The sequence below is a fragment of the Schlesneria sphaerica genome (assembly GCF_044336245.1).
Lineage (GTDB): Bacteria > Planctomycetota > Planctomycetia > Planctomycetales > Planctomycetaceae > Schlesneria > Schlesneria sphaerica.
This window is the reverse complement of record NZ_CP172346.1, coordinates 4809654-4867324: the sequence shown is the minus strand read 5'-3', so window position 1 is coordinate 4867324 and position 57671 is coordinate 4809654. Positions and strand designations below refer to the sequence as shown.

Annotated in this window: 41 protein-coding genes (1 of these 41 only partly in view); 18 read left to right on the top strand and 23 right to left on the bottom strand. The window is 56.6% G+C overall.

Annotated elements, in window-relative coordinates:
* Nucleotides 1-1046 precede the first annotated feature (1046 nt).
* Together ACGY09_RS17730 and ACGY09_RS17725 are read right to left on the bottom strand one after the other, a co-directional pair.
* Nucleotides 1047-1496, bottom strand: coding sequence for a hypothetical protein (locus ACGY09_RS17730; protein ID WP_373653649.1), 450 nt, complete (start codon nt 1494-1496; stop codon nt 1047-1049).
* Between the two features lie 96 nt (nt 1497-1592).
* Nucleotides 1593-2048, bottom strand: coding sequence for a hypothetical protein (locus ACGY09_RS17725; protein ID WP_397568772.1), 456 nt, complete (start codon nt 2046-2048; stop codon nt 1593-1595).
* 348 nt (nt 2049-2396) lie between these two features.
* Here ACGY09_RS17725 and ACGY09_RS17720 point away from each other — a divergent pair, with 348 nt between their 5' ends.
* Together ACGY09_RS17720 and ACGY09_RS17715 are read left to right on the top strand one after the other, a co-directional pair.
* Nucleotides 2397-4364 carry a PAS domain S-box protein gene (locus tag ACGY09_RS17720; protein WP_397568771.1) on the top strand — a complete coding sequence of 656 codons (1968 nt, stop codon included), beginning with the start codon at nt 2397-2399 and terminating at the stop codon, nt 4362-4364.
* 99 nt (nt 4365-4463) lie between these two features.
* On the top strand, nt 4464-5933 hold the full coding sequence (locus ACGY09_RS17715) for a sigma-54-dependent transcriptional regulator (protein ID WP_397568770.1): 1470 nt from the start codon (nt 4464-4466) through the stop codon (nt 5931-5933).
* Between the two features lie 775 nt (nt 5934-6708).
* Here the strand turns inward: ACGY09_RS17715 and ACGY09_RS17710 are convergent.
* On the bottom strand, nt 6709-7632 hold the full coding sequence (locus ACGY09_RS17710) for a hypothetical protein (protein WP_397568769.1): 924 nt from the start codon (nt 7630-7632) through the stop codon (nt 6709-6711).
* Nucleotides 7633-7680: 48 nt separating this feature from the next.
* Here ACGY09_RS17710 and ACGY09_RS17705 point away from each other — a divergent pair, with 48 nt between their 5' ends.
* Entirely contained in the window at nt 7681-7977 is a 297-nt protein-coding gene (locus ACGY09_RS17705) for a hypothetical protein (RefSeq protein ID WP_397568768.1), read from the top strand.
* 62 nt (nt 7978-8039) lie between these two features.
* Here the strand turns inward: ACGY09_RS17705 and ACGY09_RS17700 are convergent, their stop codons facing one another.
* From ACGY09_RS17700 to ACGY09_RS17690, 3 genes are all read right to left on the bottom strand, one after another.
* Nucleotides 8040-11201 carry an SIR2 family protein gene (locus ACGY09_RS17700; RefSeq protein WP_397568767.1) on the bottom strand — a complete coding sequence of 1054 codons (3162 nt, stop codon included), beginning with the start codon at nt 11199-11201 and terminating at the stop codon, nt 8040-8042.
* Nucleotides 11201-13819: a DEAD/DEAH box helicase gene (locus tag ACGY09_RS17695; RefSeq protein WP_397568766.1), complete on the bottom strand. Its 2619-nt coding sequence runs from the start codon at nt 13817-13819 to the stop codon at nt 11201-11203. The genes ACGY09_RS17700 and ACGY09_RS17695 overlap by 1 nt, the downstream gene beginning before the upstream one ends.
* Before the next feature lie 1113 nt (nt 13820-14932).
* Nucleotides 14933-15760 carry an IS5 family transposase gene (locus tag ACGY09_RS17690; protein WP_397568765.1) on the bottom strand — a complete coding sequence of 276 codons (828 nt, stop codon included), beginning with the start codon at nt 15758-15760 and terminating at the stop codon, nt 14933-14935.
* A 1327-nt stretch (nt 15761-17087) separates the two neighbouring features.
* Between ACGY09_RS17690 and ACGY09_RS17685 the strand changes: the two genes are divergently transcribed.
* From ACGY09_RS17685 to ACGY09_RS17675, 3 genes are all read left to right on the top strand, one after another.
* Nucleotides 17088-18476 carry a sialidase family protein gene (locus tag ACGY09_RS17685; protein WP_397568764.1) on the top strand — a complete coding sequence of 463 codons (1389 nt, stop codon included), beginning with the start codon at nt 17088-17090 and terminating at the stop codon, nt 18474-18476.
* A gap of 366 nt (nt 18477-18842) precedes the next feature.
* Nucleotides 18843-21233 carry a sugar-binding domain-containing protein gene (locus tag ACGY09_RS17680; RefSeq protein ID WP_397568763.1) on the top strand — a complete coding sequence of 797 codons (2391 nt, stop codon included), beginning with the start codon at nt 18843-18845 and terminating at the stop codon, nt 21231-21233.
* 142 nt (nt 21234-21375) lie between these two features.
* A complete protein-coding gene (locus ACGY09_RS17675) occupies nt 21376-21789 on the top strand; it encodes a hypothetical protein (protein WP_397568762.1) in 414 nt (137 codons plus the stop codon).
* 3 nt (nt 21790-21792) lie between these two features.
* On the opposite strand, the gene speA is transcribed toward ACGY09_RS17675, so the two are convergent.
* The 3 genes from speA to ACGY09_RS17660 all read right to left on the bottom strand — a co-directional run bounded on the left by speA (nt 21793) and on the right by ACGY09_RS17660 (nt 26462).
* Nucleotides 21793-23694, bottom strand: coding sequence for a biosynthetic arginine decarboxylase (gene speA, locus ACGY09_RS17670; protein WP_373653659.1), 1902 nt, complete (start codon nt 23692-23694; stop codon nt 21793-21795).
* A gap of 176 nt (nt 23695-23870) precedes the next feature.
* A complete protein-coding gene (locus ACGY09_RS17665) occupies nt 23871-24821 on the bottom strand; it encodes a 2-hydroxyacid dehydrogenase (protein WP_397568761.1) in 951 nt (316 codons plus the stop codon).
* A 165-nt stretch (nt 24822-24986) separates the two neighbouring features.
* Nucleotides 24987-26462, bottom strand: a complete 1476-nt coding sequence (locus ACGY09_RS17660) for an FAD-binding oxidoreductase (protein ID WP_397568760.1) — start codon at nt 26460-26462, stop codon at nt 24987-24989.
* 547 nt (nt 26463-27009) lie between these two features.
* Between ACGY09_RS17660 and trpB the strand changes: the two genes are divergently transcribed.
* On the top strand, nt 27010-28251 hold the full coding sequence (trpB, locus tag ACGY09_RS17655) for a tryptophan synthase subunit beta (RefSeq protein ID WP_397568759.1): 1242 nt from the start codon (nt 27010-27012) through the stop codon (nt 28249-28251).
* 147 nt (nt 28252-28398) lie between these two features.
* Here trpB and folD read toward each other — a convergent pair whose 3' ends face one another.
* From folD to ACGY09_RS17625, 6 genes are all read right to left on the bottom strand, one after another.
* Nucleotides 28399-29268 (bottom strand): bifunctional methylenetetrahydrofolate dehydrogenase/methenyltetrahydrofolate cyclohydrolase FolD, encoded by an 870-nt coding sequence (gene folD / locus ACGY09_RS17650; RefSeq protein ID WP_397568758.1) that lies wholly within the window; start codon nt 29266-29268, stop codon nt 28399-28401.
* A gap of 83 nt (nt 29269-29351) precedes the next feature.
* The gene (locus ACGY09_RS17645; RefSeq protein ID WP_397568757.1) at nt 29352-30251 is read right to left on the bottom strand and encodes a peptidylprolyl isomerase; all 900 of its coding nucleotides are present in this window, start codon (nt 30249-30251) and stop codon (nt 29352-29354) included.
* 78 nt (nt 30252-30329) lie between these two features.
* Entirely contained in the window at nt 30330-31604 is a 1275-nt protein-coding gene (locus tag ACGY09_RS17640; RefSeq protein WP_397568756.1) for a prepilin peptidase, read from the bottom strand.
* Entirely contained in the window at nt 31601-32140 is a 540-nt protein-coding gene (locus ACGY09_RS17635) for a shikimate kinase (protein WP_397568755.1), read from the bottom strand. The genes ACGY09_RS17640 and ACGY09_RS17635 overlap by 4 nt, the downstream gene beginning before the upstream one ends.
* Before the next feature lie 296 nt (nt 32141-32436).
* Nucleotides 32437-33294, bottom strand: coding sequence for an alpha/beta hydrolase (locus ACGY09_RS17630; protein WP_397568754.1), 858 nt, complete (start codon nt 33292-33294; stop codon nt 32437-32439).
* Entirely contained in the window at nt 33291-34166 is an 876-nt protein-coding gene (locus tag ACGY09_RS17625; RefSeq protein WP_397568753.1) for an N-acetylmuramoyl-L-alanine amidase, read from the bottom strand. Before ACGY09_RS17625 ends, ACGY09_RS17630 begins: the two co-directional genes overlap by 4 nt.
* 612 nt (nt 34167-34778) lie before the next feature.
* Here ACGY09_RS17625 and ACGY09_RS17620 point away from each other — a divergent pair.
* Entirely contained in the window at nt 34779-36134 is a 1356-nt protein-coding gene (locus tag ACGY09_RS17620; RefSeq protein ID WP_397568752.1) for an enolase C-terminal domain-like protein, read from the top strand.
* Between the two features lie 208 nt (nt 36135-36342).
* On the opposite strand, the gene ACGY09_RS17615 is transcribed toward ACGY09_RS17620, so the two are convergent.
* Nucleotides 36343-37626, bottom strand: a complete 1284-nt coding sequence (locus ACGY09_RS17615) for an adenylosuccinate synthase (RefSeq protein ID WP_397568751.1) — start codon at nt 37624-37626, stop codon at nt 36343-36345.
* A 455-nt stretch (nt 37627-38081) separates the two neighbouring features.
* The gene (locus tag ACGY09_RS17610) at nt 38082-41600 is read right to left on the bottom strand and encodes a PVC-type heme-binding CxxCH protein (protein ID WP_397568750.1); all 3519 of its coding nucleotides are present in this window, start codon (nt 41598-41600) and stop codon (nt 38082-38084) included.
* Nucleotides 41601-42022: 422 nt separating this feature from the next.
* On the opposite strand from ACGY09_RS17610, the gene truD reads away from it, so the two are divergent.
* From truD to ACGY09_RS17595, 3 genes are all read left to right on the top strand, one after another.
* Complete coding sequence (gene truD / locus ACGY09_RS17605) at nt 42023-43189, top strand: tRNA pseudouridine(13) synthase TruD (RefSeq protein WP_397568749.1); 1167 nt, start codon at nt 42023-42025, stop codon at nt 43187-43189.
* A gap of 327 nt (nt 43190-43516) precedes the next feature.
* Nucleotides 43517-43735 carry a type II toxin-antitoxin system RelE/ParE family toxin gene (locus ACGY09_RS17600; RefSeq protein ID WP_397568748.1) on the top strand — a complete coding sequence of 73 codons (219 nt, stop codon included), beginning with the start codon at nt 43517-43519 and terminating at the stop codon, nt 43733-43735.
* Nucleotides 43728-44078, top strand: coding sequence for a helix-turn-helix domain-containing protein (locus ACGY09_RS17595; protein WP_397568747.1), 351 nt, complete (start codon nt 43728-43730; stop codon nt 44076-44078). The genes ACGY09_RS17600 and ACGY09_RS17595 overlap by 8 nt, the downstream gene beginning before the upstream one ends.
* 88 nt (nt 44079-44166) lie before the next feature.
* On the opposite strand, the gene ACGY09_RS17590 is transcribed toward ACGY09_RS17595, so the two are convergent.
* Entirely contained in the window at nt 44167-44565 is a 399-nt protein-coding gene (locus ACGY09_RS17590) for a hypothetical protein (RefSeq protein WP_397568746.1), read from the bottom strand.
* A 100-nt stretch (nt 44566-44665) separates the two neighbouring features.
* Complete coding sequence (locus tag ACGY09_RS17585; protein WP_397568745.1) at nt 44666-46003, bottom strand: DUF1559 domain-containing protein; 1338 nt, start codon at nt 46001-46003, stop codon at nt 44666-44668.
* A 427-nt stretch (nt 46004-46430) separates the two neighbouring features.
* On the opposite strand from ACGY09_RS17585, the gene ACGY09_RS17580 reads away from it, so the two are divergent.
* From ACGY09_RS17580 to holA, 5 genes are all read left to right on the top strand, one after another.
* The gene (locus ACGY09_RS17580; protein ID WP_397568744.1) at nt 46431-47168 is read left to right on the top strand and encodes a protein-tyrosine-phosphatase; all 738 of its coding nucleotides are present in this window, start codon (nt 46431-46433) and stop codon (nt 47166-47168) included.
* Nucleotides 47169-47498: 330 nt separating this feature from the next.
* Complete coding sequence (locus ACGY09_RS17575) at nt 47499-49841, top strand: BatA domain-containing protein (RefSeq protein WP_397571885.1); 2343 nt, start codon at nt 47499-47501, stop codon at nt 49839-49841.
* A 195-nt stretch (nt 49842-50036) separates the two neighbouring features.
* Nucleotides 50037-50807: a 23S rRNA (guanosine(2251)-2'-O)-methyltransferase RlmB gene (rlmB, locus tag ACGY09_RS17570; protein WP_397568743.1), complete on the top strand. Its 771-nt coding sequence runs from the start codon at nt 50037-50039 to the stop codon at nt 50805-50807.
* A 59-nt stretch (nt 50808-50866) separates the two neighbouring features.
* Entirely contained in the window at nt 50867-51601 is a 735-nt protein-coding gene (locus tag ACGY09_RS17565) for a 23S rRNA (guanosine(2251)-2'-O)-methyltransferase RlmB (protein WP_397568742.1), read from the top strand.
* Nucleotides 51602-51706: 105 nt separating this feature from the next.
* Complete coding sequence (holA, locus tag ACGY09_RS17560) at nt 51707-52702, top strand: DNA polymerase III subunit delta (RefSeq protein ID WP_397568741.1); 996 nt, start codon at nt 51707-51709, stop codon at nt 52700-52702.
* Nucleotides 52703-52723: 21 nt separating this feature from the next.
* Here the strand turns inward: holA and ACGY09_RS17555 are convergent, their stop codons facing one another.
* The 3 genes from ACGY09_RS17555 to ACGY09_RS17545 form a co-directional block, all read right to left on the bottom strand.
* Nucleotides 52724-53947, bottom strand: coding sequence for a beta-ketoacyl-[acyl-carrier-protein] synthase family protein (locus ACGY09_RS17555; RefSeq protein WP_397568740.1), 1224 nt, complete (start codon nt 53945-53947; stop codon nt 52724-52726).
* A gap of 158 nt (nt 53948-54105) precedes the next feature.
* Entirely contained in the window at nt 54106-54972 is an 867-nt protein-coding gene (locus ACGY09_RS17550) for a hypothetical protein (protein WP_397568739.1), read from the bottom strand.
* Nucleotides 54973-55088: 116 nt separating this feature from the next.
* Nucleotides 55089-55811 carry a DUF6134 family protein gene (locus tag ACGY09_RS17545; RefSeq protein ID WP_397568738.1) on the bottom strand — a complete coding sequence of 241 codons (723 nt, stop codon included), beginning with the start codon at nt 55809-55811 and terminating at the stop codon, nt 55089-55091.
* A gap of 381 nt (nt 55812-56192) precedes the next feature.
* On the opposite strand from ACGY09_RS17545, the gene ACGY09_RS17540 reads away from it, so the two are divergent.
* Together ACGY09_RS17540 and ACGY09_RS17535 are read left to right on the top strand one after the other, a co-directional pair.
* Nucleotides 56193-56492, top strand: coding sequence for an acyl carrier protein (locus ACGY09_RS17540; RefSeq protein WP_373653685.1), 300 nt, complete (start codon nt 56193-56195; stop codon nt 56490-56492).
* Nucleotides 56493-56518: 26 nt separating this feature from the next.
* A complete protein-coding gene (locus tag ACGY09_RS17535) occupies nt 56519-57415 on the top strand; it encodes a class I SAM-dependent methyltransferase (protein ID WP_397568737.1) in 897 nt (298 codons plus the stop codon).
* 190 nt (nt 57416-57605) lie between these two features.
* Here ACGY09_RS17535 and ACGY09_RS17530 read toward each other — a convergent pair whose 3' ends face one another.
* Nucleotides 57606-57671, bottom strand: partial view of a hypothetical protein gene (locus ACGY09_RS17530; protein ID WP_397568736.1) — the final stretch only. It continues 381 nt past the right edge of the window; the window shows 66 of its 447 coding nt (coding positions 382-447); its start codon lies off the right edge, out of view; the stop codon is at nt 57606-57608.

Sequence of the window (57671 nt, the reverse complement as noted above, 5' to 3'; positions counted from 1 at the left end):
CCGAAATCCCGAATGCGTGTCCCGGCCACCGTCGATCCCCCGTCCAGGCTTCAGTCGAGACGGGATCAGTGAAGCGCCGCTCTTGCCCAAGCCGCTGCTGTTTGAGGCGGCGGCTGTCTCACATTCGGCCAAAAGGTACCTCCCGCCCAAAGACTGGCCCCGCAAGTAGGCCCATCCTGAAATTGCAGCCCCCACTGCGGCCCTGCCGAGCAACTGATCACGCTCCAATGGAAGCGAAGCAACCGAAGTCTTCCGACCGCGAACGAACCCAGCCCAGGACGCAAACGCCCCAACCCCAAAAGCTCTCCACCGACCCCGAGTCGGTTGGAAGCAGCGACTGAACCGCTAAACAAGCAAAACCACCCAACCCAAAAAGCTCTCCACCGACCCTGCGTCGGTTGGAAGCAACGACTGAACCGCTAAGCAAACAAAAACGCCCAACCCAAAAAAGCTCTCCACCGACCCCGTGTCGGTTGGAAGCAACGACTGAACCGCTAAGCAAACAAAAACGCCCAACCCAAAAAAGCTCTCCACCGACCCTGCGTCGGTTGGGAGCAACGACTGAGCCGCTAAACAAGCAAAACCACCCAACCCAAAAAGCTCTCCACCGACCCTGTGTCGGTTGGGAGCAGCGAATGAACCGCTAAACAAACAAAACCACCCAACCCAAAAAGCTCTCCACCGACCCCCGTTTCAGTCGGAAGCAACGACTGAAAGCTGCCACGTGAGCAGTGTCGGCCACAACAACCGACACCGCGAGCCCAAACAGCCAGACATTTGGAAGAGGGCTCGCGCAGGATCGTCGAGCGAACAAGCGGCCCCGGATCAGATCAGCATCGACGCCACGGACAACTGTCGATGCGAATCAGGCTCAAACCCGGGCGCGGGCTTGCGCACGTTCTTGCAACCGACTCTGGACTCCTCAACGCAAAGCAGACTCGCTTTTCCCTGCGTCTCCATTTCAGGGGCGAGTCGTCACCGAAGCAGAGTCCCCGGCCGCTCATCCCCGGAATTGACAGAGAGCTGGGTTCACAACAGCGGGACGATTACTGACCAGCAATCCGGAGCCCTCTTACGAACTTATGGCATTCGATGCACTTCAGCGTCGTATCCATCCATTTCAGGGCGACTCCGTCGTAGTTCCGCTTTTCGGCTTCTTCGAGCAACTGGGTCGCACTGCGTTGAAACTCTGTGCTGAACTGCCGATACATGACATCGTTCTTGACCTGCCATTTCTCCGCCTTGCTCATTTCGACCAGTGACTTGGCACCACGGACAATACTCTCGGCGTCTTCGGAGACGAGTCCCTCCAGAATGGAACTTGATGCTTCCAGCTTCTTTCGCATGAACTTCGAGAGGTCGAGGTCTTCCTTCGCCTCCGGAACCGCTTTCTTAGGTTCGTCCGACTTATTTTGAGCCGTTGCCACGACGACAAAGAATGCCGTTGCGATTACGGGCAAGCACCAGATTAAGGCGACGTTCAGTTTTTTCAGCATCGTGGATTCTATTCCTGTCATTGGAGTTGAGAGAACACTCGTCTTCGTTGCCGTGTGAACCGGCCCCCGTCTCACGGGTTGGGAAATCCATTCAAATCATTTCGACGGTTGACTCGCCCCCCGGACATCCCGATGGCATTCGATGCAGCTCTTCGTGGCATCGAACCACTGCAGCGCGGCATTGTCAAAGTTGTTTTTCTCGGCCGCTTCCAGCAGCTTCCGTACGGCCCCGTTGAATTCCACAGAGTGTGCCCGGAATTTCGAGTCGATCAGGAATTTCCATCGTTCAGCCTTGCTCATCTCAAGCAATGACTTGGCCCCTCGTTGAATCATTTCGGAATCCTCGACGGTCAGTCCTTCCAGGATCTCCGACGACGCATCGAGCTTCTTGCGCATGAACGCACTGAGCGAGACGTCGGGTTCATCATCCTTAGCCTTATCCGCCCCTTGAGCAGTCCCCTCTGAGTGCCAGGCGAATCCCGCCATCACCAGAGCACCTGTGAAAGCAACACCCAGGACCGAACGCAGCAGTAACGTCAATGTGGCTCGCATACGAAAATCCATTTCTACTTAGTCGTCAATCATCAGGGGACAAGTCGCCGTAGAGTTCGCTTGAACGCTCTGAAAAACGGAACGGGCTCCGATGTCGTCATACCCTCAACGTGAAGCTCGCACAAGACGAGGTACCTCTCCCACCGTTTCACCAGGCATTCAAAGCAACACCCCCAGCACGAATGTGAACGACCGGCTTCAATGCACGCAGTGTGCCGTGAACCGCCATTCCTTCTGATTCACGATAAACCTGTGTATCGTGAATCAGAAGGAATTTGTAATTGACGATTTCCGGCATCTCAGAGTGGCGGAAAGTTTCCAGGTGACCAAAATTCAGACAGGCCATTGATGGTCCAACCGGACAGAAATCCAGCGCCGCAGCCCGATCGAGGAAGTCGTGTCAATCCGACAGAATCTTCGAAAAGCCTCCCCGCAGTTCACGTGCGAATGATTCTCGAGAGCGCCATGGATGGCATCATCTCCGTGAATGCGCGGCAGGAAATTATTCTTTTCAACCCCGCCGCTGAAGCCATTTTTGGCTGGAGCAGCGACGAGGTCCTCGGTCGACCAATCGACCTCTTAATTCCCCTGCGTTACCAGTCCCAGCATCGATCGTACGTCGAGCAGTTCGGCAAAGACCTCATCCAGAGCCGGCGGATGGGGGTGCAGCGGACGGTGATGGCCCTGCATCGTTCCGGGGTCGAGTTTCCGATCGAAGCCTCCATCTCGCACACGATCCTCGACGACGAGCAGGTGTATACGGTCATCCTTCGAGACGTGACCGACGCGGTTCGTCGGCGGCAGCAGATTGAACAGCAATCCCAAATGCTGGATCAGGTCTCGGACGCGGTCAATGTCGTCGACCCAACCGGTAAGATCACCTATTGGAACCACGGAGCGACCAATCTGTTCGGCTGGTCCGCTCAAGAAGCCATCGGTCAGAACGCCAGTGAACTCTTTTTCCGAGATAGCTCTGAACTCTGGCAGACGATCCTGCGAGAGACCAACAAACGAGGATCCTGGACGGGTGAACTGACCAAGATGACTCGCACCGGAAAATCCGTGATTGTGGATCACCGGCGCACCATCCTGAAGGAGGGGAACGAACTCAAGGGGTATCTGTGTATCGACATCGATATCACCGACCGCAAAAAACACGAGCGGATTTCGCTGCGCAGCCAGCGATTGGAAAGCATCGGAACCCTGGCCGGTGGAATCGCACATGACCTGAACAATGTCCTGACCCCGATCCTCATGGGGGCCAAACTCCTCTCCTCCGACCGCGCGCCGGCTAACCGTCAAGGACTACTCGACACGATGGTCGCCAGCGCTCGGCGGGGTGCCGCTCTGATTCAACAGTTACTGGCGTTTGCCGGCGGGATTCAGGGCGAACGGCAACCCATCCACATTGGCCAGCTCATCCATGAAACTCGCGGACTGCTGGAGCATACTCTCCCGAAATCCATTCAGATCATCACGAAAATTGCTTCGAACGTCCCCCCCGTCATGGGTGACGCGACGGAACTCTCGCAAATCCTGATGAACTTATGCATCAACGCGCGCGATGCCATGCCTCAGGGTGGCGAACTGACCATCGAAGCCGAACCGATTCATTTCTCCCGAAATACGCCACTCCCCCACCCGGATGCCCATGACGGAACCTACCTGCACCTGAAAGTTGCTGACACCGGTTGCGGGATGACATCAGAAGTCCTCGATCGAATTTTCGACCCGTTCTTCACAACCAAAGATCTGGGCAAAGGGACCGGCCTGGGACTCGCCACAGTCCAGGGGATCGTCAAAAGTCACGGCGGATTCATCCTGGTCTACAGTGAGCCCGGTGATGGATCTTCCTTCTCCATCTATCTGCCGACCGCGACAACCTTGCCGACCTCGACGAGTGAGACATCCAGCAAAGAGCCCATTAGAACGGGTGATGGTCGCTGGATACTACTGGTCGATGATGAGGCGATAATTCTTCAGATGACAGAGGCTGTTCTGGAAGCGAACGGCTATCACGTGATCACCGCCAGCGACGGTCCCTCGGCCGTGCAGAAGTTTTCGGAAGACCCCGGCAAGATCTCTGCCGTCTTGCTGGACATGATGATGCCCGGCATGGATGGTTTTCAGACGCTGGAAAAACTGCTTCAGATTGACCCGAATGTCAAAGTCATTGCCTGCAGTGGACTGGGAACGGCCCAGCGCGAACGAAAGGCCGTCGCGGCAGGTGCCAAGATTTTCCTGTCAAAGCCCCACTCAGACGACCAGTTGCTCGACGCTCTTCTACGCCTTTCGCAAGTGGAAGCCGCGCCGTGATGAGCATGTGAATTGTCGAATCGCCGCGATAAAATCAACGAAACCATGTTCCGCTCGCACAGGAGCAGGCGAATGTGAACTTACCGATTGCACAAAATTATGCCGAAACTCTTAGTGGTGGATGATGACAATCTGATTCTGGATTGCTTTCGTTACGCATTTCCAGAGGAACAGATCACAATCCTGACGGCCGCATCGGCAGCCGAGGCACTTTCTCAATTTCGCCAGCAGTCGTTCGATGCCGTCATCACGGATATCCGATTGCCAGACGGTTCTGGCCTGAAGCTGATGGAAGAATTTCAGCGATTGGACCACAAAGTGCCTGTGATCCTGATGACCGGACACGGGACGGCAAGCACCGCGATTGAAGCGATGCGAAGTGGAGCGTTCGAGTACCTGCTGAAACCGCTGGATGTCGACCATCTCCAGTCCGTGATCGACCGGGCGATGGAAGCTTCTCGTATGACTCGCACACCAGCCAAAATCGCCACCGACCCTGAAGTCGATGAGACGGAAGGAGATCTGCTGGTCGGTGAATGCCCCGCCATGCAGGAAGTCTATCGTCAGATCGGTCGAGTCGCAGGACAGGACGTCACGGTGCTGATCCTGGGGGAAAGCGGTACGGGGAAGGAAGTCGTCGCGCGTGCGATCTATCAGTACAGCAAGCGTGCCAGCAGGCCCTTCCTGGCGATTAACTGCGCTGCCATTCCCGAAACCCTGCTGGAAAGCGAACTGTTCGGCCACGAAAAGGGAGCGTTCACCGGCGCCGATCGCAAGCGAATCGGAAAATTCGAACAATGTGACGGCGGCACGTTGTTCATGGACGAGATCGGTGACATGACTCCCCTGACCCAGACCAAGATCCTGCGCGTCCTGCAGGATCAACAGTTTGAACGAGTCGGCGGTACCGAACAGGTCCACACCAACGTGCGACTGATCGCGGCAACCAATCGCAATCTGGCCGAGATGATGGCCAGGGAAACATTTCGCTCCGATCTATTCTATCGGTTGAATGTTTATACGATTCATCTGCCACCACTGCGCGAGCGGAGCGGTGACATCCCCCTGCTGGCCAGGTATTTCCTGAAGCGGTTCAGCCGCGAGCTCGGCAAGAACATCAGCGTAATCGCCCCGTCCGCGATGAATCTTCTGACGACCTACACCTGGCCCGGCAATCTGCGAGAACTGCAAAGCGCCCTGAAACATGCCGTCGTTGAAGCAACCGGCCCGTTGATTCTGCCGGAGTTCCTTCCTCCAACGGTACGCCCAACCCGTGCGGACTCACCCCCGACGATCGAACTGAGTTCCTCCGCGGGTAACTGGGACTCCGTTTCGGAAGAGGGTTTGGTCCAGTTTATTCAACAACAGATTCAATCACACACAGAAACCCTCTACGACGACGTCATCCGAAGAGTCGAGCGGGTCATGCTGCTGGAACTGTTAAAACACGTCGACGGAAACCTCAGCCGCGCCGCCGCCACCCTCGGAATCTCCCGCTCCACCCTAAGAACAAAACTCGCAGCCCTCGGCCTGAACCTCGACCGATCCGTCCGCCTGTCGGAAGGATGAGTACGGCTGCTAAAAATGTTGTCGTGCCGATCGCAGCGTAACTCGTCACATCTCCAACACTGAAACCGCGAGAGTTTAGTTGAGCTGTTCACGTGCACCAATTCTCGCTCCTTCAAGCCCATACAATCTCAGAATCTGCCCTATGGAACTTCGTTTCTACGATTCGAAACTTGAACCCACGCCTTTCTCCAAAGCCCTTCTGCGAAAACGGAACACGTCCGATAGCTCCTTCTGCCGATGAAAGTGCGTGGTAGATCTGAGAGGCTATTGCTGACTGTGCCCCGAAAGAGTTTCCAGAACCAGATTGCTTCGGTGGCGTAGAGTTCCCGCTATTTCCTGTCTAACATTGCGTAATTCGAGGCTGAAACGGAGGCTGCATCCGACAACCTGCGGGAACGAATTGAGAACACATTCGCTGTGGTGGGACAGGCTTCCGCTGCGGGTGGATGCGTTGGCAATTGGTAAGTTGACGAGCAAACAATGCCTGAACAAGCAAAAGACCGGAGCCGCCGACCGTTCGTGTTGACAATGGACTGCTTGCGGCGCCCACAATCACCGCAGGCGTTTTGCATGAAAATGGGAACCGGTGTATCGCAGAACGCCCACGGACGGGACGAGAGCATTCGCAAACTTCGGATGTCTGATTGTCTTAATGCTCGTGACAGTTATCCTCGATGTTCTGTTAGTTGGGATTCGTTGGGCTCGAAATCGCGGTGCATCTCCGGTTGCGGCACTTTCCTGGGGCTTCGCGAGCGTCGCGTCATTCGTCGGAGTGCTAATGTCGGCCCGGCACGACAATGTTGTAGCGGAGTTCTCGCAGTTCGAGTTTCTCCAGGATCTGAACATAGGTTTCTTCGTCCATCCATTTCGGAAGCGGTGGACGGACCCATTCGATCAAATGATCGTACTTGCTCAAGCGTTTGCCGCGTCGAAAATTGGAATGACGCAGCTGATGTTTCCGAGCGCAGGTCTGCACCCCTCGTTGAAACAAGAGCGCAATCATCATGAACGAACAGGAGTACCGGTCCATCACGGCGATCTCACCCGGCGCCATCGTTTCGAACATCGATCGTAACAACGCGGATTCCCCGGTTTCTTTCCCCGAATAGGGACCGATCGCGAGATTCATGACAGCTGCCATCGCCAACGAAATGTTGGCCACACTGCGTGCAATCGGAAACCCGACTCCAGGCTTCTGTGCCTTCTGCTGTGGGTACTGAGCTTGATTCGCGGGAGTGCCAGGCATCGTGAACGTGCAGCCATCAATCAGCTTGGCCTGCCGACCTTTCCAGAACCACCCCGGGTCGGCTTGAGATTGGGTCTGGGCGGCCCCCCCCCTGCTTAAGTCACGCAGGGCCGCCTCGGAAAGCTTGCCTCGCGCTCGACAATAGTCCCTCGTGTCAGACGTGGGGACAGGAGCACCGTGCCGCTGCTGAAACGCCACGATGCGAGCCACGGTGGCCTGGCAAGAGGACTCCTTGCCGTCACGCAAGACCTGGCGCAAGAATGACCACAGCACGACGGCCGTGGAATAGATCCGACCGACCCCAAACAGATTGTCGTGCTTTCGAAAGATCCGTTCGATCCGCTCTGCCGAAAGCACACTGGCAAAGAGCACGTCCGGTTGCGAGCGAAAGCTGGCGACGATTCTTCGAAAATCGCTGCTGCGACGGCTTGGAAATTTTGGTAAGCCATCCATGAAAAAACCCGCCTTGGATCTTGTGCGGCAAACACACCAAGGAGGGCCATGGTCTTAGTACCAAGGAAGGCATCTTCATTCAATACCATCCTCAGCAAAGTGATTCTTATCGAATTTAATCACTTTGTTCCAGACGAGCTTGCGCGCAGGCCAACGCGCGACTGTGCCATTCGGACCTGCCCCCCTTTTTCTTCTCGCGAAACAGATGAGCAGACAAGATTTGAACTGAACGGCTTGATACTTCGTCGTGTATCCTGGCCCGAAATGGAGTGGCTGCTGCATTTGAGCATTCACTTCGAACAGGGTGATATGGCCAACGTCGGTATGTCGCGTCAATGCGAATAGAATCGATTCCAGTTCTTTCGGTTGTCTGGCATTCGCACTTAGCCTGTTAGAGTCTTTCGTTTCTACATGAAGAGTCGGAAATCGTACGATTTCGGATTAAAAGACGATAGAAGTGAGCCAATCCTTGCGATCTCATTTGAAGACTGCACGGTAGCTGGAAGCTTTGTGTACAAATCAAAGGTGTTCCAGTTCATCTTTGACAAACCAAGTATCTGTTCAGCCATTTCTCGCAAGTCCGAACTTCCCCCGTGCCTCCTCAGCACCAGTGGTGCAGGAATTCGCCGCTTCCCTTGATAGTAGCGACGCCCCCCGCTGACTGCTGAAGTAACTCCATGCACCCAAAGCAATGCGGTGAAATCGTCCAGACGCACGACGCTTCCTCGTCGGACGGGGTAATTATCTTCCCTTAAATTGCCACCGGAATCTACGTGCGATGCGATATAGCGGAGCGACTCGTCGATCACGACTTCCAGCATCTCGATTTGAGACACACCGCTCAATCCCTCTCTAAGTCCGATCTGTTCCTCAGGTGTGAATCTGGTTCGTTTGTGGATTACAACCCGCGTGGGAAGTTTGGACCGCGATTCGAAGAAAAGCTCTCTGACTTGCTCGCCAATTCGCCGCGCGTCTTCGCGGGAGAGAAACGGATTGCGGCCATAGAAAATCGGGTTTTCGACTTGGCTCAGCCGATACTGAAGTCCTTCACCACGCGAGCTGTAGATGTGGCTGCAACCCATCACCACATGCTTGCCACGTTCGCGTGTGCTGTCGACGCTCGTCCCCAAGCCAACAAATGCTGTGTCGCGATCCAGGCCCTCGAGCACCCAAGGGGTTCGCATCGCCTTGACGTAAAATGCCAGTGAAAGCCACCACCAGACCCGGCATTGGAGCGAGTCCGACACCGTGCTCTGATCCAGGAACTGGGTGCCGATGCCACGCTGAACGCTGCTCGCCTTTACGAAGTCGTGCACATCGAATTTCTCCGTCTCAGTCGAATAGCTACGCAGTTTGGCCCAGCGTTCAGGGAAGAATATCAGAATCACGTTTGGTGCATGCGACGCTTGCAAGCCGTCGATGCAGCGATTGATGTTGCGGGCTACTTCAAGCGTCATCGCACGCTCGTCACTACCAGTCGGTTCTGGGCATATTGCCCATCCATTCGAGTTTGGCTCGGCGACAAGGAGATCGACTCCGAACGCCCGACGAAAACCAGGGTATTCAGGCAAGTAGTCTGCTTCGTACCTCCCTGGGGTGATGCTTCTGGAAGAGCTTTGCAGATAACTCTGCAACTGCCTTGACTCTGCCTTCGGGCAAACAATCCCCAGGCGAATATCCGAACTGAGTTGCTGCTTCGTTAGCGAAAAATCAAACGGTCGATTCGTCAACACTCCTCGGACTGGATGGGCATCACTTCCAGTGCCATTGCCTGCTCGATTCGAAAACAGTAAAGCTGGCTCGTTGATCTCAACGCCTCGCTGTTTGAGAAACACTCGAAGACGAGGTTGTACTTGGATTCTGGGTGCGTCTCGCCCACCGAACATCTCGGCGAAAGCGGGAGCCTTGCGAATCAGATATCGAAAGCCGGAACCTGTGCCAGGGGGATACTCATACTCCTTTTGTGCTGCATCGGTTGAGAAGAGCGACTGGCGCCAGAAGTTCACTGCCTCGTTGAATTCCTTGTTGTGCTGGTATCCCAGAACACGCAGCTTAATCGGATTCGCGATCTCTTTGGGGGCGACTTCGCCGGAAAGGGTAAACACTTTGACTGAGGGCTTGAGTACCAGGTAAGCCCGGTTCTCGATTTGCCTTAACGAAATAAACACCGATTCACAGACGGTGTAGACAGTACCTTGTGAATGCTCACGCTTTGACCTTTGCGGTGCCCATAATTCTCTGGTTCCATCGGTCTGAAACTGTGTGCCAGTGACCATCCTGCGAACCAACGCCGTTCGCAAAAGCGAAGTGATTGCTCCATCCTCATTGCGCAAGTAGTTGCCATAGAGCGGCGTTCGCTTTGGACGGTCTTTGACGTTATCGCCAAAGCATGACGTGATGTCATCGAGAGTGCCGAAGGCCAGAATCTGTCCCTTGAACGGAACGGCGACCACGTTCTTGCCTGCCGTTTGATCGCGAACCCACTGCCAGACTGCTTCTGTCGGCATCTCCTTCAGCTCGACAGTGATTGCCTCTGAGGGACACTCAATTTCGAATGCATTGCTTTTCAAGACGGCGGTCGGGTGATCGCCGTCGATCTGGAATGGCAGTCGACTCACCGATGTGCCACCAGCATTCTCAGCTACCAACTTCGATACCTGCTCTTGCCCATTGGAATCTAAGCAATGAAGGGCCAGGCGAGACATTAGGTCATCGAATCCCTGCGTCGGAACGATGTAGGCTGCGCGCCCGTGAGTGCGTGCATGCCGAACAAGGTCAACGACTCCTGGAGCAACATGGTTCGGGTCCTGAACGCACCAATAAAGGGTACCTGATCCGGTTCGACCGAAGCCCTCGTTAAAAGCTCGCATCACGGACGCATCTCGGCCACTGTATCCGCACACAATCGTTGGCGTGTTGGTCAGTTCCTGGACGAGAGCTTGTTCGAGTTCCCGCTCCTGGTCCTGTAACTCCTGCTGTGTGTTTTTCAATGCGTCGTAGCGGTAGTCCCCGTGGAGTGAAACGATCAGCACTTCACCTGAGCTTGCGGGCCTGATGATGCGGTGCCTCGAGTCAATTCCAACCTCTACAGGCGTGAGCTGGCACTCCCCAATCGCCCGACTTGCGAGTTGGTCGAAATTCGTAGTCCAGACGGAGCGGATCAGCCCTTGCTTAGCAAGTATGCCGTTAATGCGGTATCCGATATGCGGATTCGCGAGACGTACTTTCTCCTGAAAGAATGCACGGCGACTGTCGGGGATTGGGTAGCACGATTCGATGTAGACACCGTATTCGTCGGGGTCGCCCGCTTTGGGGTACAGCCCTTGCCTATCGAGCCATCGCTGAATGCGCGCCTGAACGCTTGCAAGAGTCAGTTCAGAGAACTGTGATTCGAGCCCGATATTGTTCGTGAGAAAGATGCTTCGCTTCCAATCCCAAATGCACATCTGGGCTGAAGGCATTCCGGACGAAATCGACGCGCCCGCCCCCAAGAACAGCGCATGAGGTGTAAGTCGAGCGGCTCCAATCGCCCGAACAAACGCATCAAGAGGAATGATCTCATCGGGCATCAAGAATCCTCTCCAGCAACATCCACCGCCCGCATGGCATCTGCCGCGCTTTGTGAAAGCATCGCGTTCAATTGATGCGGTGCAATGTTTGCAGCCTTGAGACGCGCAACGGCTGAAGTGCGCCAGGCGAGATTTCCTACACCTGGAAACGTTCTTCTGAGGTCACGTAATGTTCGGAGCGCCTCTTGCGCCCAAGTACAGAAATGATCACGGGACCAATATCGCACTTTGCGCAACGTAGGGACCGCGCCTTTGGAAGCCTTCGTGCACGGCGTGATCACGACAGGAATAATCTCGATGCTGTCCGGCAACGTTAGATTCTCGCGGAGCCAGTCTGGATGTGAGGCGGCTTGCCGCGCTTTCCTTGCCGGAAAGACAGTCCCACTGTTGGCTTCGGCATGGTCTTCGAAAACGAAAACGGTGTCATCAGCCATCCACCACGGATCAGGAGCAGCTTCGTCAGTTGAATTGCCAGCAGTGAATCCGAGCATCTTCCCCAAACGCTCGTGGCCACCTTCAAAAAGAATGCCATCATCCGTCTGAAGGATGGCGTCAAGGATTGCTCGTTCTTCGGCGTCGTACTTCCGATCGTGGATTGTTCCAAGTTCGTCGAAGGTTAGTTCAATGCGTTCGACTAACGCAGTTACCCCTACATCTTCATCCTCAGCCACTGTTTCTGTCGGCGATGCGCTAGCGTGGCTGAGGCCCACGAGCCAGCGCAACACAGGGGCAGCAGCTTGGGCCTTTCTGAAGTATTCCTTGACCAAGCTGTCGTCCGGCAGTTGGCCTGCCTTAAACGCAAGCCAAGCAGCGGAGCCAGCGAGATACAGCCACAGTGCGCGGTAACCTCGGAGATCTGCATGATTGAGTTTTCCAAGTACCGTCCGACAATGTTGCAACGCAGAAGAGTAATCTGCACTCCAAAGTGCGTACTGATACTCCAACTCCGCAGGCACGGCGTTCGCCAAATCTTCCGTTGCCCCGAGCGTGCGTTGAGTAAGCCCAGCGCGAAGTCCAAGGATCGCTTGATCAGCCCCCTCCCAATCCGAATCTTGCTTCAGAAAATGGTCAAGATTGAGCAGCATTTCATGCGCAGTGGAGTCTCGTGATTGTTCGATACCAAACTCAAGTTCCGCCTGAATTTCCGGATGGAAAAATTCGCGATTCTCCTTTTTGAAGAGGTAGTTGTTCAGAGTCTCTCCAAGAATCACGATTGCGGCATAATCGTTTGGAGACCGCGTACACCGACCAAAGCCCTGCACAAGTCGCGTAAGAATACGGTCATCAAGCAGCAATTGTGCGGTGACGCGGAGCACAAAAAAACGTTCCTGCAGATTCGCGCCCCCCGGAAGCCCATCAGTCGCGAGCAGACGGCAATCTTCGTCGATCAGATCAATCCCGTCGTAACGATTGGCGATTACGGCAACAGCGTTTTCGCGTTCTACGAAAGGTTTCTTCGAAACCTCAAGCTGCGACGCGTCAAACACCGTGCAGTCCAAGTCAGATTCAATCTGCTTAGTGGCTTTTTGGGCCGATGCGTCGTCAGGCACAAGATACAGCGCCCTGCCAGCTCTCTTGATCGCTTGGCTTGTGAGTGACGCCGTTTCAACGTCATCAAGTGATCGCTTTGGAAAGATGAAAAATCTCCGCCCAATTCCTTGTATGTCCCAGCCAGCGGGAACTGGGATCTTGTGGATCGGATAGCGCCCAGTGACGCGTTCCAAATCACCTCCTGATCCCAAAGTGGCTGACATGTACAGTCGCTGACGTGCTCCGGCGAACGGTGCATGCGCGTTTGATGGCGGGATCAACGGGCGAATCAGGATCGCTCGTCGCGACAGGTACAAGTGACACGCCTGAAGCGAGTCTCTGAGAATACTCCAAGTGTATCGCAGATTCGTGTTCTTCGTATGCTCATCCAATAGTGCCACAAGTTCAGGCACCAACGATTGAAACGCCGGAGTAGGAAGTTTTTCCACCCACTGTGGATCTTCAGCATCTCCCTCGGTTGGAGCGAATTTGCACTGATCAGCATGTGGAAGCACTGATCTCAATAGACCGATCAACGCTGAGAAGATCCCCGCGTGCGTTGAATCTGAGCGGTCAATTTGGAGCGACCAAAAATTAGCTACGTAGTTTTCAGCCGAGTGCGCATCGTCGAGGATGATCACATTGGGGTCGGAAAAGAACGGGTTCGTATTGAAGAGGCTGCTGTAAGTGGTAACCGCTAACACTTCGCTATTTTGCCAATCGGCAGCTTTTTTGGAATCGTACTGTGACCGCTTCCCGGTGAAAGCATGGAGATCCATCCCATACTTTTGTACTGCCTGTTCCGCCACTTGATTGACCAGTTGGCGTGTCGGACACAAATAGACGACACGCTCTCCGTATTTTCGGCGTCGCCATTCCCCAATTAGGAGGCCGACGAGTGTTTTACCACTTCCAGTTGGAAGCTGCAGTGCAATGTCCGCATACTGCAAATGGACGTCCATGTAACTTCGTAAGAGGTCCGCTTGATGTGACAACGGTCCTGGCACCGTGCGTTTACGCAAATCGCGAAACATCGATTCAGGATCGTCAGCGGTAGGCGGGTTTTGTTTGGGAAGCTTGAATGCCATTCAGTGCCGCCTGTTTCCTCTGTTTCTGTTAACATGTGCCGCTGAATAACATGTGCCGCTGAATTTGTCATTGCCGGGGCGGAGAACGTATCATCTTGCAATCAGGTCGTTTCGGAAAGCGAACACAACAACATATTGGTGTCTGCAACGCGCGTCAAACCATAGTGTTCAGATCGATTCCATTTCGAAGACGCAGTTCGGCTGATCTTCGCCAACAAGCCCAGCCCCGTTGGTTCTCATGCTGCCGCAACTTTCGCAGATGCGTTCAACCTCTCGGTGCGCGGCGACTAAGGCTTAGCGGATTTTCACCGCTACGGGACCTAGCAGGAGCTTATCTTCCTTCAAACTACGCGAATATGCAGCATTAACTCAACGAGCGATGGCTGAAATACGAGCGTTGCTTCGGCATAAGGGAACTTCGAACATCACACGCATGCCAGGCATTTCATGAAACCTACCAATCTCGACTGCCACTGCCATCCTGACCGATTCGAGAATCCGATTGCAATCGAGAAGGAGGCAGAACACCGTCGCACATCCATCATTGCCGTAACAAATCTGCCCAGCCACTTCCGCGTACGACTTCCGAATGTTCACGGATTGTCTCAGGTGAGACTGTCACTCAGATTGCATTCTCTCGTTGGGTGGTCCGACCGGCTTTGCCCTAAAACTCCCTCTTGCCCCATAAGTATCTAGCCTACCCCAAAAAGGGCGAAGACACAAAGAGTCAACGAGAAGCCGACCGCCACTTGGTGAGTCGGCTTCTTTCGTTTACTTCGAGAAACTCGTGAGAAATGATATGTGTGTACCGATTGATAATCGAGCACATTGACTCCCGTCCCGGCCAATGAAATCGGTTCGACAATCGTTCGCAATGGCTGTGAATTCACATGAGATGGCTTCGGGGGTGTGCGTTTATTTTCACTGTGGAGCAATCCTCTATTGCGTCTTTTCTGTCGAGGGATATATTGGAGAAACAGCCATTTACTCCAAGACGAACCAGAAAGCCGTAGTGGCAACCGCAATTGTGTCAATTACTGGAACGCTGGTCGTTCAAAGGTTAATTGCTAGATTTGCTCAGCATGAAACGAACGCGTCTCTCAGAAGAAGTCTTCAAACCCAATTTTGGTTAGCAAGCCTTCGGGTCATGAGTCCGATCATGGAGATCTGAATCATGGCTTCGCTGGTCTCGGGGTTATGCTCATAGTCCTTGCTATGCCGTCGGTGCCGAGCCAGCCAGGCAAAGGTTCGCTCCACAATCCATCGCTTTGGCAAGACGACGAATCCGCTGGTGTTCGGCGGCCGTAAGATCGTCTGCAAGATCCATCCGAATGGCTCTTTGACCCACTTCGGTAGTCCATCTCGTCCATGGGCGCTATCCGCAAAGATTCGGCGCAATCGACCGAACGGCTCAAGTTTGTGCAGAAGGTAGCAAGCGCCGTCCTGATCCTGCCAGGAGGCGGCATGGACGACGACTCCCCAGATGAGCCCCAGCGAATCAACGGCGATGTGCCGCTTACCACCAGTCCCCTTTTTCCCTGCATCGTAGCCTCTTTCCGCTCCTCCTTCCGCGGTACGAATCGATTGGCTGTCGATGATGGCCACGCTCGGCGTTGGTTTCTTGCCAGCCGCCTGACGAACCTTTCGACAAAGGGCTTCGTGGAGCGAATTCCAGACTCCGTCTTGACGCCAGCGCCAGAAAACGGTGTAAACCGTCTTCCATTGAGGGAATTCGCGAGGCAAGGAACGCCACTGGCAACCGGTTCGATTCAGGTACAGGATCGCATCCAGAATGGTTCTTCGGTCCACAGGCGGTCGCCCCACTTTGGCCCGCTTAGGCAATAGTTTTTTTTCAATGACGTTCCATTGCTCATCCGTGAGGCTGCGGGGACAATCCTTCATGATCGCTACGGCTCCGACTTCCTTGACCTGAGAATCCATGGATGCGGAGTCGTAGCGTTTTTTTACGCTTCAGGCAATTTGAAGACCTTCTCCGAGTATCCAACATGCCCTGCTATTCTGCATGGAATGAGTATCTAACACCCGATACCCCTGAATATCTCAGAGCAGAAGAGGCGGTGCGGGCGAAACTCGGCGCCGTTAAACACATTGTAAACTACTACTACAGGGCGCATGAACATACGTTGCCGTGTTTGCAAGCGGGAACCGCTATTGATCCACTTCGACAACCGCGGTCACGCAAAGAAATGGCCATTCGAGAGGCGATTTGTCATCACTTTGCATGCGACGGAATTCATTTCTGCACTCTATACGATGTGTGCTCCCTATTGGACGGAGAACAGAAAGATGACCGGGCTTACCTGGCAGTGATCCTGCCTTGTGCGACGCTAATGAGAACTCAAACCAGCAGATTCAAGGTGAGCTACGCTTCGGATGACGAGAGCTGACAGAATCGGTTCACGGAGCGGCAGGGATTAATGGCGTTATTCAGACACAGAGGCTTGATTCCACAGTGGCGGTGAGCCACGGGTACACGGATCGATTTTGAAGTCGGTAGGCTTCGGAGACCGTCTGCGTTCTCTCAATGAAACGACTGCCTGCTTCGCTTTGGGTAACGAAAGAGAGCTTTCGATAACTCACGGCGGGGCGCCGTGCGCGTTCGCCGTCTAATTCGTCGGCTCAATTTCTGGAGCCTCCGTGAACGTCCAGAGCCACTCCTGAAGTTGTACAATTCCTCCCACTTTCCCACGAGTCGCTTGTTCCCGCTGAAGTCACGACGCAATAACAGGCGTGCGACCCTTTCAGCAGTTTTCGCTGATCGATGAACTTGAGTATCGTTTTGGCGAAGCTTGCCTGCGAGCTTCGTTTTCGCCGATCCGCGAGCATATCGTTCATCCGCAGATTGCGCAGAGTTACGCAGATTTGAAGTCAGGGACACTGATCTGCGAAAATCAGCGTCCTCTGCGGATCAGTGGGTGATGAGGAAAGCTTGTGCCCGTTTTTAGTAGCAGGCTCAAGACCATGGGCGGTTGGGATTGGTAAACTGAAACAGTATTGGAAATTCCGGGGGCGAGTCGATTGAATCTGGTGATCGTCTCTCGCCTTTTCTGGAAAGCGCTCGCTCGTGAAACACCTCTTTTTCCCGGTGATCGGCCTTGGGTCCTTCCCCTGTCGGGCGGGCTAGTGGAAAGCGAAACGGCTCTTTCTCGTGTGATCGGACTGGTGGGCTGTTTTTCGGACGTGCAGTCTTTCCATGGACTCGCGATGATCGTGGATCTGACCACCATCTTTCGGAACATGATTCCTCATGGCGAGACAACATCGACTATTGATCGGCGGATTGTTCCTGATTGTGATCCTGGCTTCGATTTGGCTGAGCCTCTCGCGCGATGAGTTTGTTCCAGCTCTGACGGAGACGCTCCCTTATCCGGTTGTCGTGCAGAGCGTCGCGCCGGAACTTGTCTCGTCCAGACAGCTTCCCCCCGGCCCGGGCTTTCAATCGCCGAAGCCGGTGATTGCCGCTGATCGCAGCGGCGGCGTCGTAGTCCTGTCGTACGGACTTGTGAACGATCCGCTGGCCAGCGACATTCTTGCCTGGAGATCGATTGACCGCGGCGAGACGTGGGGGTTGCCGGAAAATCTGACCGCTCGATCGACAGCAGGGGAGCTTCGATTTGATCCGTGGGTCGAGACGGATCGTCGCGGGCACTACTATGCCGTTTACGCTTTGCGTTCCGCCGGGCAGACCCTCTTTCGACGGTCTGACAACGGCGGTGCTTCATGGTCGCATGAGATGCCCATCCGCTGGCGGCATGGTGACCGACCCGTTCTCGCTGTCAGCCCCAACGGCCGACGAATTGTGATTGCCGCCAGCATGAGTGAACCCGTCCCCGGCGCAGCGACGACGCCGCTCGATGGAAATGCTCCGAATGTGCATGAGCTTCTGAGAGCTCGGATTCGCCATTATTCCGGCGTTTTCCTCTCGAACAATTTCGGCAAGTCCTGGCACCGCCTTCCACCCCCGTTTGGAGAGTCGACCCAGGCGATCCCCTTCTCGGTGGTGATCGACGATGATCGACAGATCGCCGCCTCGTGGATTGTGGACGGGGATGGCTCGACGAGCCAACTCAGCGTGACCGACGATGATGGAGAGACATGGCGCAACACGGTTCTGGTCGAGTCCCTGCAGCCGGATCGACCGCACCCTTTCAACGGTGAGCGATTTCCGGTTGTGGCGCGAGATGGTTCCGGCCGGTTTCATACGGCGTTCATTACAGCCAGAGCCGAGAAACTGTTGACTCGCTCCAGTTCTGACGGACGCGAATGGGGCGACGCAACTCAGCACTCGCATCGCTCCGCCGAAGAAGTTCGATTGGCCGCGATCGACGCGATCGGCCCCATGGTGCACGTGGCGTGGATCGAACGGCAGGGGGAGACCTGGCAAGCCTACTATCGAGGATCATCGGATCAGGGGAAAACATGGATTGATTCGATCTGCTTATCGAACTCCATTCAACTTAAGAACGGTACGATTGTCGACGGATTCCAGATCTACGGCGACGATGATCAATCCTCCCTGCGGGACGATGGACAAGGGCGAGTGCATGCGGTGTGGAGCGTGCAAGGGGGGATCGTCATCCATTCGGTCATTGACTGGCAGACGGAATCGCCAATCGGAAAATCGCTGACCAACTAAGCGAGACACCACTACACGAAGTGCAAGTCGCTGTGCAGGAACGTTTGCGGTGAGGGTCCGGGGGCCCCTCGGCTCTACAGGGCCATGATGGACTGCCTTGCGTACCCGGATTGGCCGCTCATGTGAATCCTTCATCCGCAGATTGCGCAGAGGGACGCAGATTCTGGAGACAGGACAAGCCAATCTGCGAAAATCAGCGCAATCTGCGGATTAGGGGGCGATGAGGAAAGCCTGTTCCCGTTTTTCGCAGTGGGCTCAATAACAGGGGCGGTTGGGATTGGCAAACTGAGACGGTGCTGGAAATTCTGGGGGCGAGTCGTTTGAATCTGGGGATTGTCTCTCACCTTTTCCGGAAAGCGCTCGCTCATGAAACACCTCTTTCTCTTGGTGATCGGCCTGTGGTCCCTCCCCTGTGTGGCGGGTGAGTGGAAAGCGAAATCGGCTCCGCTCATGACGAAGTGGGCGGCGGAGGTTTCACCTGCGAATGCGCATCCGGAATACCCTCGTCCGCAACTGGTTCGTAAAGACTGGCTCAACCTGAACGGCTTGTGGGATTACTCCATTGAGCCGAAAGAGGCCGCCCGGCCGGGCCGGTGGCAGACGGAAGCGATTCTGGTCCCCTTCCCTGTGGAATCGGCTCTGTCAGGCGTGATGGAACTGGTGGGACCCGAGCAGAAGCTCTGGTATCGCCGTACCTTCCAGATCCCGCGAAAGGACGATGCGGTCGACCCCGCCTGGGTAAATCAGCGGGTGCTGCTGCACTTTGGCGCGGTGGACTGGGAAACTACCGTTTTCGTCAACGGACATGAGGTGGGAGGCCATCGCGGCGGCTTCGATCCCTTCAGCTTTGATATTACTTCGGTCCTCAAACCGGACGCCGAGAATGAACTGATTGTCGCCGTCTGGGATCCCAGCGACGCAGGCTATCAGGGTCGAGGTAAACAGGTCCAGAAACCGGGTGGAATCTTCTACACCCCCACCACTGGAATCTGGCAGACAGTCTGGCTGGAACCCGTCCCCCAAACGTATATCCGTGATGTCACCATCGCTGCGGATCTGGACCAGCGACAACTGACCATTCAGACCGACGTCGTGAACCCGCAGCCGGGATGGAAACTGGGGATTGTCGTCCGGTCGCAAACCGCCACGGGAGGGATCACACACCGACGCTGGCAGACCGATCTGAAGGCCCCTGCGCGGATCACACTCAGCGATCAGGATCCGAACTTTTCCTCTTACATCTGGTCCCCCTCGAACCCGCATCTGATCGATGTCCATGTGGCACTCGTCGAGGATGAATCTGCCGATCTGCTGGGCTTCGGGCAGGAGTGGTTGCCGAAGGATCCGGCTGTGATTGAGGCCGTCGATCCTGTTCCGCTGGCCGACCTTGTCAGTGCCTACACCGCTCTGCGGAAGATTTCTGTGGGAAAAGACGCTCAGGGAATCACGCGGATTCTGCTCAATGACAAGCCCCTGTTTCAGGTGGGGCCGCTCGATCAGGGGTTCTGGCCCGACGGTCTGTATACCGCACCGACGGACGAAGCAATGAAATTTGACATCGATCAGACGCGGGCGTACGGGTTCAACCTGATCCGTAAGCACGTCAAAGTGGAACCGGCCACCTGGTACCACCACTGCGACAAAACGGGAATGCTGGTCTGGCAGGACATGCCCAGCGGAGATCGCTCGGCCCCATGGGACCCGTTCGGCAAGTTCGACAGTCAGGAGCTGACTCGTTCAGCCGAATCGGCAGCTGACTATCGGCGGGAATGGAAGTCGATTATCGGCGCGCGCCGCGCATTCCCCTGCATCGTCATGTGGGTTCCCTTCAATGAGGGGTGGGGGCAATCGGATACGGTGGCGATTACGAAGTGGACGAAAGAGTACGACCCTGGCCGACTGGTCAACTGCGCCTCGGGAGGAAACGACTTTCCCGTGGGGGATGTGATTGACGTGCATCGGTACCCGGGGCCAGTGGCCCCGATTCCGACAGCCGACCGGGCTGCTGTCCTGGGGGAATTCGGGGGACTTGGCCTCCCTCTGGACCATCACACATGGCAATCTCGTGAGAACTGGGGATACCGCAGCTTTGAAGACCAGGCGTCCCTGACCGCTGCATATCTGGATCTGTTTGATCAGCTTCATCCGCTGATCGAAAAACCGGGGCTGTCGGCCGCGATCTACACTCAAACGACAGACGTCGAAACTGAGGTCAACGGCCTGATGACCTACGACCGCAAAGTCCTCAAGATTCCCGTGGAGGCGGCGGCGAAAGCGCATGCGGCCTTGTTTCAGCCCGCCCGGCAGCTCAGCACGGTTGTCCCCACGTCCAGAGAAGAAGCGGTCACGTGGCAATATACGCTGGAGAAGCCGAACGACGGCTGGGAAAAACCGGCATTCGATGCCACTGCCTGGAAGTCCGCGCCGGGTGGCTTCGGTGAAAAGTCGACACCCGGTTCCGTCGTCAGAACAGAATGGAAGTCGAATGATATCTGGCTGCGGCGGACGTTTGATCTGAAGACCAATCCCAAGGGGGAACTTCGGCTGATCATGCACCATGACGAGGACGCAGAAGTCTACCTGAACGGCGAATTGCTGAAGAAAGTCAGTGGCTATTCGACCGACTATCGGCAGTTTCGTCTCAGTCCTCAGGCTCAGAAAGCACTCACCAGGGGAACCAACACGCTGGCTGTCCATTGCAAACAAACGGGGGGCGGCCAATACATCGATGTGGGACTCGTCGAACTTGCCGAATGAGCGGTCCCCCCTCGTTAAATTGTAACGGTTATCGAGGCAGAGCCGGGCGGCACCGCATGTTAAAGTTTAACGAATTGGCTGGCTGTTCAGGGCCACAACAGCAGAAGTGCTGCCAGGAAGTCGTCTCGACGATACATCCGGCATGGATGACTTCGAGCTAGAACAGTTGAGAAAACACCCGCAGTGGACTCTGGTACTGCAACAGTATCAGCAACTCCATACGCAGGGACGCAACGATTCGCCCGAGTTTGATGGATGGACTCCCAGGATCTTCCACGTGGAAGAGGTCCCTGTGGAAGAGCTATCCGGCATCCACGGGAAGCTGATCGCGTACGGATTTCTCAAGTTCGACCTGGCAGGCCGTGACGGTGGTCTGCGGTACCAGTTGACTCCGCTGGGCAAGCAGGGAATCCAGGGACGCATCAGCGAAGACGAGGACGGTGACGACGTGGCAGTCCCTTCTGCGACCGACTCCGTAATTGCCGAACCCGAACTCGCCGAGCCTGTACTGACTGGCCCCGTGCTGGCTGAACAGGGCGAACTGGTCGAGGCCTGAGAACTACTCGAGATAGGTCCCTTTTCCGGCACCGCTTTCATAGTCCTTCGCGAGTTGCTCTGCCGTCTCTTTTGACAGAGCACCGGCATCGACGCGTGCGGCCAACTGCTTCTTGTACGATTCCAGGAGCTGCAGTCTGTCATAGCGGGCGAACTGCAGCATGTCGTTGATGCGGCTCCCTGGGACCAGTTTGGTCACGTGGTATCGGCCGTCGGCGTCGATCACCACCTGAGCTTCGTTGGGATTGCCGAACAGGTTGTGGTGACTTCCCATCACCTCCTGATACGCCCCGGTGAGGAAGATTCCCAGGTAATAGTCCTCACCATCCTGCCAGCGGTGCAGTTCGAGCGTCTCTTTCACATCCTTCAGATCGATGAACTTGTCGATCTTTCCATCGCTGTCGCAGGTGACGTCGACCAGCGTCGCGAAGTCTGACGGAATCTCGTTCAGGCGGTGGATCGGAACGATGGGAAACAATTGCTTGATCGCCCAGCTGTCCGGGGCTGAGCGGAACAGAGAGAAGTTGCACAGGTACTTCTGAGCCAGAATTTTCTTCAGTGCTTCAAACTCATCATCGGGGAACTTGTCCTCTTCGGATTCTTTCAGAGCCCGGGCACAGACTTCCCAGAACAGCACTTCCCCTTTCGCCCGATCTTCGAGACTGATTAACCCCAGATTGAACTGCGTATGCAGTTCGTCTTTGTGTTCGAGGGCATCGTGGTAGTACTCATTATAGTTCTTGCCGTTGATCCCGTCGCACAGGTCTTTGAGTTCCGTGATGACTTGAGGATCGTCGTTGTCGATGGTCACGACAGGGACATCGTCGGCGAAGGTTTCGATCTCATCGCGAATCGACGTGATGAAGACCGTGTGATAAGCCGTCATGAACCGACCGCTCTCCGTCACCAGATGCGGATGGGGGACATGCTCTTCATCACAGACAGACTTGATGGTATAGACGACGTCGTTCGCGAACTCCTGCACGGTGTAGTTGACGCTCGAGTCATAGCGCGTCTGTGAGCCATCGTAGTCCACGCCCAGACCGCCGCCGATGTCGAGGAACTCGATCTCGCAGCCGATCTGCCGCAGTTTTGAGTAAACGCGTGCAGCCTCTTTCATCGCGTTCTTCACACGTTTGATGTCCGTGATCTGCGACCCGATATGGAAATGCAGCAGCTTCAGGCGATGGTCGAGTTTGTTTTCCCGCAGCAGACGAACACAATCAAGCAGTTCTGATGTCGTCAGTCCGAACTTGGCGGCGTCACCCCCGGACGAAGCCCACTTCCCCGACCCGCGTGAATAGAGCTTGGCGCGCAGGCCGATCCAGGGAGCCACCCCGGTCTGCTGGGCCAGCTTGACGACCATCTTGAGCTCGTTCATCTTCTCGACGATGATGACGACCCGTTTTCCTGCCTGCACAGCCAGCAGCGCCGTGCGAATGAACGCTTCGTCCTTGAAGCCGTTACACAACAGCAGCGATTCGGCATTCTGCTCTTGTGCCACCGCCGCGTAGAGTTCTGCTTTTGAACCACACTCCAGCCCGACTCGGTAACGATTGCTGTCCCGTAGGAACTCTTCGACCACTTCACGTCGGGGATTCACCTTCATCGGAAAGACCGGATAGTGCAGCCCGTGGAAGCCGTACTGGGTGATGGCCGAATGGTAGGCCGTGGAAAGCCGTCGCAACTGGCTGGTCAGGATCTGGGGGAATCGCAGCAGCAGGGGTGACTGCTGCTTCTGTTTTGACAGCAGATCATCGACGAGATCCTTCAAATCGACTGACCGCGAATCACCTTGGACGGGACGGACAACGACGTGCCCCTTGCCATTGATATCGAAATATCCGGCTGACCAGTTCTCGACGCCATACGCCTGTTGGATTCGCTGCAGAGTTTCGTCATTCATGACGGATCGATTCCCGATTGAGTAGGAATTGAGAGTGATTGCTTACTGACCGACGTACTGAGCTCAAACTGCTGAATCTCACGGACTGGCCTGGCATGTTCCTGCATACTGTGCAACACGAAGCAGGATGGCACCAGCGAAGCCGCAGCGGAGCGGATCTCCGCGTCGGGAAACGGCTAAACGGCCCATGGCAAGGGGCTGGACTTCAGACCTGCCTGCAGGTTTTCGACCGTCATCTGCATCATGCGGTGACGCGTGCGATTGGACGCACTTCCCAGGTGAGGCGTGATCACAATATTCGTCAGCGACAGTAACGGATGGTTGCGCGGAAGGGGTTCGGGATTGGTCACATCCAGCCCCGCTCCGGCGATGCGTCGAGAGTTAAGTGCCGCGAACAGGGCGTCATGATCAACGACCGCCCCGCGTGCCATATTCAGCAGGATCCCCGTCGGTTTCATCAGCCCGAGTTCACGCGTACCGATCAGATTGGTCGTTTCGGGGGTCAGAGGGCAATTGAGCGCCACAAAGTCCGACTGTTTCAGCAGATCATCGAACGCTGCGTACTCGACGCCGAGGTCCCGTTCCGCCTCAGTGTCGCGGTTACGGTTGTGATAGAGCACCCGCATATCGAAGGCCCGGGCACGGCGAGCGACCTGGCGGCCGATCCGTCCCAGTCCGACAATCCCCAGCGTGCTGCCCGAGACTTCGTAGCCGATCAACTGAGCCGGATCGTAATGAGTGAATTCGGCAGAACGTGCGAACTGATCCCCGACGACGACGTTGCGGGCGGTCGCCAGCAGAAGTGCCATCGTCATGTCGGCCGTCGATGCGTCGAGACAGCCGGGTGTGTTCCCGACGGGAATCTTCCGTTCCCGAGCCGCTGCCACGTCAATGTGATCGACTCCGACACCATGATTGCTGATCACCTTCAGGTTTGGCATCCGATCCATCAGCGGTCCATCGACGCGGGGATGTCCGAATGTCAGGACGCCCACAGCACGGGCCAGACTCGGCGATTGCGGCGACTCGTCCCACTCAAGGATCTCAATATCCGGACCGAGCATCTCACGCAGGACTGGCGGAAGTCCATCACCCATGATGGGAACTGGCGTCGTAGCGGATGTCATTGAGAGTTCTTTCGGATTGACGGAAATTCGAAATCGAACATCGCTGAATGGGGGACGGGGACCTCTGCCTGTGTTGCTCAGCAATTCCGTGAAGGGGAGTTCCCGCCACGTCGTCGCCACCAGGAAATCAGGGCTCCCTTCGCCTTTATCAAACGTTGTTCAGGACTACATCGCAGCTCGTCGACCCGGCTTCTGCTTGAGTGGAGCCTCGTTTCCACACCCTGCGGAGGTGGGGAGCATTTTCCCGGGACTGCAGCGACCCGAGGGATTGAAACAGTCGCGAATGGACCGCATGACGTTCAGGTCTTCAGGAGCGAACAGTTTGTCCATGAAGCTGATTTTTTCGACGCCGATGCCGTGTTCCCCCGTGACGCTTCCCCCCAGTTCAATGCACTTGCTGAGGATCTCGTCGCTTGCTTTGAGAACTCGTTCCACCTGTTCGGCATCCCGTTCATCGAATAGTAGAATCGGGTGGATGTTGCCGTCTCCCGCGTGGAAAACGTTCACGATTCGCAGTCCGTGCCGGATCCCGCAATCGATGATGTGTTCGAGAATCTGCGGCAGCTTGGTGCGGGGCACAACGCCGTCCTGCGTGCAGTAACTGGGACTCAGTCGCCCAATCGCACCGAACGCCTGCTTGCGGCACTTCCACAGCAGGAGTCGCTCTTTCGTCGAATTCGCCTGCCGAACTTCACGTGCCCCGTTTGACGTACAGAGGTTGATGATGCGTTGCGCTTCTTCGTCGACCGCGACTTCCAGGCCATCCACTTCAATCAGCAGGACCGCACCGGCATCGAGCGGAAATCCAAAATGGAACGCCTGCTCGACGGCACTGACAATCCCCTGATCCATCATCTCAAGTGCCGCGGGAACGATCCCGGCCCCGATGATTTCGCTGATCGCTTTCGTGGCGTCGGAAACCGTTTCGAAGATTCCGAGCATCGTGCGGTACGCAGCGGGATCGCGTGTCAGTCGGACGATGACTTTTGTCGCGATACCGAGGGTTCCTTCGTTGCCGACGAACAGACCGGTCAGATCGTAGCCGGGCGTTTCTTCTGTCGGTCCACCTAACTGGACGACTTCACCACTGGGCAGCACGACTTCCGCCCCGAGTACGTGGTTCACGGTCACGCCGTACTTGAGCGTGTGGGGTCCCCCGGAGTTCGTGGCGAAGTTTCCGCCGATCGTGCAGGCTCCCTGACTCGAAGGGTCCGGGGCAAAGTGATAACCACTCCCCTTCAAGTGCTGTGTCAGGTGCACATTGACGAGTCCCGGTTCGACCACGGCATAGCGATCGCGGTAGTTGACTTCCAGAATCTTCCGCATCCGGGTGAGCGCGATCATGACGCCCCCCCCCACGGGCAGGCATCCCCCGGCGAGACTGGTTCCCGCCCCGCGGGGAACGAAGGGGACATCGAACTCGTTGCAGATTTGCACGATCGCAACGACTTGTTCGGTCGTTGTCGGAAAGACGACCACATCGGGCGATTTCTTATCGACGACGAATCCATCGCACTCGTAAACCAGCAGTTCTTCGGGATTGAAAAGCAACGACTCTTCGCCCACCACGGCCCTTAACCGTTCGAGAAGCTGCTGAGGTCGATGAGTCGTCCGAACGGGTTGAGCCAGGGATGTGGTCATGAGGATCGATTTGTTTCCAAAGGCGCAGTGGTTGTCGAGAACTGCACGAGAAAAACCAGGAGAAAATTACCTTAGACAGTGCTGTTAGAAATGGGAAGACACAGGCCCGGATCACGGGCGACTTTCTCTTGCGTGTGCAAGACCGAGCCTGCTCCTTACGATTTCTGGCACGGGAGCCCATAGGCGGGATTTCCGACGGAATCATACGGGGCGGCTTCGCTAACGAGAAATCTGCCCTGTCTTCGACCTGACCGAACCCCCTGGCCACTCGGGTTGTCCTCATTTTTTTGTGCCTGCGTACGTCAATTGCTCAACGATGCCAGGACGGCGGATGTGGTTTTCACGTCTGCATGCAGTTACAATTCCATCCATTGAAGAAAACTCATCCGGCAGACGGGGCAGTCGTGTCCGAGGTGGATGAGCGAGAGGGTTCGACATGATGAGGGCGGGGTCGACATCGCCGCCGACATTTGCCGATCTGCCGCTGTTCGCATGAACCGATGCCGGTTTCCACGCTGATTCTCGTTTTGTTCTGTGAAAGTTGACTATGTCTGTTGTTTCCTCCACGGTTCCATCCTCAGCATACGACCCGGCAACGTCACAGGTTCCGGATGCGGAAGGCCGCTTCGGTGAATTCGGTCGGCGGTTCGTCCCCGAGACGCTGATGCATGCGCTCGAAGAACTGACGGTCGAATACACCCGAGCCAAGGCCGATCCCGCCTTTCATAAGCAACTCGATTCCCTGTTGCGTACCTTTGTCGGCCGTCCGAATCCACTGTACTTCGCTGAACGACTGACGAAGGAATGCGGTGGAGCCCAGATCTATTTCAAGCGAGAAGATCTGAATCACACCGGCGCTCACAAGATCAATAACACGATTGGACAGGCGCTGCTGACCCTGAGAATGGGGAAGAAACGGGTCATCGCCGAGACCGGAGCCGGTCAGCATGGCGTTGCCACAGCGACCGCGTGTGCCCGCTTCGGCCTGCCCTGCGTCGTCTACATGGGCGAAGAAGATATCCGCCGACAGAAACTCAACGTCTTCATCATGCGAACCATGGGGGCCGAAGTCCGCCCGGTGACCAGTGGCTCACGCACTCTCCGCGATGCCATCAACGAAGCGATGCGCGACTGGATGGCATCCGTCGCCGATACCCATTACATCCTTGGTTCCGTCGTGGGCCCTCACCCCTTCCCGATGATCGTCCGTGACTTCCAGTCCGTCATTGGGAAAGAAGCCCGCTCGCAATGCCTCGAAGCGACCGGAAAACTCCCTGAGGAAGTCGTCGCCTGCGTGGGGGGCGGTTCGAACTCGGCCGGTATGTTCTATCCCTTCGTCGACGACACGACTGTCGAACTGAGCGGTGTGGAACCGGGCGGACGGGGTCCGAATCCCGGAGATCATGCCAGCACCCTCTCGTACGGTAACAAAGGGATCCTCCACGGAACCTATAGCTATGTCCTGCAGGATGAGGATGGGCAGACGTCGGACGTCCATTCGATTTCGGCCGGTCTCGACTACCCCGGCGTCGGCCCTGAACATGCCTACTGGAAAGACACTGGCCGTGTGAATTACGTGAATATCGGTGATGACCTGGCACTCAAGACCCTCCAGCATGTGGCTCGTACAGAAGGGATCCTGCCCGCGCTCGAAAGCTCACACGCAATCGCTTACGCGTTGCAGCGAGCCAAACAGCGCAAGCCGTCGGACGTGATTGTCGTCTGCCTGTCGGGACGTGGGGACAAAGACGTCAATGAAGTCGCTCGACTGACCGGCAAGGACCTGTAATGCCCTTGCGGGAATTCTCGCAGGAACCTTGCAGGGAGACTGCCAGCTCGCTCCCGCGCTAAATCGATGAAAGCCAATGAAGAGGCCCCTGGCGCTGAGTTCAGCGTCAGGGGCCTCGTGTTTTTCAAACTGCCGCTCAGTTGGACATCATCGGGCACTCGACCGGAGTCGGGCCGCCGTCAGCGTATTCTCAAGCAGCATGGCGATCGTCATCGGGCCAACTCCGCCGGGAACGGGGGTGATTGCGGAGGCGACTTCCGACACCGGTCCGAAGGCCACATCCCCCACCAGTTTGTCACCAACCCGGTTAATGCCGACGTCGATCACGACGGCCCCCGGCTTGACCATATCGGCCGTGACAAACTCTGGTTTTCCGATCGCCGCGATCAGGACGTCGGCGGTACGGGTCAGTTCGGGCAGGTTTTTCGTGCGACTATGGCAGATCGTGACCGTCGCGTTCGCCGTCTCCCCTTTCTGAACAAGCATCATCGCCACAGGCTTACCGACAATCTCACTTCGCCCCAGCACCACGACATGCGCCCCATCCAGCCGAGTCCCCGACTCCCTCAGCAGCACCTGAACACCGTGCGGGGTACAGGGGAGAAATCGAGGACGCCCCTGAGCCATTCGACCGACGTTCTCGGGGTGAAAGCAATCCACGTCCTTCGCGGCCGACACCGCGTCCAGTACGGTGGTTTCGTGAATCTGATCAGGCAACGGCAACTGCACGAGGATTCCATGCACCGTCGAATCTTCATTCAGTCGGGCAACCAGCGCAAGGAGTTCCGCCTGGGTCGTCGTCGCAGGGAGGCGGAAGACATCACTATCGATTCCGACCTTCGCACAGGCGTTTTCTTTATTTCGGACATAAACCTGGCTGGCAGGATCATCGCCGACGAGGATGGCGGCCAGCTTCGGCGTGATGTGAGTCTTCTGGCGGAACTCGGCAACGTCTTGCGTCAATCGCTCACGGATCGCAGCAGCGATTGCCTTTCCGTCGATTAACTGAGCGGGCATTTGATGAACTTTCGTTTCAGGATTCTACCGCGAAAAGGGTAGTTTAATTGAGAAGACCGTAAACAACGATTGGATTCAGACTCTCAGGGGGTCGCTCGTCGTTCGATGCGAGCACCCGTTCGTGCTTGTTGAACGGTCTGGGTCCACATCTGTTGAGACAGCCGCCCCATGATAACAGGTCGGACATCCTCAAGACTGAAATCTCCCACCTGACGTTCTGTGACCTGGATCAGGTGCACGCCGACCGGTGAGACGATCGGTTCGCTGATCTCACCGATTTTGAGGGCGAACGCCGCATGAGAGACCGCCGCGGGTAGTTTTCCCTGCCAGCCGAACAGTCCCACATCCCCTCCACGCGCGCGAGTCGGCGATTCCGAATACTTCATCGCTGCTTCCGCGAAGGTCAATTTCTTCACCATCAAATCATTTCGGACTTCGGCCAGCACCTTCTTCTTTGCTTCCACCACGTCAGCGTCTAAAGGCATGGGCAGCTTCAACACGATCTGGTTGGCACGAAGCTGAGTTCCATCCAGTTCCTGCTTATGCTGCTCGAAATAGTCTTTGACCTGTTCGGCAGTCACCGTCTTCCGGACATAGACCTGCCAGGCAAGGGGCAGGCCGAGTTCCGCTTTCAGTCGGCTGGACGAATATCCCAGTTTCGCCAGGACAACGGCCGGATCTTCCCCTCCCTTGCGAATGTAGGCTTCCGCTTTCGAAATCTGAAACTGCACTTCCTCTTCGGGGGGCTCAATTTTCTGAGACGCCAGGAACTCCCGAATGAGCTGTCGATCAATCAATCGCTCGATCACTTTGGGCATTTCTTTACCGCGCTGGTCCGGCGCGACACCTTGCTGCGACAGAGCGAAATCGACATCCCCTTGCGTAATCGACGCTCCATTCACACTGGCGACGGTGGCAGGCGCATCGTCAGCAGCGGCCAAGGCCGTAAAACAGCACAACCAGACCAGTCCTATGGCGGCCATATTCGAGACTCTCCCGGGCTTCAAAATCAGAACCGGGGACATGGTAGAGGATCGACCCGTTCTCTGAGAACAGCGCAATTACCGCGTTCCCCGCCAACGGTCACTGTGCAATCGACTCTGCCCCGCTGCCACCCCCGGCCAGGGAGTATCGCACCTTCGCTTGCTGTCAAAGAACGAAAGCTGATCGGCCGATGTCCATTCTTCGATGATCAATGGTTCCTCGCGAAACCCAAGCTGCTGTTTGACAAATCGCGTCAACACCAGCAGCGGGGCGAACAGCAACCCCATCAGTAAAAAGACAATCGGTAGTAGCGGGCCGCGGCTGAAGAATGTCTCGAACTTCGAGAAGTAGTGATTCCAGCCGAGCAGGACCATCATGGCCGCAACACTCAAGTAAGGCCCGAACGGGATTTCTCGCGAGGACCGCAGCGTGAACGTAATTGAGGTGGCAATCAGGGCACACAGCGGTGCCACGAGGAAGAACACGATGAGAGACGCCTGCCAGCCCATGAAGCTGCCAATCATCGCCATCAGAATCACATCCCCGAACCCCATCGCTTCCCGCTGAAAGGCCCAGTGCCCCAGAATCCGCACGATCCAGACTGTTCCCCCACCCACAATCAGGCCGAGCACGCTCGAGAAGAGACCGTGTAGATGCGGATGCGCGTTAAAGAACGGAATCTGCTCGGGCAGGTAAAGCATCCAGTGCAGCCACACGGGCAACACAGGCTGTAGTCCATTCAGCTCGTAAGCAGAGAAGAACCACGCGGGCCACAGCGCGGGAGCCCCCAGAATTCCCGCACCGACGATCCCGGCAACGGTGGCAGGGACCGTCACCCCGTCGGGAATGATCATCAGGTCGAAATCGATGAATGTCGCCACCAGCAGTGCTTCTGCCAGAATCAGGAAGTAGACGTACTGCGCATTCACCAGCCAGACCTGCATCGGTTGGGTCAGCCCCGGCTGTGCCAGAGCGCCGAGCGGAGAATAGAGAGCACTCCATTCAATCCGCGCATTAAACCCGGCGGGAACGATCGCCAGATAAAGGACAACCCACAGCAGTCCGTTAAAGAGTTCGATCAACGCGTAACGCATTGAGATTGCATGTCGACAGAAACGACATCTCCCCCCCAGCCGCAACCAGCCGAGAATCGGGACATTATCGACGGCCAGAATCCGCTTTTTGCAGTACGGACATGACGAGGGAGGATGGTTCAATCCAGTCAACTGATCCCACAGCCGTTCATGCTGCGGAATGCGATAGATGCAGACGTTGAGGAAGCTCCCCACCACCGCCCCGAAGATAAACAGCCAGCTCAGGACAATAATGAGCGGGATATCGCCGGGAATCATGTGGTCGCCTGCTGTCGGAATTCTGGAGGAAGTTGGGTCAGGATTCGCTGAACGAGACCTTCGATTGAAGTCCCCTCCGACATGACGGTCACTGTTGCGCACGACTGGTACAACGGTTCCCGCTGGGAGACAAGAGCTCGAATCTCTTCGACCCCTCCCATCGCTGTCAGATTCGGTCGGTGGTTGGACGGCGAGCCATTCCGCAGGATGCGCCGGGCGATCGTCGCGACGCTCGCCTGAAGCCAGACGACCGGCCCGGCATTTCGCATGTCCTGTCGCGTCGCTTCATTCAGGATGGCCCCCCCACCGGCGGCAATCACCAGACGATCCCGCTTCAGTAACCGAACCAGGACTTCACGCTCAAGCCGCCGGAACTCGGGCTCACCATCCGTCGCGAAGATCTCGCGAATCGACCGGCCCGTCGTATTTTCGAGTTCAACATCGGCATCCACCCAGTCAAAACCGAGTTTCGCGGCCAGACGCGGAGCGACGGTGCTTTTTCCTGTGCCACGATAACCGATGAGAGTGATAAGCATTTCTGCAGGGGGTCAATCACGAAAAACAGTCGACGTAAAGGGCTGCCACAGACCACACTCTAACAATTCCTGAGGGCGATTTGAAACGCGTCGACGGGACCTTTCGCGAGTCGTTCGTCCTGGTCGAAGCTGAGCACGACGGGCCGCCGCAGCCCCTGCTGAAAAAACAAAAGCACCCCGTCAGATCTCATCAGAAAGACCGGACGAGGTGCCATATCTACGTCGTAATCACCGAAGATGCTGGACGCAAACCGCTGAAAACGAGCTGACAACCGCTATTAGCGACTGGCCGGACGTCAGGTCACGGACGAACAGACGTCATCCATCAGCCAGTGATTGATGTCACTCAGCATCTTGACGGTGGGAGCCGTGCCGTAGTCCTGGTAAAAGCGGGTGCCGATCCGCACACCAGAAGCATTCAGCAGGCGTCCTGCGGCGATCAGGCCACGGGCATTGCCGGATCGGGCATTCGTCGTTGCGGCAAGCAGAACCCGCTTATCACGCAGTTCATGAGCCTGTCGCTGCGAGAAGGGGACGAGTGGCAGCGATCCGTAGAAACAGGCCGCCCCGCCAAACCATTCCGGCTTGTGGATAAGCAGTTCCATCGCCGCTGAGGCGCCGCTCCCAAAGCCAGCCAGATAGATTCGCTCGCTGTGGATGTGACGTTCCCGACGCAGAGACAACACGAGTGACTCGACATCGTCGATCAGTTCCCGGACAGCCTCATCCGTCGTTGACCAGCGGTATCCGTCACCCGATCGAACGTTCCCACGCAGGGCCAGACCGATGTAGTTCCGCTCACTGATGTTCGGCATCACCGAGGCCAGTTCTTCCTCAGACGAGCCATCGCCATGGAACCAGACGACGAGCGGATAGGCGTACCGCGCCTCGTAGTGTTCCGGCAGATGAACCGAGTGGGGACGATCCGATTTCGGACGTGGCAGAAACGGGCTCGATTCGCCGGCATGCAGCGTCTCGATCAGTTCGATGATCTCGCTGTGCGTGGGAAGCTGATCCTCATCGAACGTTCCGTCCAGGACAGAATCTTCAACGGGGGGCGTCAAATCATGGAACCTGCGGCCCCACGGCGTCGGATCGAGACGATCAGAGTCTCCGGACTCCCAATCGAAGTTGAAAAAGGAGCGTTCGGTCATTTCCGCAGTTCTCCTGGGGACACTTTCAGTCCGACCGGGTCGAGTTTTGTAATGATTTGTCGAGAGACTGTCCGGATGGGGATCGAGGGTCGAGGCGAATCCTGCAGACTGACTTCTTCGCCAGTGAACGCAATGCTGTCACGAACGTCGCTCATGGGAAAATACTTCCCCGGGCATTCCGTCGCTTTCACATCGCTATGCCCCACAATCTTGTTTCCTACGATGCGGTAGTCTCTTTTCAGGATTCCCACCAGCTTTTTGACCGCAGCTACCTGGGCTTTTGTCGGTGGTGATTCTTCGAAATTTCCAATCAGAACGATGCCAATCCCAAGCTGGTTATAATCCGCCACTCCGGCATGGGCACCCTGCATTTGCTGTCTCCAGCGAAATGTGGGCTCGATTTCTCCGTCGCCCATCCCCTTACCGTTGCCAATGACAAAGTGGTAACCGACGCCCAGCCATTGTTTGCCATTCTTGTCTTTGCGCTTCAGATGCTCTTCGTGAATACTTTCCACACTTCCGCTTTCGGCAGCCGTGTGATGCAGAACGATGTAACTCCAGTCGCGTGATTCGATGTCCGGCTTCCAGGGGTTCTTCTTCGTGATCGGGTCGATCGGATGCATTGTGGGAGGACTGAATGACTCCACGGGTGGCGTCTGAATCGGGTTTGGACGCATCGAGGATGGAATCGAAGCGGTTGGCGGGACAACAGTCGATTGATAACAGCCCGTCCCTCCGACACTACAAACAATCAGACACGTCGCCACCAGAGACTTCACAACCAGCCATGCTGTCCCGCTCGTGAACCAGGGAGTCCCTTCGACACGTCGAGCCTCTCGTTCATTCAGCGCGTGCTTCTTGCTGCGGTTCATGCCCCATCCATTGGGTAGTATCAACTCGCTCGACCGGGGTGTTCCAAGCGGTCAGGACTGTAGTTTTCTCGTGAAATCATGTCAACGTAGAGTGTTTTGCGGACAGGGTTTCAGACCATCGGAGACAGGGCGAGACCGTTAAAGCTGGTCGGATTTGCCGGCTTTTCACGCACTTTTGAGGGCCGGTAACTTCTCGCAGCCCACCTGAATCACCTAATTGTCACGCTAGACGCGAAATTCATCGGTTTTGGGCCGCGTACGCGAATCCTCTCAAGTTGAGCGAGAAACCAGCCTGCCGCTCACCCCCGGCGGGCCCCCTGGTCCGCGTCCTCTGTGACGGAAATCGGGTGACAATAAAGAGTGATTCGGGCGGGCGATTTCCTATTGACGCTGACTCCGGTTACAGGTCTGCTAGTATCTGAAGACTGCGAGTCCCGAAAGAGAACCTGCTCGCACGATCCACTCGACCACGCCGAACCGATTGTAGCGATTTGATTCGAACGCCCCGTCTCGAAGCGGATCGCTTCTTGAACGGCTGGTTAAGTCCCGATAAGATCCGTCCGGGCGTCAGTTATCCATTAATCCACCCTCTATCGAAAAAGTTGCGAGGATATGTCGAAAGCGACGGACATCCGCATTAAGAGTGCCGCTTGCGCCGTTGAAACCATCCCGTTCCGGGCACCGCTGAAATTTGGCGGTCGCGTCATCGAAAAAACACTTCAGCTGAATGTCGATGTTGAAGTCGAGTCGCGCGATGGAAAGCGCCACTCCAGCGGTTTCGGTAGCATGCCCCTGGGTAATGTCTGGTCATGGCCGTCTGACAAAGTGACGCCCGATCAGAGCGAAGCACTGATGCTGCGATTCGCAGAAGAAGTGGTCGAACTCGCAGGAAACTGCACGGAATATGGCCACCCCATCGACCTGGTCTATCATCTGTCTGGTGAATATGACCATCTCGCAAAGCGCCTGGCTCAGCAAATGAAGCTGGCCGAGCCGATGCCCGAACTGGCCCAGCTTGTGGCAGCCAGTCCGTTCGATGCTGCATTGCACGACGCTTATGGTCAAATCCATAATCGTAATAGCTTCGACACACTGACGTCGAAATTCATGAACTATGATCTGGCTTACTATCTGGATGCCACCTTCAAAGGGGAATATCTCGATAAGTACACGCTGCGTGAACCCAAAGAGCGTCTGCCGCTGTATCACCTTGTCGGAGCCCTCGACCCGTTGACCGACGGGGAAGTCACCAAGAAGATTGGCGACGGTCTGCCTGAAACGCTCGAACAGTGGATCGCCTACAATGGCCTGACCCACCTCAAGATCAAGCTGGCAGGCGATAACTTCGACTGGGACGTCGCCCGCACACTCGCCGTCAATGCCTGTGCCGAACAAGCCCAGGCGAAACGGGGCTGCACGCAATGGTTCTACTCGGTCGACTTCAATGAGAAGTGTCAGAATGCGGCCTACGTCGTTGATTTCCTCAACAAGGTGAAATCGGCATCGCCCGCTGCCTTCGACCGGATCCAGTACGTTGAACAGCCCACACACCGGGACTTGCGCGCCAATCCCGACAACAAGATGCATGAAGCGGCCAAGCTCAAGCCGATCGTCATCGATGAATCGCTCGTCGATTACGACAGCCTGCTGCTGGCTCGCGAGCAAGGCTATACCGGCGCCGCCCTCAAGGCATGTAAAGGACAGACCGAAACACTGCTGCTGAGCGCTGCCGCTCAGAAGTTTGACATGTTCCTGTGTGTCCAGGACCTGACCTGCCCTGGGTACTCATTCCTGCACTCCGCCAGTATTGCAGCACACCTTCCCGGCATCGCCGCGATCGAAGGAAATGCCCGACAGTACTGCCCTGCCGGAAACAAACCCTGGGCCAAGCGATTCCCAACCATGTTTGAAATCACCGACGGAACGGTCGGCACCGGCGTCCTCAATGGAGTGGGATTGGGGATCTAACCTCAATACTTAACCCTTGATGGCACCTGCAACCCCCGTCCGTGCTGGCGGGGTTTGCATCTCGTCGGCCTCGCCCCCTGGATCAAACGTACAAGAAAGCCCCCCCGACGAATCACTCGTCGGGGGGCTTTTATTTCATCACGGTCGCCGAGAGAGATGATCAGCTCACTCGCCACCTCCATGTGCAGGCGTCAGACCGCAAGCGGCATCAGAGCAGAATGGTCTGCTCGCGATCGGGGCCAATGCTGATAAATTTGGCCGGCACCTCCAGCAATTCGCTGACCGTATCCACGTACTGCCGTGCCCCTGCCGGAAGATCGCTCAACTTGCGAGCGCCGGTAATATCCTTCTTCCAGCCTGGAATCTTGCGGAAGATAGGTTTCGCCACTTCCAGGTCTTCGACGTGCGACGGGAAGTCCGTCGTCCGCTCACCCCGGATGTCGTACGCCTCACAGATATTCAATTCGTCGAGCTGCGCCAGGACGTCAAGCAGCATAACAGCGATCTGATCGACACCACAAACGCGAGCTCCGTAGGCCGTCGCCACGGCATCGAACCAGCCGCAACGGCGAGGACGTCCGGTGACCGTACCATACTCATGCCCCACGTCACGAATGTGCTGTCCAATCTCGTCGTTGAGTTCCGTCGGGAAAGGACCGCCACCGACCCGCGTCGTGTACGCCTTGACGACACCAATCATCCGCGTGATCGCACGCTGGGGAACTCCGCTGCCGCTGTGAATCCCGGCCGCCGAGCTGTTGGAGCTGGTGACGAACGGGAACGTTCCATGATCGACGTCCAGCAGGCTTCCCTGAGCCCCTTCGAACAGGACATTCTTCTTCTGCTTCAAAGCCTTATGCAACCAGGCCGTGGTATCAACGACGTGTGGCGCCAGCTTTTCGGCAAATGCGACGTAGGCCTCATAGATCGCATCGGCGTCCAGCGGAGTGATTGATGGATCAAGCGATTTCAGCGTCAGATTCTTGAACGCCACAATCTCGGCCAGCTTGGCACGGAATGTTTCGCGATGATAGAGGTCGCCAACGCGGATCGCGTGACTGCGACCTGCTTTGTCGCGATAGCAGGTTCCGATTCCACGTCCGGTCGTTCCGATGGCGTTATCGCCCCGTCGTTTTTCGAAGACAGCGTCTTCGATGATGTGGTATGGCAGAATGACGTGAGCACGATCGCTCACGAGCAGATTTCCGCCGTCGACGCGTACACCACGGTCGGTCAGCGACTTCATCTCTTTGAGGAGCGCGTCGGGATTCACGACCAGGCCATTGCCAATGACGGCGGTGACACCGGGACGCAGAATGCCTGTTGGCAGCAGGGACAACTTATAGGTTTGGCCGTCAAATTTGACCGTATGGCCGGCGTTATTGCCCCCCTGGTACCGCACGACAACTTCATGCGAATCCGTCAGGAAATCGACGATCTTTCCCTTGGCTTCATCGCCCCATTGCAGACCTACGACTGACGTCACTGACACAATACGAACCTTCAATGAAAATACGGATCGAGAGGCGATTACGGCTGCCGCTCAAAACAAACTTCGTACCAGCGGAGACCCGACATGAATTCTTGAATCCCTCATCGAGCTACCGGATCATCATTCCCGACTCATCGGACCGCTTCGTACTTCGCTTCTGCAAATGTCGCGTCCCCAAGGATTCTCCGGGCGCGAAAAACGCGAGACAGACATCGGTGTCCGCCCCGCGAGTCCCACCTAGTCTATCGCACCGGCTCGGTAATGTGGAGCGTCACACGGTCCTCGTTAAAAAACCGTCCGAACAACCGTACAGACATCCTTTTGCCGGATTTTCAGGTGCAGAGAGGATTAGCCACAAAGTCTGCCATCCCACCACGATTGGAGATTCTCTCGCCGCGAGCGGACCGCGTTCACCCCCCGCGCTGCTCTCCCCCGTCCCGAGATTCCAGCAGACGTTACTCTTGCGCTCCCCCGGCAGACGACTCGTCCACTGTCCTGAGAAGTTCAATCCGATCAAAGAAAGCGGGCCCACCAATCGCCGTGGGCGCAATTCCAGTGAGGGTAAAATCACCGAAGTCCTGCCACAAATCGCGCGTGATGACGACCCAGTCACCGGGAGGACGGGGTGCCAGTCCCACCGCCTGCCATGCGGTCAGATTCTTTCCCGCGAAGTACCGGCGCAGCGGCTCTTCAGCCGGGGGCCACATCCCCTCATCGGCCAGTTCCAGCATGACCCCTGAGGCCTGAGGGGATTTCCAGGCAAACCGCAGATAACGATATTCCCCCACCACGGGCTTCTCGCGAATTCGAAACTCCCAACCTTTGATCCGGGCTGAATACCGCTGCGGAGGGGTAATTCTGAGGCACGATTCCCCAGCGAATTTCTCGGTCGTCACGAACTCGGCCGTCCCCTCCCCTTCTGACAGCGACATCGCCATGCTCGGGTTGTCATCGAGTAGCACCACACGCTGCTGAGGCTGCCTCAACCAGGCAATCGCGTCTGCCACATCCTTTGGCTTCAGCGACTTAACGAGGTCCTCTGGCATCAGTGAAATCGACGAGACCCGCAGCTCATCGATCTCGTTCCTCAGAATCACCTGCTGCTTCCCCTCCGGTTGCTTCAAAGTCACGCTGGTGGGGGATTCGGACCCCAGTAGCCCGGTGAAGACTTGCCCGGCGGTTGTGGAAATCGTGTACGTCATATAACCGGGCGAAATCGTTTCGCTCGGCGACAGAATGTCCTTGATAATGGTCTCTTCCGCCCGCTGAAATTCAGAACTCAAATCGGGCCCGACAGCAAAACCGACACCGTGCGCCTGATGGCATTTACCGCACACGTCCCGAAAAACCTGATGCCCATGAACCGGATCACGGGTTTCCTGCAGCGCTGCCGTGAAACGAGGATACGCTTCGAGCGCGGCCGAATTCGTTACCGTCAACAGGCTACCGGCACGTTGACGGACGGCGTCGTCTTTATCGTCCAGCAGGACCGCCCGATGGACGGCCGACACCAGCGATGCCGGCACGATTTTCTGCTCAATCGCGTCCAGCAGGACAGGGATGCGGTCTCGTCGCGAGAAGACCGCGCCCAGGATCGCTTCACTCACACGTGGCGTTGCGGACGGCAGTGCATTCACCAAAGTCTGTGCGATCGAATCCTCATTTTCTGATGCAAGCTCACCGATCGCGGCCAGCCGATGGTCCACGTTCAAGGTTACGTCCTGCGTCTGTTCCTGCAAGCGGGCCAGGCGCGCGGAACGCTCTTCCTCAGTTTCGAGCTTCATCAGACGAACAAGTTCTTTCGCCAGCGATTGCACTTCGAGGTTGTCACTTCCGGTGAGCGACTTGACCTCGTCCCTTGCTTCGCTCGTCAGCGTCAGATCCGTGGCAATCTCAAAACTGGACCGGATTCCGCGCAGGCCCACGACCTGCACGTCAGGATTCTCAAGACGGCAGATCCGCTTGAGCGACTGACTCAGTTCTGCTTCGTTTCGCCGAGCCCCAATTGCAAAGCAAAGTGGTTTCAGGAAGCCGCGTGCCTCACCCAGAGTCTCGGGATGGTCAAGCAGTACCGTCAAAAACTCACCTCCTCGATTCGCCAGCGAACTGAGAATCGCGGTCGACACCCACGGATCGCTTCCCCTCTGCCGCGCCAATTTAGCCAGGGCTGGCAACACACGCGCATCCGGGCTGACGCCCAGCGACAATGCCAGTTGCAACTGAACATATCCCTCGGGGTTTTCCGCCAGTTCCAGCGCCCGATTGAACAGTACAGGTGAGTCTGCAAATCGGCTTTCCGCAAGCTGAAGCACTTGTCGCCGCACACCCCCGTCCGGATGGGACAGCAGCGTTTCGAGCAATTCAGGGGAAAGTTCCTCAAGACCATCCAGCGTATGAATGGCGTTGATCACCGCCGCAGGTTGATGGCTCTCGCGCGCCAATCGAACCAGAGCGGGTGCAGCTAGCTTCCCCTTTCGCTCAATCAATAATCGTCGAGCGGTTTCACGCCTCCAGAACAATTCCGAGCCTACTTCTGCGGCAAGTTCGTCCGCAGTCAGTCGGCTCATGTCGGCCGACGGGACCGGGTGCGTCTGGTCAGAGGTGATTTTCCAGATTCGTCCGCGATCCTTCCCGTTCGTCACACCATACTGCTGCTGCAGATACCGAGGAATGGCCGAGTAATCCTCGATAATTTCGCGGTAGAAGTCCGTCACCCAGACACTTCCGTCAGGTCCGTGTGACAGTGCGATCGGATGGAACCAGGAATCGACCGTCGTGAGGAACTCCGACGATTCCTCGCCCGGGGCGCGGTGCAATTTCAGTTTCAGACCGTCCCGTTCTACCACAGATCGGTGGATCAAATTCTGCGCCGGTTCACACGCCAGCAGGTGTCCCTTAAGTCCGGGCAACACGGAATCCTGGTAGACCAGCGGACCGCAACACGAGGTGAAGTAGCCGTTCGGTGCGGACTCGGCAATTCCGTAACCATCCGTATAGAACTTCGAGAAACCAGGGTCATCCGCTCGTTTGGTTCTCCAGGGGTGAGCTTTGCTGGTCGGATACACCCGACGATCGGGAAAGACTTGCATCGAAAGCGATGGGGTCACGACATACGGATTACGTGCGAGAGAATGCCACGGCAGCGGTACAACAAAGTGCGCAGGCCAGCCGATGGAACTGATAAAGCGGTCTCCCCCTTCGGTGAAGGTGTGCCCCAAACCGCCGACCGCCCCACTGACCGGCTCGATCGCGGAACCGTCCGCCTTGATGCGGAAATCCGTGTCAGGAAGCGGGACGGGCGCCGGGAGATGCGGGCCGGTAATCGTGGCGTCCCGGTGCGGACGGCCCACATAGATCCAGTCGTCCAATCCCCATTGCGGATTACCCATACGACGGTCCAGGACGCCGGTAGCAAATCCAGTGAAAAGGACTTCACGCACCTCAGCGGTTCCGTCTCCATCCCGATCCGCCAGAAAAATAATGTCCGGAGCGCAGACAACGATCACACCACCACGCGCCGGACAGATTCCAAAACAGGCGGGCAACCGATCAGCCCAGACGTCAGCCCGGTCCATCTGGCCATCACCATCGGTATCCACTAATTGTTTGACGGTACCATAGGTTCCGGCTTTGGCCGCTTCTTCGACGTGTTCGGGGACAAAAAAGCGCCGTACGACCTTATCGAGCTTCCCGGTCTGATTGAGTTCGTCGATGTCGATCTGACCGTCGAGGTTAAATCCGTGCAGCTCGCAGACGAACAGGCGTCCCTGCTCGTCAAAGCAGACCCCCGACGGTTCGCGGATCAGCGGTTCGCTGGCGACAAGCTGCATTCGCATCCCGGCGGGAAGTCGGAACAGTTCGGCCGCTGCTTGCGGCGCCTGGGGCTGCGGAGCATCGTCGGGAGTGGGCATTTGCCCCAGCAGTAGTGATGAACTGTGTGCCACCAGAAACGCCAGCGTCGTCAACATCCGCATGACTGCACATCTCCTTGACATCGTCAGAAACTCACGACTGTTCGCCAATCGACGTGGAACCGGAGGCTTTGAGAATGCAGACTCACAGAGGGAAACCCACATCCTGAAATCGAGGCCTGATTTATTCGGACGGAAAAAGCTACACTGAGCCGAGTCGAAAACAAAGTGCGAGAATCACCCGAGCTGGCGGTCGAGCGACCATCGTTCACTGGCGCGGGAAAGCTCTCGCCGAGCGACCGGATCGCGTCCTTCTTTCGTGGACGACTCAGCAGAGCCTTCGCCCTCGGGCATCTGACCGTCGTTTCCGATAAGAATGTCCGTGTCTTGCCTGCATTCGGTCGCAGGTTGGTTTTACATATTGTCATTCTCACGAACTGCCGTCACGTCGTTCGTGATCAAGAGAGCTGCCTGCTGGATTGTTCATGAAGCTTAAAAGTTTGCCTGAAGACTTCGAGGTCGAAGAACTCAGTGATTTCCCGATGGATGGCGGCCCGTTTGCCGTCTACCTGTTGACCAAGCGGTCGCTGGGCACCCCGGAAGCGATAACGGCCATCTGTCACCGCTGGAATTTCCCCCGTAAAGTCATCAGCTATGGCGGCCTGAAGGACAAGCACGCCGTCACCCGACAGTGGGTCACGATCCTGCGGGGTCCCCGCCGCGACTTCCGCGAGGAAAACTTTTCACTGACCTACCAGGGCCAGGCGAGTCGCCCATTTGAGCCGCATGATATTGCCGCCAACCGATTTCATATCGTGATGCGAAACCTGACCGCCGCTGCCGCTCAGCGAATCCTGAGCTGCCGTGAATCACTCGAACGGTACGGTGTTCCCAATTACTACGATGATCAACGATTCGGTTCCCTGGGGGAATCGGGTGAATTCATCGCGCAGCCTTGGTGTCAGGGAAATTACGAACGAGCTCTCTGGCTGGCGATCGCGGAACCGAATACACATGACCGGCCGAACGACCGCGACGAGAAAGAAATCATTCGTCATTTCTGGGGCGACTGGGTCGCGTGCAAAAACGCCCTCCGAAAATCCTCCGCGCGCAGCATCATCACGTACCTTGTCGACCATCCAGACCGATTTCGAGAAGCCCTGGCCCTGCTCCGTCAGGATATGCGTAGTCTCTGGCTGGCCGCCTTTCAAAGTGACATCTGGAATCGCTGTCTGGCAGCCACGTTGCAACAGCATGTCTCGCCGGAACACTGCTTCCCTGTTTCACTCGCAACGGCCGATGTCCCCTTCTTTACAGAACTGAGCGACACCGCGAATGAGGAACTCAGCAACCTCCAACTCCCTCTACCATCAGCGCGTTTGCATCTGGAACCGGGTCCCCTGCTGGATCTGTACGAACGGGTCCTCAGTCCGCTGGGTCTCGCCCTGCGCGAACTTCGCGTCAAGTATCCTCGCGACAGTTTTTTCTCCAAAGGAGAACGACAAGCGGTCATCAAACCGCAAAAACTGAGGATGCATCAGGCAGACCAGGACGACCAGAACGAAGGCCGCCAGCGTCTCACGCTGGAGTTCATCCTTCCCCGAGGCGCCTACGCCACGATCATCGTGAAAAGACTGACGTTGTTTCCGTGACCCTCACTCCTGCGGTTCCAGGCGCTGCAGTCGAGTGCCAGATGCACACACCACCTTCCCGTTATCACGCGCCTGATCATCGACGAAACCTGCACCGAACATAGCTTAAAGGCTATTGACAAAACCGGTCGCGGGGATATGGTGCATTCCTGTGGAATGTGGCAACGACCAACGAATTCGACACGTGGTTCAGGACGCTGGAGAGCGATGCTCAGGCGGAAGTCATCGCCAAAGTTGAACTGTTGAAACTATTCGGACAAAGACTGGCGAGGCCGCATGCAGACACTCTTAAAGGTTCAAAGCATGTAAAGGTTCAAGCATGCCAATTTGAAGGAACTTCGAGCGGACACGTCAGACAAGGTCATTCGTGTTGCGTTTGCCTTTGATCCCGAACGGACGGGAATTTTGCTCGTCGCAGGGGACAAATCGGGCGTCAGTCAAAAACGTTTTTACAAACAATTGATCGCCAAAGCGGACCAGCTATTTGATGCGCATCTGGAGGCAATCAAACGAATCAACCCAACAGGAAACATAGACGATGGCTAAGTCATTCGACGAACTCGTCCGGCAAACAACGACGAAGAAAACACAAGCGAATGCGGCTCGCCGAACCCAGGAGTTGCTAGGCGAATTGCTTCTGAGCGAAGTCAGACGCCTGACTGGCAAGAGTCAGCAGCAGGTCGCCGATTTGCTGGGAATTAAGCAACCGAGCCTGTCGAAACTCGAGAAGCAGTCGGACATGCACATTTCAACGCTCCAAAAAATCGTGGCAGCCCTGGGGGGCGAATTAGAAGTTCTCGCAAAATTTCCCAACGGCACTGTCAGAATCGATCAGTTCGATCAACCACGCCAGCCAGGCGACGTTCGTTCCTCAAAAAGCAGCGGCTGAGCAGAACGATTTTTGGTTAATCCACGTCGCACCCGCCCTTTTCCGTTGACGCGATTTCGCAGTTAAACTCGTGGCACAGACCACTGGGTCAATCAACTGGATGAACCGCTCGCGATAAGTCGTACAGACTCACCCCGGCCACAAACAGCGAGCCTGCGCACAGAGTTCCGCCAATCCAAAAAAAGGGGAAGAACCCGGGGTCAGAAATGTCGCAATGGAAAAATCCCCAGCCGGTGATCCCGCAGACCACCCCCGACCACAGGAGCATTCCAAACCTGACAGCGATGCGTTGAGTGCTCGCGTGGTTGGACAGGATTAATCCCGTCGCACCGAACAGGACCCCAGCCGCCCCCACGACGACCACGTGCATCCCCGAGAACCACCCGAAGATTGCCGGCGCGGAGAACAGCAACAGTAGGAACAAGCTCATCACCCCCATGATCTGTCCGGACAGTTGGATGAACGGCACTGCAACGTTTCTTTGCATGAACCAACGTCCTCAAAGCGGAGGCGGGCAGCGTCAATCGAAAACGGCAAGCATCCCATTTCGTGATAACGCCATTTCGTGGTCAGCCGCGCCGCGAAATTCATTTCCCATATCGGTACGGCGGCCATGGCTCACCAGACTTCGCCAAGTCACGGATTTTCTGCGAGCTAAGACCTCGTCCGACTTTGACCTTACAGTCAGGCCTTTGATCCATGAATTCCACCACGGCCTTGGCTGAAAAACGATATGAATCACGCGAAGAGGCACCAATTTCCACCAATTCCAGGTTGGGGAGTTTGGCGAGAAAACCCCAACCTGCGTCTCCGAAGTGTGCCGAATAGAGTTCTATATCCTTGAGTCGACTGCTACGGGACAGAATTTCCAGACCGTGATTTGTCGTCGCCCGCCCCCCTACTTTGATTTCCTCTAAATCAGGCAAGCCCTCAATCAATCGAAGACCGCTGTCGGTCAGGGAGTTTCCAACGTCGAGCAACCGTAGGGATGGGTATGATTTGAGGACTTGCGCCGGTCCATCCAGAACCGCTGGCAACGAGCTATCCCAAAACGGCTTGGAATCATAAATCCAGGCTCGCACAATTTCCCTCGACTCATTCTGAACTCCGATGATGCCGTCACTCCCCTCCGTGTCACTCCACAAGCTCACTAATGGTTCAGAGAGACGATAGACCCCCGCCGGTTTGGAGACATCCGGGGCCGTATGATCCCATTTTGCGTTGACGCCGCGCAACTTGAGAAACAAATCCCGATCGCTGTGATGACTGAATTCGCGAACACTTCCGTCGGCCAGCAGCATCTGAGTGATCTCACGTACGGGGCTGCCAAAACCTTCTTCGGTCGTATTCAGTCCCAAGGCTACACTTCGCCATTCGTAGGGGTAACCGAATGGCTGAAACAATCCCTTCGCATCCCCCACCAGCAGCGTGTGGGCCGTTCCGTTCGTCAGATCAGAGAACGAGGTCGAACTATTGCGATAGAAGACCAGATCACTTCCGGAATAGTGAATGCGTGCCAACCCGTCATCGAGACGATCAGATCCAATCGAAGGATTGAGATAGCCGACACCGATATGGCGTTGAAAATACTGGAGTTGGTCAGGATGGTCCCACGGGATGTTGAAGTTCACACCACTGTAAAATGGGCTGGCATCCATATAAGGAGCAATGGATGTCGTCCACCCGTGAAATGCACGTCCTTCCGCGTTGAATACGCCACCAGGTGGTAACATGTTGCACGTATCCGCATAGTTATGAAGCGCCAGTCCGAGCTGCTTCAAATTGTTCTTCGACTGCGTGCGACGTGCCGACTCGCGAGCCTGCTGAATGGCGGGCAGTGCCACTGCGGCCAGAAGCACGAGCATCAGCAACGAGACGATTGCACCAATCCAGCGGCCTGACCACATGGTATTTCGCCCTTTCACAGTGAATCTTCGTATTGGTGCCCCGAACGGGGAGGCGTTGACAGAATTGCAATACCAACGGCTCCGGCCCCCCAGTCACCATCTCCCTGCCCCGTTACTTTTCACGTCGAGAGGGCCGCCGCTACAAGCTTCCAACATGAGAACACAAACGAGACATCTTGTCTATATTTTAAATCTGAAAGAGTCTCTCTCATCGACGGAAAAGCAGCTCTGGGGGTGTCGCCCTGCATCGGCCAGGACATCAAAGACTTGGCGCCACGGTGATCACTCGATGAATCATCGCAGCGGGAGAACCGCGTCCCCTATGCGAATCCGGTGATTGCAAGTCGAAAGGGGGATCACTATTGTCAGCCTGAGCCGACTTGTCTCTCGAAGCAACGGGATTGCCCGGAGATTGGATCGATCCACTGGATCTGGATTTGGGGACATGCGAACAAACTCATTCACGAACTTACTGACTCTCAGCCTCGTCGCGTCACTGGCCATCACGACGACGCCGGCGAAGAGTGCCGAGCCCACACCGATGCGATTTTCTTCCCCGCTCCAGTCGTACCTGGAATCCCGTGCAAGCGAGTTTGATCAGATTTCTGATGATCGAAAGGCTTTGCTCAATAAGCTGGCCCTGCATGTGCAGAAAAGAATTCAAGCCGATCAACCGGCCCGGTTGACCTTTATCTGCACGCACAACTCGCGGCGCAGCCAGATCTCCCAGGTCTGGGCGGCCACCGCCGCTCGCTACTACGGCATCAAAGGGGTCGAAACCTTTTCCGGTGGAACAGAGACGACCGCCTTCAACCCCCGAGCGGTGGCAGCAATGCAGCGAACGGGCCTCGAAATCCGGACCCGGAATGAGCCCCCCGCCGCTGGCGAGGAGACCAACCCGCGTTATGAGATTCACTTCCCGCAGGAGGAGCAGCCACTGATCTGCTTCTCCAAAGTCTACAACCAAGCTCCCAACCCGCAGAAAGACTTCTGCGCCGTGATGTGCTGCTCTCACGCGGACATGAACTGCCCCGTTGTTGCGGGCTGTACGCTCCGTGTTTCGCTTCCCTACGAAGACCCCAAGGAATCGGATGGCCGCCCTGATGAAGGGGCGACATACGATGAGCGTTGCGAGCAGATCTGCCGTGAGATGATGTACGTCTTCTCGCAGGTCACGCGATAACGCATCATTTCGATGATTTTTTCGATGGCGACCCCACCCCGTCAGCAGGCTTCGTGCAGCGGCGTCATGAGATTTTCTCCTGACAACTGGGCAGGTCCTTCAGGACGGCAGAGGACATTCCGCGCGAGCTCGGGAACGTGCGGCCATGGCAATCGAAATCCTTCAAACAAGCCGTAGTCTCTCCAGGCCGTCAGGTCCCATCATTTGCACGACTTCTGATCTGTCTGAAAATCCGCGAATCGCGGGGGTTGAGTTGCGTTCAACCTGCGACTTCCGCCAAGATTGCCATTGTTTTTCGATGGACAGCGATCTTCTGGAACTGCGGTGGTGATGTTCGGACTGTTTCCTCTAATTGCCTTCGGATTCGGCAGCCCCTTGATGTTGTGGGGACTGGCGGCCGGCAGCATTCCGATTCTCATCCACCTGCTGCATCGCAGGCGGTATCAGACGGTTCCCTGGGCGGCCATGCGATTTTTGCTCGCCGCCACCAAAAAGCAATCTCGTCGCCTCAAGCTGGAACAGCTACTGCTTCTGTTAGTCCGCACCATGATCGTGGTCTGCCTGGCACTGGCACTCGCGCGGCCAACGGCCGAAACGCTCGGACAATACTTCCAGTCCGAAGGCCCCAAGCATCGGATTATTGTGATCGACGCGACACTCAGCATGGGCAGCACGACCACCGGTCGAACCCGGTTTGATCGCGCCCGCGAGCTGGCCCGTCAGATTGTCGCCGGCTCCCGACAGGGGGACGCCATCAATCTTGTCCGCATCAGCGAATCAACGCCCCACGTCATCATCGCCCGCCCGGCCTACCAGTCGATGGCGGTCATCGAAGAGATCGAACAACTGCTTCTATACGACGAGCGCGTCGATGCGTCGATCGTTTTGAAGGAAGTGCAGGACCTGCTGTCACTCGCACCCGAAATTCGCCGGAAAGAAGTCTACCTGATCACCGACCTGCAGGCGTCAACCTGGGCGCCGGCCAATTCTGTCGAAGCCTCGCGCATCCGGGAAACGCTCAAGACGATCGGTTCCCGCTCACAGGTCGTCTGGCTGGATGTGGGTGATTCCAACGCGAGCAACACGGCCGTCACCGGGCTCAGGATCGATAACGATTTCGTTCTCTCCGGTCGCCCGGTCCGCGTAGCGGCCAGTCTCAAAAACTTCAGTTCGATCGGAGCGTCGAATCAGCTTGTCGAGCTCATGGTGGACGGCCAGTTGACCGACACCCAACGGGCCGACCTCCCTGCCGGACAGGAAGTTTCCGTCGATTTTTCGCCGACATTCAGCGACGGAGAACATCGGCTGAATGTCCGGATCGCGCCTGATGCGCTTCCCGTGGACGATGTGAGATCACTGGTCATTCCCGTTCGAAGTGAACTGCAGGTGCTGCTCATCAACGGCAAGCCTTCCGGCGAACCAATGGGCAACGCGACCGACTTCCTGAAACTGGCTCTTGCCCCCGAACTCCCCAACCGGGCCTTCTCCAGCCCGATGCGTCCCACGGTCATTCGAGAAAGCGAACTGCTCGGAACCGACCTCAGCCGGTATGACTGCGTCTTCGCCTGTAACATCGCGATGTTCACCGAACGCGAAGCCGAAGTCTTGCGCAGTTATCTGGAGGCCGGTGGCGGAGTGGTCTTCTGCCTGGGTGATCAGGTCCGCCCCGACAGCTACAATCAAATTCTGCATGCAGAGAAACAGCCGATCCTTCCCGCCCGGTTGATCGAGCGAACGGGTGATCCCCGCAAAAAAGAGGTGGCATTCACCTTCGACCCGGGAGAGTTCAACCATCCCATCCTGCAACCGTTTGCGGGAAATGCCAATGCCGGTCTGGAACTGACGAAAACGTTTGTGTACTTCAAAGCCGAAGTCGACGCGGACCGAGGGGCCGAAGTGGCCCTGGGGTTTAGCTCCGGCGACCCCGCGATTGTCGATGCCCCTTACGGCCGAGGCCGCGTGGTGCTGGTGACCACATCGGTCGACCGGGAATGGAGTACGTGGGCCGTCTGGGGCCATAGCCTGATTCCGCTGATGCACGAGACCGTGAACTATGCCGTCTCGGGACGGTGGAAAGACAGGGACGTCCTCGTCGGTCAGCCGTTGCAGTGTCACGTCGGGCTGCGCGCCATGGACACTCCCGCGGTCCTGCACCTTCCCAATGGTGATACCAAACAACTTCAGCCCTCGGCGGACGGGCGCAATATCACGTCAGAACCGACCGCGACCAGTGGATTTCACAAAATTGTGCTGGGGCCACCTGCAAATCGGACGGACTGGTTCGCCGTGAACGTCGATACCCAGGAAAGCGACCTCACCTCACTGCAAAGCGAAGACCTGCGGACCGAATTGATGCCGGGAATCGAGTTTCGTTACCTCACCGAATGGGAAGAAGCGACAGCGAGCAACGGAGAACAGGTGCGGGTGATTTCGACCGGGACGGGCTTCTCGCGGTCACTGCTGTTCGCGGCCATGGCCTTGTTACTGGTCGAACAACTGATGGCGTGGAACTTTGTTGCCGGGGCGGGCCTGCTGCTCGCATTCGCAATGGGATCGTTGACATTGAATGCCTACCAGTGGGATTCCTGGGTCGGCGCGGGGCTGGCGGCGGTCATCATCGTCAGTCTGGTGGCGCTGGTCCTGAAATTTCGCCCCGTCCTCCGATTAGGCTGAGACGCCAGAAACTTGAACTCTCTGCAAGTACGCGAAGAAAGAATCTTCCATCCACGAGCGCTCAGATGGCAATGAGAGATCACTGGCGGAGCCAGTGACAGGTATTCCAAGTTTCATGACGGATCGTTTTCCTTATTCATTCCGGCTTCGATGCAGGCGTGAGCCATCGCCATCGAACACCTATTCAGACATCCCATGAAATCTGCCCGTCGTCCACTGCTCTCAAATCACAATCGCTGCTGGATCTGGGGCCGAAATTCGGTTCTTGAAACCTTGCGAGCGAACTACTGGACGATTCTGGAATTGCTCTACAGTGACCGCTGCGAAGAAGCCGCACTGCGCGAGGCCTTTGATCTCGCCACTCGGTTCGATGTGGTCATCACGTACGTCCGAGACGCCGACATCACGAAGCAGTGCCGGTCTGAAGACCATCAGGGGCTTGCGGCCCGGATGCCTCCCTTCCCTTATGGAAACGTGGCAAATCTCTGGAAGCAATTACCTGCTAACCCGGTCCTGGTGTTGCTCGACCGTATCCAGGACTCGCACAATTTCGGCGCGATCGTCCGTTCGGTCGATGTCCTCGGAATGCACGGCGTGATCGTCGGCACGCAGGAACAATCCCCCGTGAACAGCCTGGTGGCCCGCAGTTCCGCCGGCGCCGTGAACTTCGTTCCCATCGTCCAGACCGAAAGCCTGACAGCGACTGCCGAAGAAATGAAGGAACGAGGCTTCCAGATCGTGGGTGCCTCTGACCACGCCACGCAGCCGATCTACGCGACCGATTTCCGCGGTCCCACGGTTCTGATCATTGGAAACGAAGGACGTGGAATTCATCCGACTCTCAAATCGCTCTGCAATCACTTTGTGCAGATCCCCGTTCTGGGACGAGTGAGCTCACTGAATGCGGCGGTGTCAGCCGGGATCTTGTTTTACGAGGTTCTGCGGCAACGCCGCGATGGAATTTAATCTGATCGGGTCGACGAACTGAATCCGTCCACCTGGAAGACTCTTTAGAAAGACATGGCATGTCTCTGGTTTTGAAGAATCCACATAGCGTCCTCGCAGCACTCAAGTGCCGCCCGCACGATGTCGTGGATATCCGCCTCCCAGCCGGGAAGCCCTCCCCCGCCTGGAACGAAGTGATTGAACTGGCACGACAGCACCAGATTCCGATCCGTACAAACCTTGCCGAAGAACCTCGACGGAACGCGAAGGAAGGAAAGTTCGAGCGCACTGGCGCGGCGCAGGCCACCGTCCGTGAACGAAATGGACTGCTGGTCGAAGAACTCTTCGCCGAGGCCTCAGCCAGCCCCGGACTGTGGCTGGCTCTCGATTGCCTGCAGGATCCGCACAACGTCGGTGCCCTGTTCCGCACGGCCTCGTTTTACGGAATCAAGGGAATCATCCTGACGCGGGACCGATCGGCCCCGCTGACGTCCACCGTCTATGATGTCGCCGCCGGTGGGCTCGAGTACGTCCCTTTCGGCGAACCGACCAATATGGCCCGCGCAATGAACATCGCCAAGGCAGCCGGGGTCTGGCTGCTGGGTGCATCCGAGCACGCGGAACAGGACGTCTCGCAGATCCCGCGTGACCGTTCGTGGATGCTGATTCTCGGGAATGAGGAACTCGGCCTGCGTCGATTGACCCTGGAAAAGTGCGACCAGGTCTGCAAGCTGACCGCACGGGGTGATGTCCCTTCGCTGAATGTTTCCGTTGCCGGCGGTATCCTGATGGCTGAACTATCGCGCGCGGTTTAAGATCGTGAGTGACGGCTTTCCCCTCGGCCTCCGTCCGTCAATCCGACGCGGCCCTATCGGACCACGACATTGTCCGGTCCTGCGACAAACCAGAAGACGACCGAAATGCATGCTGTTGAGTTTCTCAAACAATCCTCCGGTGACATCGCTCCTGTCGTCGTCCTGTCGGGTGGACAGCGGCATTTGAAACAAGCCGCGATGGCGAACTTGCGGAAGCGCGTGATCGACGATGACGAGACCTGCCTGACCCGATTTCCCGCGAAAGAAGCGACACTGCAAGCGGTCTCAGACGAACTCCATACCGTGTCGATGTGGGGTGATCGCCGTCTGGTGGTCGTGGATGATGCAGACGAATTCGTCACGAAAAATCGTGCAGGTCTGGAGAAACTGGTCGAAAAGCCCGCCAGGAAGTCGGTACTGGCCCTCGTTCTCGATTCGTTCCCGAAGTCGACAAAGCTCTACAAACTGGTCGCCGCGAAGGGGTTGGAGATCGAGTGTTCCGAGCTGAAAGGCCCGCAACTACAGAAATGGCTCCAGGAGACGTCCAAGGAGACGTACGGCCAATCGATTAGCCGGGACGCCGCCGTGTTGCTGATCGAACTGGTGGGCGACGAACTGGGGATGCTCGATTCCGAGCTGGCGAAGCTGGCGTCGTATGTGGGGTCGAAAGGAAAAATCGAAATCGAGGACGTCAAATCGCTCGTCGGCGGATGGCGGACCGAGACGACCTGGGCCATGACCGATGCGACCCGCGACAATGATCTTGATTTCGCCCTGACTGCACTCGATCAGTTGCTCACGTCAGGTGAACCACCCATGAAGCTGCTGGGGGGAATCTCGTACACCTTCAAAAAGTACGCCGTCGCAACCGATCTTTCACGGACGATCGCTCTCGATCAGGCGCTGCGACAAGCAGGGGTCTTTCCGATGGCCGTGAATGCCGGTCAGTCCTATCTTCGCCGGCTGGGCCGAACGAAGGCCGAGCAGATCCTGCAGCGACTGGTCCAGGTTGATGCGGGTCTGAAGGGCGCAAACCCTCTTCCCGAGCGGATTCAGCTCGAGCGTCTGCTGGTCGAGCTGTCCGGGCATGACCTTTCCTGAAACCAGCCGCGTGACTGCTTGCTAGGCAGCCTTCTTCAGAACGAGGCAGGTGTTGTTGCCGCCAAACCCGAACGAGTTCGAGACGGTGACATCAATCTCCCGTTCCTGTGGTTCATTGCGGACATGATGGAGCATCGCGCATTCGGGGTCCGTGTTGTCGAGATTGACGGTCGGCGGAATGAGCTGCTTTTCGAGCGAGACGAGGCAGGTCACGGCTTCAATGGCCGCCGCTGCACTGAGCAGATGACCGGTCAGCGATTTGGTCGAACTGATGGGGACATGGGAGACTTCGTCGCCGAGGACGGCTTGTAGAATTTTTGCTTCACAGATATCGCCGACCGGCGTTCCTGTGGCGTGCGCATTGATGTAATCAATCTCGTGCGGTTCCACCTTGGAGTTCACGAGCGCCTGCCGCATGGCGGCAATTCCCTGCTGCGGTTCAGGACACGGAATCACCATGTGATGGGCGTCACTGGTGGCACCAAAGCCGGCGACTTCGGCATATCGACGAGCCCCTCGCTTCACGGCAGCAGAAGTCTTTTCCAGCAGGAAGACCGCTCCCCCTTCTCCGAGGACCATCCCATCGCGATCCCGGTCGAAGGGACGCAGGGCTCCGTGCGGCGCATCATTCTTCCGTGACAATGCTCGCAGGTTGCCGAAACCAGCCAGTGAGAGCGGGGTAACACCAATATCACACGCGCCGGCGATGCAGAGATCGACCCAGCCCAGGTCGAGCCATCGTTTCCCCTGTGAAATCGCCCAGTTTCCGCTCGCACAGGCGGCAGAGATTGTTAACTGGGGACCATTCAGATTCAGCAGTTGATGGATCTTCGTCGTGACGCCGGCAGGTTCTTCCATCGGATCGAAAGCCCGACGGCCCCCGCGCCGGTAATCCATCTCCCAGCTCTGCATCCACTCGGCACCCATTCCCAGAACCAGTCCGATCCGCAGATGTTCGGGGCGTTTGTCCCAGCCCGCATCTCGCAAGGCCGATTCGACACACCAGATGCCGCACTGTTCGATCCGCAGTCGCGAACGAAAATCGACCTCGTCATACCCTTCCGGACAAGGGATTTCGCCAATCAGACTGGCGATCTGACTCGGATGATCCGTCACCTCAAATGCCGAGACACGCTCAATCCCCGATCGACCTGCCAGGAGACTCGATGCGAATTGTTCGTATCCGTGACCGATCGAGGAGGTCAATCCGACGCCTGTAATACAAACCGAATCTCGCTGATCCATCGCTGTCTCACTTTCTCAAATCATGTTGATTCTGTGTCGGCCGCCCCCGTGCCCCTGCCGGTTAACGGACCGAGGTGCGGAATGTTGATCGCTTACTCCCGACCACTCATGGCTCACCCTGAAATTGCCAGATGTGCTACGGTTTCCAACCCCCTCGATCAGGCAGCCCGTTTCTGACCTGGTGCCACGGGATTGACCAGAGGAATCGTGGTGGTGACCGCTGGCGACCAGTCCATTTCCACCCGTAGACCGCCGCCGAGATTCGTGGTCATCGTCTGTCCCTTCATTCCGCCAGCGACGAAGTTCTCAAACTGATTGAGCGCCGTCACCTGCGCAGGCACCGACAGCGGAACAACATTCTGCGAGTCGTAAACAATCGTCAGCCTGCCAGCGCCCGGCTGTGAGGTTGCAGGCTGGAGCGCCAGGGCCAAAGCTGTGCAGGAGGGATTGTTCAGAGACACTCCTTCGAGGTCGATCCGTTCGTCCGGTTCCCACCCCGAGAAAATGAGCCAGATTCCGGGAAGTTGATGCTGATCCAGCAGTGACGTGGCCGTCAGCCAGGCATCTGGTTCCCCGTCCAGTCCCCCTCCCACGCCGACACAGGGTCCATGGCAACCCAGAGCAAGCCCCACCATGCTGGCGGGCGAGTGCAGCGAGCGATTCGGAACGACTTGCACCGAGACATTCCACGGACCATCGACGGCATACTTGTTCAAGGCCTGCGCAAATGCCGTCCGCCCCAGATAGCGGGATGATGTCACGACGCCCCAGTCCTCGTACGATTCGGGGGGAGTCTCAAAGTTGCTGATCGCATCCCTGACTGCCACCAGGGACGTCAGAGTCTGCTCGTCAGAGTGTCTGAGAACGCTGTTTCCCAGATCACCGGGCAGGCTGCTGGACTGTTTTCTCAGGGCGTTTACCGCATCGTTCTGCAATCGCGCTATCGCGTACGAGGCAACGACACATTCAAGGGAACTGGTGTTGTTGGCACTCGGCTCTCGTTGAGGACTGGCGATTGATGACACTGGTGCCCCTCTATAAACACGATGAAAGTTTGAGTGGGATGAAATTCGAAGTGGCCCGGACGAATAAAAAACAGGCTTCCGTCGACTGGACAGGAAATTGCGTTACTACATGACTCTTATTCTTTAGACACGCGAATCTGTTTCAGCCGCAGTTCCATGTGGTGCCCCTGTTCAATCGACTTCTGACACGCAAGCCGCTCTTGCTCGTCAAACCATAGTTCCGCAGGTGACGGCCCGTCGATCTTGAAATGACGGCAGTTGAGCGTCCGGCCCGCACACGTAATCGTTTCAGTTCCGACATATTCGAGCGTCGCCGCCTGAGCGCGACCGTTATCCACGTCAATAATCGTTAGAGTGCTGTCGCGAACGTCCTGAGGTGGCAACCTCCAGTACGCCGTGGTCATCAGACACGGTGAGGAACAGGAAATCGGCTTTCCGTTGAAGGCGATTTCCTGATGACAGCCGTCGGTCTTGAGAGTGAATGAGCGTTTCTTGCCACCATCTTCACACCGCACACTGGCCGTTTCGACACGTCCTTCCCGCCAGACTTCTTTACCCTCAAGCTTGAAGGTGTAGGCGTAGACAATGACGTCGATCTTGACGTCGGTCTGAAACGAAACTTGCTGAGTATCGCCGACGGACTTGATCGTCAGCAGATGGGTTCCGACCGGCTTGTTATCGACGCGAACTTCAAATTCACGGACTTCGCCGGGTTCAGGCTTGCTCCGGGAGATCGTCGCGGAAACAGGAGTGATCTCACCAGCGAATACCCCGGTCTCGACCGCCACCCCCAAGACACACAAGAAGACAATTGACCAGTAGAAGTTTGACTGTCGCATCGCTCCCTCCCTGGAGCATCGTCAACGTTGAACCGAAGCCGCAAGCTCCGATCGTTCAATTCACCCGCTGTATTCTTCCACTGAGCGGCCCATCATCCTGATAGTCCTTATCAGTCATACAAGCGGGGTCCGCAGTCTAGCGACTTCTCGTTTTGCCACTAGATCTTTTACGAGGAAAAAATGACCTCTTCAGGGAATTTTCCGAAAAATCGGTATTGTAGCGTCTTGCAAAAGTTGTTTTGATCTCTCGGCATCCGACACTTTGGGCTTCTCCAGTACGGCGTTCGTCAGTTTGTCGGATCAATGGATCGTCGCTTGAACCAGCTCCGCTTGCGACGCGATCAGGTGAGCTTCCCATCATGGATGACTTCGGGAGAAATCGTGGTTACACGCGACCAAATTCGTGAGACGCTGTTAGAGTTGTTTGAGGCTGAAACCGGCGAACCACTCGATGCGTTGTCGGATGACCAGCATCTCGCCGAACAACTGGGGCTCGATTCCGTCGACATGGTCAGCCTGATCATGCAACTGGAACGACACTTCAAGATCCGGCTGACACACGAAGAACTGGCAGACGCGGTCTACGTCGGTCAACTGCTGGACATCGTTCTTGAGAAAGCCAATGCACCGAAGGAAGCCACCGGCTCGGACTCGGGCGAACCTCAAAGAATGGCTGCGTAACTCACTGACCGATCGCAAGGAAGAACATGTCGGCAACAATCACACCGCGTGGTGCTTCTCCGGAAGCCATTCGAAGTCATTACGATGTTGCCAACGAGTTCTACGAGCTCTGGCTGGACCCCACCCTTTGCTATTCATGTGCCCTCTGGGAAGGTGACGAACCCGATTCTGCACTGGAAACAGCTCAGTTAAGAAAGCTGGACTTCCACGCAAATCAGATTCGAGCAAAAGGTGCGGCCCGGGTTCTCGATGTCGGTTGCGGATGGGGGTCGCTCGTGCGACGCCTGGTCGAAACACACGGCGTACAGCATGCCACTGGATTGACACTCAGCGATGCGCAGGCCGCCTGGAGTGCCCAGCGGCCTGACCCGCGTGTCGACATCCGGATCGAAAGCTGGGTGGATCACCAGCCCGAATCCCCGTATGACGGGATCATCTCGGTCGGTGCCTTCGAACATTTCGCTAAGGCGGAGTTTTCGGATGAGCAGCGAATTGCCGCCTACCGCGCCTTCTTCCAACGATGCCATCAATGGCTGAAGCCGGGCGGACGGCTCTCGCTGCAGACAATTTCCTACGGAAATGTCGATGTGGCAACCGTCAAAGAACAGCCTGACACCAAGTTCTTCTTTGACGTCATCTTCCCCGAGTCAGTCTTGCCCACGATCTCGGACATCATCACTGCCAGTAACGGTCTGTTCGAAGTGGAACTCCTTCGCAACGACCGCGAACACTACGGTCGCACCTGCCAGATCTGGTACCGCACGCTCGTCGCCCGCAAGGCCGAAGCTCTGAAAATCGTCGACCAGGAAACGTACAACCGGTTCGTGCGCTATCTGAAACTCAGCGCCTTCGTCTTCAACGCCAGCTACACCGGCCTGCTGCGAATCGGTTTTCGCAAGTGGGACGAATCACGCATGGGCTAACGCCCGGCTTGGCCTGAGCAGGGCATGAGCGGTGAGACACGTCGTCGCTCGCGCATTCCGATTACCGCCTTGGGCCGCGGCATGTCCACTGGCTTGCCGCGAGCTAATTAAGGCTGGTGGATACCCGGACTGACGATCACCATCGCGCCGTGGCCCATCGATGACGATCCATCAGCCCTCTTCGCGCTGGCTAGGTTGACTCTGTACCGGACCGCGTGGTCCCCGGCAGTTCTTCTTTCGCAGACCATCGCTGCAG

What these genes read in the sequence shown, in the direction of transcription:
- ACGY09_RS17730 (WP_373653649.1), bottom strand. Translation starts at nt 1,496, where the DNA reads ATGCTGAAAAAACTGAACGTCGCCTTAATCTGGTGCTTGCCCGTAATC.
- ACGY09_RS17725 (WP_397568772.1), bottom strand. Translation starts at nt 2,048, where the DNA reads ATGCGAGCCACATTGACGTTACTGCTGCGTTCGGTCCTGGGTGTTGCT.
- ACGY09_RS17720 (WP_397568771.1), top strand. Translation starts at nt 2,397, where the DNA reads ATGGTCCAACCGGACAGAAATCCAGCGCCGCAGCCCGATCGAGGAAGT.
- ACGY09_RS17715 (WP_397568770.1), top strand. Translation starts at nt 4,464, where the DNA reads ATGCCGAAACTCTTAGTGGTGGATGATGACAATCTGATTCTGGATTGC.
- ACGY09_RS17710 (WP_397568769.1), bottom strand. Translation starts at nt 7,632, where the DNA reads ATGGATGGCTTACCAAAATTTCCAAGCCGTCGCAGCAGCGATTTTCGA.
- ACGY09_RS17705 (WP_397568768.1), top strand. Translation starts at nt 7,681, where the DNA reads ATGGTCTTAGTACCAAGGAAGGCATCTTCATTCAATACCATCCTCAGC.
- ACGY09_RS17700 (WP_397568767.1), bottom strand. Translation starts at nt 11,201, where the DNA reads ATGCCCGATGAGATCATTCCTCTTGATGCGTTTGTTCGGGCGATTGGA.
- ACGY09_RS17695 (WP_397568766.1), bottom strand. Translation starts at nt 13,819, where the DNA reads ATGGCATTCAAGCTTCCCAAACAAAACCCGCCTACCGCTGACGATCCT.
- ACGY09_RS17690 (WP_397568765.1), bottom strand. Translation starts at nt 15,760, where the DNA reads ATGGATTCTCAGGTCAAGGAAGTCGGAGCCGTAGCGATCATGAAGGAT.
- ACGY09_RS17685 (WP_397568764.1), top strand. Translation starts at nt 17,088, where the DNA reads ATGGCGAGACAACATCGACTATTGATCGGCGGATTGTTCCTGATTGTG.
- ACGY09_RS17680 (WP_397568763.1), top strand. Translation starts at nt 18,843, where the DNA reads ATGAAACACCTCTTTCTCTTGGTGATCGGCCTGTGGTCCCTCCCCTGT.
- ACGY09_RS17675 (WP_397568762.1), top strand. Translation starts at nt 21,376, where the DNA reads ATGGATGACTTCGAGCTAGAACAGTTGAGAAAACACCCGCAGTGGACT.
- speA (WP_373653659.1), bottom strand. Translation starts at nt 23,694, where the DNA reads ATGAATGACGAAACTCTGCAGCGAATCCAACAGGCGTATGGCGTCGAG.
- ACGY09_RS17665 (WP_397568761.1), bottom strand. Translation starts at nt 24,821, where the DNA reads ATGACATCCGCTACGACGCCAGTTCCCATCATGGGTGATGGACTTCCG.
- ACGY09_RS17660 (WP_397568760.1), bottom strand. Translation starts at nt 26,462, where the DNA reads ATGACCACATCCCTGGCTCAACCCGTTCGGACGACTCATCGACCTCAG.
- trpB (WP_397568759.1), top strand. Translation starts at nt 27,010, where the DNA reads ATGTCTGTTGTTTCCTCCACGGTTCCATCCTCAGCATACGACCCGGCA.
- folD (WP_397568758.1), bottom strand. Translation starts at nt 29,268, where the DNA reads ATGCCCGCTCAGTTAATCGACGGAAAGGCAATCGCTGCTGCGATCCGT.
- ACGY09_RS17645 (WP_397568757.1), bottom strand. Translation starts at nt 30,251, where the DNA reads ATGGCCGCCATAGGACTGGTCTGGTTGTGCTGTTTTACGGCCTTGGCC.
- ACGY09_RS17640 (WP_397568756.1), bottom strand. Translation starts at nt 31,604, where the DNA reads ATGATTCCCGGCGATATCCCGCTCATTATTGTCCTGAGCTGGCTGTTT.
- ACGY09_RS17635 (WP_397568755.1), bottom strand. Translation starts at nt 32,140, where the DNA reads ATGCTTATCACTCTCATCGGTTATCGTGGCACAGGAAAAAGCACCGTC.
- ACGY09_RS17630 (WP_397568754.1), bottom strand. Translation starts at nt 33,294, where the DNA reads ATGACCGAACGCTCCTTTTTCAACTTCGATTGGGAGTCCGGAGACTCT.
- ACGY09_RS17625 (WP_397568753.1), bottom strand. Translation starts at nt 34,166, where the DNA reads ATGAACCGCAGCAAGAAGCACGCGCTGAATGAACGAGAGGCTCGACGT.
- ACGY09_RS17620 (WP_397568752.1), top strand. Translation starts at nt 34,779, where the DNA reads ATGTCGAAAGCGACGGACATCCGCATTAAGAGTGCCGCTTGCGCCGTT.
- ACGY09_RS17610 (WP_397568750.1), bottom strand. Translation starts at nt 41,600, where the DNA reads ATGCGGATGTTGACGACGCTGGCGTTTCTGGTGGCACACAGTTCATCA.
- truD (WP_397568749.1), top strand. Translation starts at nt 42,023, where the DNA reads ATGAAGCTTAAAAGTTTGCCTGAAGACTTCGAGGTCGAAGAACTCAGT.
- ACGY09_RS17595 (WP_397568747.1), top strand. Translation starts at nt 43,728, where the DNA reads ATGGCTAAGTCATTCGACGAACTCGTCCGGCAAACAACGACGAAGAAA.
- ACGY09_RS17590 (WP_397568746.1), bottom strand. Translation starts at nt 44,565, where the DNA reads ATGCAAAGAAACGTTGCAGTGCCGTTCATCCAACTGTCCGGACAGATC.
- ACGY09_RS17580 (WP_397568744.1), top strand. Translation starts at nt 46,431, where the DNA reads ATGCGAACAAACTCATTCACGAACTTACTGACTCTCAGCCTCGTCGCG.
- ACGY09_RS17575 (WP_397571885.1), top strand. Translation starts at nt 47,499, where the DNA reads ATGTTCGGACTGTTTCCTCTAATTGCCTTCGGATTCGGCAGCCCCTTG.
- rlmB (WP_397568743.1), top strand. Translation starts at nt 50,037, where the DNA reads ATGAAATCTGCCCGTCGTCCACTGCTCTCAAATCACAATCGCTGCTGG.
- ACGY09_RS17565 (WP_397568742.1), top strand. Translation starts at nt 50,867, where the DNA reads ATGTCTCTGGTTTTGAAGAATCCACATAGCGTCCTCGCAGCACTCAAG.
- holA (WP_397568741.1), top strand. Translation starts at nt 51,707, where the DNA reads ATGCATGCTGTTGAGTTTCTCAAACAATCCTCCGGTGACATCGCTCCT.
- ACGY09_RS17555 (WP_397568740.1), bottom strand. Translation starts at nt 53,947, where the DNA reads ATGGATCAGCGAGATTCGGTTTGTATTACAGGCGTCGGATTGACCTCC.
- ACGY09_RS17545 (WP_397568738.1), bottom strand. Translation starts at nt 55,811, where the DNA reads ATGCGACAGTCAAACTTCTACTGGTCAATTGTCTTCTTGTGTGTCTTG.
- ACGY09_RS17535 (WP_397568737.1), top strand. Translation starts at nt 56,519, where the DNA reads ATGTCGGCAACAATCACACCGCGTGGTGCTTCTCCGGAAGCCATTCGA.